The organism is Nitrobacter vulgaris, assembly GCF_002028545.1.
Lineage (GTDB): Bacteria > Pseudomonadota > Alphaproteobacteria > Rhizobiales > Xanthobacteraceae > Nitrobacter > Nitrobacter vulgaris.
Genome location: NZ_MWPQ01000040.1, coordinates 1 through 57,445, shown reverse-complemented (window position 1 = coordinate 57,445; position 57,445 = coordinate 1). Strand labels below are relative to the sequence as shown.

Sequence of the window (57,445 nt, the reverse complement as noted above, 5' to 3'; positions counted from 1 at the left end):
GCAGGCGCCGAGGGCGAATCGGTCAGACCGCCGCCGCTGTGCATGACTGCCGACCGCGGGTTCGGTTACAAGGAATTCGACGAGTTGTCCGCCCCACATTCAGTTCAAGTGGGCACCAGGAGCCGGATGACGCGTAACACGCCAAATCGGGGATTAGCCGAAGGGCCATCACAGGAACGTTCGTCCGGAAACGGCGCGCGGACCGATAAGGGCGAAAGCTCCCGACCAAGCGGGCACTGAGAGGCAATGGCTAAAAAGACGCCGATACGAAATCCGAAATTGCACGGCGATCATCAGGTCTCGCAAGGAGAGGGTGCCGGCTGGGACGAGGACGACGACGAACTCCAAAATCGTCGCATACGTCAATTGCTGTCGCGGTCGGATTCCAGATTCCACAGAGTCGGCGACCGATTCGTGAAATTCAGAAACTGGCTGGCGGGAGAACGCTGGGTCAGACGGCTCGCGATCACCGGCTTGGTCCTGACGATCATGTTCGCGGGCGGGTTCGGTGCGCTCTGGTGGCGTCTCGGCGCTGGTCCCGTCAATCTCGACATGATGACGCCTTGGCTTGTCGCTGCGATCGAGGAAAACATTGGTCACGACAACACGGTGGAAATTGGCGGCACGCAAATCGAGCGGGCCGGCAGAATTCGTATCGCGGTTCGTATTCGTGACGTCGTCGTCCGTGACCGCGATCATGTCATCATCGCGAGCGCACCCAAGGCCGAGGTTAGACTGTCTGGTATAGCGCTGTTGACCGGCCGGTTACGTGCCGAAAGTCTCAATCTGGTCGACGCCGAACTTGCGGTCAGAATTACGTCGGACGGCCAAGTCACTGTTTCGACAGGTGATAACGCTAAGCCGCTTGCCACGGGCGTCGCGCCAACGCGACGATCTGACTTGCCATCGACAGCCGTATCCTCCGAAACATCGTTGCCGACACAAGGAACGCAACAATTCCCCGACGCCCCGACCGCAGTACCGCCGATTTCAGAAGACGGCGGCAACGCGAGCACCTTGTTGGCGGGGTTGGAATGGCTCGACAGCCTCGGCGTAAGGGGGCTTGATGGCCAAAATCTCAACGAGATCGGTCTAAAGAACGGGAGACTGGTGGTTGACGACCAGCAGCGCGGCAACCGTTGGAGCTTTAGCAACATCAGCCTGAGTCTTCGCAGGCCGGGCACGGGCGGCGTCGCATTCACTGTCAGCGAAGGCGGCAGCAAGGGGTGGTCGCTTCACGTCACGGTCGGACCGCCCGCGAATGGTGTCCGTCCGATTGATCTCCAAGCCGCTGGCATTCCAGCAAAGAACATTTTGCTGGCTCTTCGCATCAAGGACCTCACTTACAGCGCCGACATGCCGCTCAGCGGCGAACTGAAGGGCGAGATTGGTCGCGACGGCTTGCCCACGTATCTGCGCGGCAGTCTTGTCGCCGGCAAAGGCACGATCATCGACTCTGACACGCCGGATTATCCCATGGCGATCGATGAGATCGAAATGAACATGGAATGGGATTCGGGACGGCGTGTCCTGGTGGCACCGTTCAAGATGGTGTCCGGCGAAAATAGAATTACGCTGCTTGCCCGCCTCCAGCCTCCGAATGGCAATATTCCGGACTGGCAGATGGGTTTGAGCGGCGGCACAATCGTGCTCGCCGGCTTCGATGGCGAAGCGCCTCTGATCCTCAATCGCATTGCGATCAACCTGCGTTTCGACACAGAACACAAGCAGGTCATTCTGACTCAAGCCGATATCAGCAACGGCGAAATCGGCGTTGCAGGCACCGGCAGCATCGACTATTCGGGCGCACCAAGCCTGAAGCTGGGCTTTGCCGGGACGCCGATGTCAGCCGCCGCCCTCAAGAGTATGTGGCCGGCTCTGATCGTGCCGGAGTTGCGCGAATGGGTTATTGGGCGAATTGATCGAGGCTCTCTCCAGCGCATTGAAATCGGCGTGAATTCGCCGCTTCACAACCTGTCGCGACGCGGGCCGCCGATGCCGGATGACGGGCTTTCGGTTGACATCGTTGCTCGCAATGTGACCCTGCATCCCGTTGATGAAATGCCCTCGGTCCATGACGCCGACTTAAAGGCGCGGGTGACAGGAAGAACCGCGACGGTAACGATCGGGCAGGCCGCCGCCGATACTCCGTCCGGCCGAAAGCTCAACATTTCCGACGTCGTTTTCGAGGTGCCGGATTTGGCACCCAAACCCGCTCTGGCAAGAGTGAAATTCAGAATCGATGCTCCGGTCCCCGCAGCCGCCGAAATTCTCGTCTCGGACCGCCTCCGCGAATTCACCGATAATTTAATCGATCCGAATTCCAGCAAGGGGACGGTTGCGGCACAGATCGCTTTGGGCCTGCCGCTCACGCGAAAGATCACCAAGGAGGACACCACCTATTCCATCACCGCGGATCTCACGGGTTTTGCCGCCGACAAGCTAGTCATGAATCAGAAGCTTGAAGCGAGCGCGTTAAAGGTAGCCGCCAACAACGAGGGGTACCAGGTCAAGGGCGACGTCAAGATCAACGGCCAGCCTGCTTCGCTGGACTACCGCAAGCCGGCCGCGGGCGATGCAGACATCAAATTGCAGACCACGCTGGATGACGCGAGCCGCGCAAAACTCGGAGTTGATCTCGGCGCAGGAGCGACCGGTTCGATTCCTATCAAGCTGGTCGGGAAGATTAGCCGCGACAGGGACAGCAAATTCGCCATCGATGCCGATCTCACATCCTTGAAACTCGACAACGTTCTGCCCGGCTGGGTCAAGCTACCGGGAAAGTCAGGGCACGCGACGTTTAATGTCGTGCATAAAGCGCAATCCACGCGTCTGGAGGACATCGTTATCGACGGCAGCGGCGTCATGATAAAGGGATCGTTGGAGGTCGATCAAAACGGCGATCTGTTGAATGTGAACTTCCCGGTTTATGCGCCGTCAGAAGGTGACAGGGCTACTCTGAAGGTGGAGCGAAACTCGGACGGCGTGATGAAGGTCGTCATGCGCGGCGACGTGTTCGACGGCCGCGGCTTTCTCAAATCGACGATCTCGGGAAAGCAGGCCGACGCCAAAAGCAAGTCCAAGAGCGTCGATTTCGACATCGACCTGAAGATCGGCGCCGTCGCCGGGTTTTACGGCGAAGCCGTTCGCAGCGCGGACGTGAAGATGGCCCGGCGTAATGGATCGGTCCGTAGCCTCACCATGAGCGGCAAGATCGGACGTAACACGTCCCTGTCGGGCGATCTGCGCGGGCGCCCGCAGGGCCGCGACGTCATTCTGATCGAGACCGACGACGCGGGCGCATTCTTCCGCTTTACCGATACCTACGGAAAAATGTTTGGCGGTCAGCTTGCGCTGGCCATGGATCCTCCCACCGCTGAGCCTCGGGCCAAGCAAGGCCTGATCAACGTTCGCGATTTCGCGATCAAGGGCGAAGCGGCTCTGGATCGCGCCGTGGCGGGTGGTCCTCGGACCGCTCAGAACGGTATTTCATTTTCGCGTCTGCGCGCGGAGTTCACCCGGCAGAACGGACAACTCACGGTCCGCGACGGCGTCGTCAAAGGGCCGACCATCGGCGCGACCATCGAAGGCCAGATCGACTATCCTGCCAACGAAGTTCGCATGAGCGGCACGTTCGTCCCGATGTACGGGCTCAACAACATTTTTGGGCAGCTTCCGGTCGTCGGGCTGATCCTTGGCGGCGGCAGCGACGAGGGGCTGATCGGCGTGACCTATGAGGTGGTAGGATCCCCGGGGCAACCGCAACTGCGCGTCAATCCGATCTCGGCCATGGCGCCCGGGCTGGTACGCAAGATTTTTGAATTCCAGACCGGAAAAACGGCTAACCAGATCGAGTTTCCGTCAACGAGCGGCAACTGAACGTTTGCCAAATCGGCTGCTTGAACGCAGCTACGACGAAAAACAATCCGTACCTCCAGGCACGCTATGCAGGCCGCAGCAGCACGTGGCGTTTCTTGCCCATTGAGAGCTTGACCACGCCTTCGGGTGTAAGATGGTCCGGTGTCAACATCATCTTTTCATCGGCGACGACGACATCGTTGATGCGAAGACCGCCACCCTTGATCTGGCGACGCGCTTCGCCGTTTGAGGCGACAAGACCCGCCTTTACGAACAGCGCGAGAACGCCTGTGCCGCTTGCAAGCTCGCTCTGCGAAATATCCAGCGTGGGAAGGCTCTCGGCGATCGCGCCTTGTTCGAAGGTCGTGCGCGCAGTGTCGGCAGCTTTCTCAGCCTCGGGGCGACCATGCAGAAGCGCGGTCGCCTCGGTCGCGAGCACTTTTTTGGCCTCGTTGATCTCGGCGTCCCGCAACGCAGCCAGTTTCGTGATCTCGCCCATCGGCAGGATCGTGAACAGTTTCAGAAATTTGACGACGTCGGCGTCCTCGACGTTGCGCCAGTATTGCCAGAAATCGTAAGGGCTGAAGGCGTCCGCATTGAGCCAGACGGCGCCTTGCGCGGTCTTTCCCATCTTTGCGCCCGATGCCGTCGTCAATAACGGCGTCGTCAGGGCGAACAACTGAGGCGTTCCCATACGGCGGCCGAGATCGACGCCATTGACGATATTGCCCCACTGATCCGAGCCGCCCATCTGCAACCGGCAGCCGGCCCGGCGCGACAGTTCGACGAAGTCATAAGCCTGGCAGATCATGTAGTTGAATTCGATGAAGCTCATCTCCTGTTCGCGCTCAAGGCGGAGGCGAACGGAGTCCATCGTCAGCATGCGATTGACCGAGAAATGCCGACCGATGTCACGCAACATCTCGATCCAGTTGAGCTTGGTCAGCCACTCGGCGTTGTCCAGCATCACCGCGTCGCTCGCGCCCGAACCGTAACGCAGCACCTTGGCGAATACGCCGCGAATGCTAGCCTTGTTGGACTCGATTTCCGCCACGCTGCGGATCGCGCGCGATTCATCCTTGCCGGAGGGATCGCCGACCATGGTGGTTCCGCCACCCATTAGCGTGATCGGTTTGTTGCCGCTCTGCTGGAGCCAGTAGAGCATCATCATGGTCAGGTAGTTGCCGATGTGCAGCGACGGCGCGGTGCAATCGTAGCCGACGTAAGCCGTTGCCTCGCCTTTTGCGGCCAACGTATCAAGACCCTCGAGGTCGGAGCACTGATGAATGAAGCCTCGTTCCTGAAGGATGTTGAGAAAATCGGACTTGAAGGCGGCCATGGCTATAGGACCCCGATCGTTCTTGTTAGGCTCTGTCGCAAACTCGATTCCGGTGGATCATGGCCGGACACCGCCGCCAGGCTTCGCTGTGTGCCATTATAAGAAGTGTGCGTTCGGCACAAGCCGGCCCGCAGAAGGCAACTGGAGACCGCAAGGCGATGATGACGGCAATCGGTCTGATGAGCGGTACCTCTCTGGACGGCATCGATGTCGCCTTGATCGAAACCGACGGTGAGCGAGTAACCGCGTTCGGGCCGACCGGTTATCGTCCCTACACGGATTTCGAGCGCGGTTTGTTGCGTGAGGCGCTCGCGGAGGCTGTCAGTTTGTCGCGGCGCGACGCGCGGCCGGGCGTAATCGGCGAAGCCGAGCGCGCCGTGACCTTGGCGCACGCCGAAGCCGTTGCGGCGTTCATCGCGCAAAACCGCATCGTATGGGAGGATATCGATATCGTCGGCTTCCACGGTCAGACCGTGCTGCATCGGCCCGCTCAGCGGCTGACCGTGCAGATCGGTGACGCGGCGGCCTTGGCGAAAGCGATCCGCGTTCCGGTAATGCACGATTTTCGCGCGGCCGACGTAGCCGCCGGCGGCCAGGGCGCGCCATTCGTCCCTGCCTATCATCGCGCGCTGGCGGAATCGCTCAGTTGCGAGGGACCGATCTGCGTGGTCAATATCGGTGGCGTTTCCAACATCACCTATATCGACGGCGCCGATACATTGATCGCCTGCGATACCGGACCGGGCAACGCGCTCCTCGATGATTTCATGCTCCGCGTGACAGGCCAGCCGTTCGACCGCGACGGCCGGCTGGCGGCAGAGGGCCATCCCGACGCGGACTGGATCGCGCGCGCCTTGAAGCACCCGTTCTTCACGCTGCCCCCGCCCAAATCTCTCGACCGCAACGATTTCGCTTCGCTCGTCCTGCACGACATGATGCCGGCCGATGGTGCCGCAACCCTGACGGCCTTCACCGCAGCGGCCATAGCGCGGATTATTCCGCTGCTGCCGAAGATGCCAGAAAAGTGGATCGTCGCTGGCGGCGGCGCCCGCAATCCAATCATGCTTGAGATGCTGCGGGAAAGAATTGCGCCTGCAACGGTCGAGCCCGCAGATGCCTTCGGTTGGTCGATCGATGCGATGGAGGCGCAAGCCTTCGGCTATCTCGCGGCGAGAGGCCTGAAAGGCTTGCCGTTGAGCTATCCGGCGACCACCGGGGTGCCGGTGCCGATGACCGGAGGCGTGATCGTGCGACCCTGAGCCGTCGCCTGCCGATGTGAGTCCGAGGCGGGGCCAACAAGCAACTGCTGCGCGGAACCGGGATCGTAACGAGGGTGGGCCTCGCAAGGGGGGCCGGCTTCGCCGTGATGAGCTATCGGATGTTGGCGAGTCTCATATCGAGGTAGCTGGTAACCGTCTCCATCAACGGCTCCATCCTGTCCTCGAAGAAATGGTTCGCACCTGGAATGGTTTGCTGATCGATCACGATGCCCTTCTGGGTCTTCAATTTCTCGACCAGCGTCGTGACATCCTTGGCTGGCGCGACAATATCCTTCTCGCCATGGACGATGAGGCCCGACGATGGGCAGGGCGCCAGAAACGAGAAATCGTAACGGTTAGGCTCAGGTGCGATCGAGATGAAGCCTTCCACCTCGGGCCGGCGCATCAGCAACTGCATTCCGATCCAGGCGCCAAAGGAAAACCCGGCCACCCAACAGGCCCGTGCCTCCGGGTTGATGGTCTGCGCCCAGTCGAGTGCCGCCGCGGCGTCCGACAATTCGCCGGTGCCGTGGTCGAACGAGCCCTGGCTGCGGCCGACGCCGCGAAAATTGAAACGCAGCACAGAAAAACCCCGCGCCACGAAAGCATAGTAAACCTGATAGACGATCGGATGGTTCATGCTGCCACGAAACTGGGGGTGCGGATGCAGGACCATCGCTATCGGGGCATTTTTCTGCTTCGCCGGATGATAGCGACCTTCGAGACGGCCGGCAGGACCGGTAAAAATGACTTCAGGCATCGGAATCCTTGGCAAGTCGGCCGCCCACGGGCTGGTTCTGTTCGTAGCCTGACGACGAGGCAACAGGCCCACCGCACGGCAGTGCAGAAAGTGGCCAGTGAACACCGCCGCGTTCTAGCATAGGGCGAGGGGCGAAAAGCAAGCATCTTGCGCGGCTATGTCCGCATCCGCCGAAAATGTCGTATGGTCGCAACCACATGCAAGAGCGAACTTATCTTGACTGGAACGCAACCGCGCCGCTTCGGCGCGAGGCACGCGCCGCAATGGCCGCGGCATGGGACCTCTTCGGCAATCCTTCATCCGTTCACGCGGAAGGCAGGCGAGCGCGGGGGCTAGTAGAAGATGCGCGGGTTAGCGTCGCGGATGCAGTAGGAGGCCGACCCCACAACGTTATCTTTACGTCAGGCGGGACAGAAGCCAACACCTTGGCGTTAACGCCCAGTAGCGGAAAACATAAACAAGATATTGATAATCTTATCGTTTCATCCATCGAACACGCCTCGGTCCTAGCAGGGGGCCGGTTTGCGCTGGATCGGGTTGCGCGCCTGCCGGTCCATCGCTCGGGATTGGTGGATCTCGACGGCTTGCGAACATTGCTCGCGCAGGGGCCTCCGGCGCTGGTCTCGATCATGCTGGCCAATAACGAAACCGGCGCCATTCAGCCAGTTGCCGAAGCCGCTCATCTGGTCCACGAAGCAGGTGGCCTGCTGCACGTTGACGCGGTTCAGGCTATCGGAAAAATTCATATTAGTATCAAAGAATTAAATATCGACCTTCTATCAATCTCTGCGCACAAAATTGGTGGTCCGAAAGGGATGGGCGCATTGGTTTTCGCGGAGAACCAGATCCGTCCGAGTGCGTTGATAAGGGGAGGCGGTCAGGAGCAGGGTGGTCGTGCCGGGACCGAGAATGTGCCCGGCATCGCGGGCTTCGGGGCCGCTGTGATGGCGGCAGAAACAGGCCGCACTACAAACATGGCCCGAGTTCAAACCCTGCGTAACCGGCTTGAGGACGGCTTGAGGCAAACTCCAGGCAGCGTGATCTTCTCGCAGGAGATTGCGCGCCTACCGAATACGACACTTTTCGGTGTGCCTACCTTGAAAGCGGAGACGGCCGTGATCAGATTTGACCTTGAGGGGGTGGCCGTCTCATCCGGTTCCGCGTGCTCGTCGGGCAAAGTGCAGCCATCGCATGTGCTGGAAGCAATGGGGTACGGCCCGGAAATGACCAGAAGCGCATTACGGTTCTCTCTGGGCTGGGAGACCACGGAGGCAGACGTCGATCGGGCTATTAAGACTTGGCGAAAGCTTTCAGGTGCACTACTAAGGAGAGACGAAACAGGGCTTGAACTATTCTAAGACGGTTTCTTCCTTAGAATTGCAGCAAGCCACCAAGAATTCAATCCACCGCGGTCCTTGAAACCGCGAGCGGAGGTAGGAATGGCAGCCGTACAAGAGACGGTCGATCGGGTTCGCCAGATCGACGTCGATCAATACCGGTATGGATTCGAGACGATCATCGAGTCCGAGAAGGCCCCTAAGGGACTGTCCGAAGACACTATCCGGTTTATTTCCGCAAAGAAAAACGAGCCCGCATGGATGCTGGAGTGGAGGCTTGAGGCCTACCGCCGCTGGCTCACCATGCAGGAGCCGACCTGGGCGCGGGTGGACTACCCGAAGATCGATTATCAGGATCTTTATTATTATTCCGCGCCGAAGCCGAAGAAAGAAATCGCCTCGCTCGACGAGATCGATCCGGAGATCCTGAAGACCTACGAGAAGCTTGGCATTCCCTTGCGCGAGGTCGAGGCGCTGGAAGGCGTTGTTCGCCCCGAGGGTGAGCGGAAAGTCGCGGTCGATGCCGTGTTCGACTCGGTCTCGGTGGCGACCACCTTCCAGGAGGAGCTGAAGAAAGCCGGCGTGATCTTCATGCCGATCTCGCATGCTATTCAGCAGCATCCGGAATTGGTGAAGCAGTATCTCGGCAGCGTGGTGCCGACCTCCGACAATTTCTTCGCGACACTGAATTCGGCGGTGTTCTCCGACGGCTCGTTCGTCTACATCCCGCCGGGCGTTCGTTGTCCGATGGAGCTGTCGACCTACTTCCGCATTAACGAGCGCAACACCGGCCAGTTCGAGCGTACGCTTATCATCGCCGACAAGGGGGCCTATGTCAGCTATCTCGAGGGCTGCACGGCGCCGCAGCGCGACGAGAACCAGTTGCATGCCGCGGTCGTCGAACTGGTGACGCTCGACGATGCCGAGATCAAGTATTCGACGGTGCAGAACTGGTATCCCGGCAATTCCGAGGGCAAGGGCGGCATCTTCAATTTCGTCACCAAGCGTGGCGACTGTCGCGGCGCGCGTTCGAAAATTTCGTGGACTCAGGTCGAGACTGGCTCCGCCATCACCTGGAAATATCCGAGCTGCATCCTGCGGGGCGACAATTCACGCGGCGAGTTCTACTCGATCGCTATCTCCAATGGCTACCAGCAGGTCGACAGCGGCACCAAGATGCTGCATCTCGGCAAGAACACCACGAGCAGGATCATCTCCAAGGGCATCGCGGCAGGAAAGTCGCAGAACACCTATCGAGGTCTCGTCACGGCGCACCGCAAGGCGACCAATGCGCGCAACTTCACCGCCTGCGACTCGCTTCTGATCGGCGACAAATGCGGCGCCCACACGGTGCCGTACATCGAGGCCAAGAACACCTCGGCGCTGTTCGAGCATGAGGCGACGACGTCGAAGATTTCGGAAGACGTGCTGTTCTATTGCGTCCAACGCGGACTGTCGCAGGAAGAGGCCGTCGGCCTCGTCGTCAATGGCTTCGTGAGAGACGTGCTGCAGCAGTTGCCGATGGAATTCGCGGTCGAGGCTCAGAAGTTGATCTCGATCTCGCTCGAAGGAAGTGTGGGTTAACCCACGTCACTGCGAGCTCGCTTCAAAGTCGGCTTTTGTGCCGGTTTTGCGCTGGACGAAGCGATCCACCGATGGAAACGCCGGATTGCTTCGCCGCACGAGCACGCTCCTCGCGATGACGTAACGATAGCGAAGGATGAATGATGCCATTGCTTGAAGTCAAAGACCTGCAGGTTCGTGTCGAGGAGCGTGAAATTCTTCACGGCCTGTCGCTGACTGTGAACAAGGGCGAAGTTCATGCGATCATGGGGCCGAACGGCTCCGGCAAATCGACGCTGAGCCATGTCATCGCGGGCAAGCCCGGCTACGAGGTTACCGGCGGTCAAATCCTGTTCAAGGGTGAGGACCTGCTGGAGATGGAGCCTGACGAGCGCGCGGCGAAAGGCGTCTTCCTGGCTTTTCAGTATCCCGTGGAAATCCCCGGTGTCGCCACCATGACCTTCCTGCGCACCGCGTTGAACGCGCAGCGCAAGGCTCGCGGCGAGAGCGAATATTCGACGCCAAACTTCCTGAAGAAGGTGCGTGACGTCGCGGCCTCCCTGAACATTCCGCAGGACATGCTGCGCCGAGGCATCAATGTCGGCTTTTCGGGCGGCGAGAAGAAGCGCAACGAAGTGCTGCAGATGGCGCTCTTCGAGCCTAGCCTATGCATCCTCGACGAAATGGATTCCGGACTGGACATCGACGCGCTTCGCGTTGCGGCCGACGGCGTCAATGCGTTGCGATCACCGGATCGCGCTATGGTCGTCATCACGCACTACCAGCGGCTACTCAATTACATTGTGCCCGACTTCGTGCACGTGATGTCGAAGGGCCGTGTCGTGAAGAGCGGAAACAAGGATTTGGCGCTGGAGCTCGAAGCGTCCGGATATGCACAATTCGAGGAAGCATAGTTCGGACGTGGCCTTCGGTTTCGGACGAGATCATGCGGAAAATACGATCTGAACGGATTTGATGATGGATGTTGCATTGGCAAAGCCGGCTACGGAACGCGCGACCACAGAACTGTTTGCCGCGGCGCGTGACCGTTTGCCGGGATCCGGTCCGGTGAGCGAAGCGCGACAGGTCGCATTCGACGATTTCGCTCGGCGAGGTCTGCCGTACCGGCGCATTGAAGAATGGAAATACACCGACTTGCGCACACTGTTGCGCGAGATTGCGCCGCTTGCTGCCGAGCCTGATCAGGCAGCATTGGCGCGCGCGGCCAAGGCTGTCATCGCGCGTGGCGCGAACGCTATGCACAAGCTGGTGCTGGTTGACGGAGTATTCGTGCCGCAGCTATCCGATCAGGCGCCCGAAACTGGCCTTGAGGTGCGGGCGCTACGTGACATTCTGGAGAGCAATGACGTTGCCGCTCGCGCCGATCTGCTGATCACCACCGCGGCATCCGATACGATGATTTCGCTCAACACCGCGATGGCCACCGATGGCGTTGTCATCGATGTGGCCGAAAATGCGAAGCTGACCAAGCCGCTGCATATCGTCCATATCACCACCCAATCCAACACCGCGGCATTCACGCGTTCGTTGCTGCGGCTGGCAAATGGCGCACGCGCCACGCTGGTTGAAAGTTTCGTCGCAGCCGAGGGTGCCGCTGCCTATCAGGCTCATGACTCGGTTGTGTTGTGGATTGGCGACGGCGCCGAACTGCAACATGTTCGCCTTGTCGAAGATGCCAATGATGCCGCTAACATCTCCACCGCGATCGTCACGATTGGCGCAAACGCGCGTTTCAACTCCCTCAATCTCACGAGCGGCGCGGCGGTGAGCCGATATCAAGGCTTCATCAAGTTCACCCGTGAGGGGTCTCACGCAGACGTGAACGGCGTCAATCTGCTCAATGGTCGCCAGCACGGCGATACGACGCTGGTATTGGATCATGCCGTACCACATTGCAGCAGCAACGAGGTGTTCCGCGCCGTTCTGGACGATCAGGCGCACTCGGTGTTTCAGGGCAAGATCATCGTGCGGCCCGATGCGCAAAAGACCGATGGCAAGATGATGACGCGGGCTTTGTTGCTATCCGATGGCGCCGAAGCCGACAACAAGCCCGAGCTTGAGATTTTCGCTGATGACGTCACCTGTGGTCATGGCGCGACAATCGGCGCACTCGACGAAAGCCTGCTGTTCTATCTGCGTGCACGCGGTCTTTCGGAAAAGGAAGCGCAGGCGCTTTTGATTCAAGCGTTTGTCGGCGAAGCGGTCGAAACCGTTGCCGATGATGGCTTGCGTGATGTTGTTATCGAGGCCGCCGAGCGGTGGCTCGCGGCAAGAGGGTGAATGGACAGGGTCTCGTATTGCTTTGCACCGCGAAAACCGGCGGACGCCAATTATCGCAAGCCGCAATGACGAGAGCGGTTCCTTTACACGGGAGCGGTTCAAGGCCCGACTCCGGAACGATGGATATGGACGTGGAGTGATATGACGCATCCGGCGGTTGCCAACGGTTCCTATGATGTCATGCGCGTGCGCGAGGATTTTCCGGCGCTGGCGATGAAAGTTTACGGCAAACCGCTGGTCTATCTCGACAACGCCGCCTCGGCGCAGAAGCCAAACGCCGTGCTCGACCGAATGACGGAGGCCTACAAGACTGAATATGCCAACGTCCATCGCGGGCTGCATTATCTCGCCAACGCCGCAACCGAAGCCTATGAAGGCGGCCGCGCGCGGGTCGCGCAGTTTTTGAACGCAAGACGGACCGAGGAAATCATCTTTACCCGTAATGCCAGCGAGGCGATCAACCTCGTGGCATCTTCATGGGGCGAGCCGAACATCAAGGCGGGCGACGAGATTGTGCTCTCTATCATGGAGCATCATTCCAACATCGTCCCATGGCATTTTCTGCGCGAGCGCCACGGCGCCGTCATCAAGTGGGCTCCCGTCGACGACGAAGGCAATTTCCTCATCGAGGAATTCGAAAAGCTTCTGTCGCCGAGGACGAAGCTCGTGGCGATCACGCAGATGTCGAACGCGCTCGGCACAGTCGTTCCGGTCAAGGACGTTGTGAAGCTGGCTCATGCGCGCGGCATCCCGGTTCTGGTGGACGGGAGCCAGGCTGCGGTGCATCTTGCCATCGACGTGCAGGACATTGATTGCGACTTCTATGTCTTCACCGGCCATAAGCTCTACGGTCCGACCGGTATCGGCGCGCTGTATGCAAAGCATGATCATCTCGTCTCCATGCGCCCGTACAATGGCGGCGGCGAGATGATCCGTGAGGTCGCGCAGGATTGGGTCACCTATGGCGATCCGCCGCACAAGTTCGAGGCAGGCACGCCCGCGATCGTCGAGTCGATCGGGCTTGGCGCCGCAATCGATTACGTCAATTCGATCGGGAAGGCGCGCATCGCGGCGCACGAACACGATCTTCTGACCTATGCCCAGGAGCGGCTGCGGGAGATCAACTCGCTGCGCATCATCGGCACTGCCCGCGACAAGGGGCCTGTGATCTCATTCGAGATGAAGGGTGCGCATCCCCACGATGTTGCGACCGTGATCGACCGCGCCGGTATCGCGGTTCGCGCCGGGACGCATTGCGTGATGCCGCTTTTAGAGCGGTTCAACGTTTCAGCGACCTGCCGCGCCTCATTCGGTATGTATAATACCCGCGAGGAAGTCGATCATCTGGCGCAAGCGCTGATCAAGGCACGGGAGTTGTTCTCATGAGCGACGTAGCCGAAATGGTTGTAAACAAGACCTGCCACATGCAGACCAGCTCAGCGCTGGCGCCGGATGAAACCGAGCGTATGGGCACGGGGATTGTGGCCGCGCTGAAAACCGTGTTCGACCCGGAAATTCCGGCCGATATTTATGAACTCGGCCTGATCTACAAAGTCGACATCAAGGACGATCGCGCTGTCGACGTCGAGATGACGCTGACGTCGCCGAGCTGTCCGTCGGCGGCTGAACTGCCGACCATGGTTGAAAACGCCGTCGCAAGCGTTCCCGGCGTTGGGGTGGTCAATGTCAGCATCGTCTGGGAACCTGTTTGGATGCCCGATCGGATGACCGACGAGGCTCGCCTCGTCCTGAATATGTGGTGACTATCTTACACCCGTCCCGATGCTATGATCGGGCTTGAATCGCCGTCAGGATTGACCAGATGACAGACATGACGCCAAGCACACCAGCAGCCAAGCCGAAACCCCGGCCTCGTCCACAGGTCATGCGGTTGACTGACGCCGCCGCGGATCGGGTCAAGGAACTTGCGGCGCGAGCCGATTCGGAAATCGTCGGCCTTCGGGTCGGTATCAAGAACGGTGGCTGCGCCGGTCAATCCTACACCGTGGAGTACGCCCACGATATCAAGCCGACGGACGAAGTGGTTGAAGACAAGGGCGTCAAGATTCTTGTCGATCCCAAGGCGGTGCTGTACCTGCTCGGCACCGAGATGGACTACAAGGCTGAAAAGATGCAAGCCCAGTTCGTCTTCAACAATCCGAACCAGGTTTCAGCCTGTGGGTGCGGTGAATCCGTGCAGCTCGCGCCCGCTAAAATCGACGGCTAGTCGCGATACTCAAGCCTATTACAACGGACAATCACGGTCGGCGTTTTTGGCGGGCGAAGAGGCGTCGGGCCATGCGATTTCGGCGTCAGCGAAATATTCTGGATCAGTCTCGCAAACGGCACGGTTGCGGCCGTTGCGCTTGGCAGCGTACAAACAGGCATCGGCGCGTTCAATCAGTAAATCCGGGGTGTCGCCGCGGCGAAGCATCGAGACACCGATAGAGACCGTGACGCGACCCAGGATCTCACCAGTCGATTTTTTCTTCAATTCCTTGGCCATCACGGCGCGGCGAATATGGTCCGCGACCGCCAACGCCTGTTTCAGCGCGGTGCTTGGCAGCACAACCGCAAATTCTTCACCGCCGTAACGCGCGGTGATGTCCTGGCCCTTGATGGTCTGCTTCAATGACATTGCGACCAACCGCAAGACCTGGTCACCGGTCAGGTGTCCATAGTTGTCGTTGAACAACTTGAAGTGGTCGATGTCGAGCATCAGGAGTGACAGCGGCTTGTCTTCACTAGTCGCCCGCGCCACGGCATCCGCCACGGCTCGATCGAAATACTTGCGGTTGCCGAGACCGGTAAGAGGATCTGTCATGCTCTCGGCTCTGATGGCCTCAAGACTATGCTGAAGGTTGCTGATCTCGACCTTCGAGAGATCCAGCCGATTCTCCAGCGCCTTGTTGGTTTCCTGCATCTCGCGGGTTGACTTCATCAGCGCCTGGATGACCGCCCTGACCTGCTCGCGGCTACCGGCAGCGCCGAGTTTCTCGGCGGCGCTCTTCAGGCTATCATCGAAACCGGCCGTCATGCCGAGCACGTCGGCGATGAGGGCCATCACGTCGTCGATCTCATTGATGACCCGCGCACCGAGCTTATCGATGCGTGCGGTAGTCCTCATCGGAGAAAGATAGGTTTCGTAGATCTGTTCGAGGTCGGCATCGCTCAGCGTGCCGTTGCGCGCCAGCGTCTCATTAATGATCCTGCTGAGGGAGCGATTATATCCGGCAGCGTAGACGTACCAGATTTCGTAGTTGCGTGGGACCGCGGTCTGCCGCAACGATCGGATCTGGCCGAGCGCCACCTCGGCGAACGCCATGGTGCGTTCATGTTCGTCTAGCTCAACCACTGATGCGGCCCCGCCGACGATTTGTGCAATCGTCGTCTCAAAACGACAAAAAATATAAACGTAGAATATTGGTTAAAGATAGCAGCAGGGGGTTTACGCGCGGTAAACGGTGTTTTCAACGAGCCGGCCAGTGAAGAACCGCGCCGGCCGAAAGGCTCAGCCGCGGGCGCGGATCGGGCGGAGCAAAAACGCCGGCAGGTGTGAGTGGTCTCCCGGCTCGGAGATCGCTTCCCGGCGTGGTGCGGGTGCGCGTCCGATTGAAGGCGGCGACGGCGCGGCTATGGATGCTGCGGCCGTCGCGGCAGGGGCCTCGTGCCTCTGGCGATCCCCACTGGAACGGCGCGGTTTGCGGGCTTCGCGCTTTCCGCCGCGTGCATGACTCTCGCCGCCCTTGTCGTGTGCCTGGCGGGATCGAGAAGGCTTTCCTGTAGCCGCTTCGCTGGCACCGGCTTCCGCGACTGCTTCGTTCGCGCCGGCATCATAGCCGGGAAGGTCTGCCTTGGGTATAGCCTGACCGGTCAGCTTCTCGATGGCTGCGAGTGATTTGAAATCCGCGGGACAGACGATCGTGATTGCGGTGCCGGCGCGACCAGCGCGGCCGGTGCGGCCGATACGATGGACGTAATCGTCGGGATGGTGGGGGACATCGAAGTTGAGGACGTGGCTGACTTCGGGAATGTCGAGACCGCGGGCAGCTACGTCAGAGGCGACAAGCAGCGGCAGTTCCCCCTTGCGGAATTGATCGAGCGAAGCGGTCCGCGCCGACTGATCCATATCGCCGTGAAGGGCGCCGACGCTGAAGCCATGTTTCTGCAGCGATTTATAAACAATGGCGACGTCGCGCTTGCGGTTGCAAAAGATGATTGCGTTCTTGAGCTCCTTGGCTTCGCGCAACAGGTGGCGCAGCAGCTCACGCTTCTCGTGCGGTTCGCGGCTGCAACTGACCTGCGATTGCGTCACGGTCGCCGCCGTGGTTGCGGGCCTGGAGACTTCGATCTTTTCGGGATTATGCAGAAAGGCATCCGTGACGCGACGGATCTCGTTCGGCATCGTCGCAGTGAAGAAGAGGGTCTGCCGCGTGAACGGCACCAGCTTGCAGATGCGTTCGATGTCGGGAATGAAACCCATATCCAGCATCCGGTCGGCTTCATCGATCACCAATAGTTCGACGCCCGTGAGCAGCAGGCCGCCGCGTTCGGTGTGATCGAGCAGGCGGCCCGGAGTTGCGATCAGCACATCGACGCCGCGAGTCAGCTTCAAATCCTGATCGCCGAAGGAAACGCCGCCGATCAGGAGCGCCACGTTGAGCTTCTGGCCGGCGCCATACTTGTCGAACTGCTCCTTCACCTGAGCGGCGAGTTCGCGTGTCGGCTCGAGGATCAGCGTGCGGGGCATTCGCGCCCGGGCACGACCCTTCTCCAGCAATGTAAGCATGGGCAGGACGAAGGCGGCGGTCTTGCCGGTGCCGGTCTGAGCGATGCCAAGGACATCGCGACGCGCCAGCACGTGGGGTATAGCCTGATCCTGAATGGGGGTAGGGGAGGTATAACCTGCGGCCGCAACAGCGGCGAGCACCTTGTCGGACAAACCGAGATGAGAAAAAGACATTGAGCCTCTAGTGCGGTGTTCAGAAGTTCTCTTCAGAAGTGCGGCAGATTCATCAAGAGAACCTCTGAACCAAACCGCACTAGCATACTTCGTATTCGAGCGTCCTCTCGAATACGAAGCTCGCTCGTCACCCGCGTCCATGCAGGGCGAACTTCGTATTCAGGACGCTCGCCGAAACCGCCGTTCGGAATCGAAGGTAAAAGGCTGTCGCGCTCAACCCCTTAACGGCGTGCTCTTAAAAGCGAAGGGGGCTCTGACTTACGCTGACGGGCGGCTCACCGGGAAATCGTGTTCGGATCCCGGGCCGCGTTGGCCGGAACATAGGGACGAACCAGCCAAAGTCAATGCGGAAATGGCGAAATGCCGAAAAACCCTAATGTTTTTGTCTGATTCGGACAGGGATTCTCAGCGGGCGGGGCTTCTCCGGTCGGCAAAGCAGCCGGCAGCCGGGATGAACCGCGGTCGATATTTGGCCGACTATGGCATAATCCAATTTGCGCGCGGTGATCGCTGAAACACAGGATATGGAAAAGTTGGAATGAGGGGCATTTCGGTCGAACGCGCGGCGCTGTTGGGCATTGCATCCGCGTTCCTGATGCTCGCAAGTCCTGCGCTGGCCGCAAAGCGTATCGCACTCGTGATCGGCAACAACGACTACAGGAACGTTTCGAAACTTCAGAAGGCCGTCAACGATGCCCGAACCATGGGTGACGCGTTGAGGCAACTCGGCTTCAGCGTGATGGTGGCGGAAAACCAGACCCGTCAGGCATTCAGCCAGACGCTGCTGGCGTTTGATCAGCAGATCGAGGCCGGCGACACCGCGTTCTTCTTCTACGCCGGTCACGGCTTCGAAATCGCCGGCCAGAATTATCTGTTACCGACCGATGTTCCGGCCGCCACCGAAGGGCAGGAGGAACTAGTCCGTGACGCTTCGATCCTCGCCGACCGCATCGTTGAGAGGTTGCAGAACAGGAAGGCCCGCACGTCGGTTTTGGTGTTCGATGCCTGCCGCAACAATCCGTTCGAGCGCAAGGGCACGCGCGCGGTTGCCGGCGGCGCAGGACTCGCACCGATGACCGAACTGCCGGAAGGCGTGTTCTCGGTGTTTTCGGCCGGCCCCCGCCAGACGGCGCTCGATCGCCTGTCGGACAGCGACAGCAATCCGAACTCGGTATTCACCCGCATCTTCGCGAAGGAATTGGTGCAGCCCGGAGAGACCATGGTGCAGGTGGCGCAGCGCACCCGCCGCACCGTCAGCGAAATGGCCGAGACGGTGCGGCACAAGCAAGTGCCGGTCTATTTCGATCAGATGGTCGACGATGTCTTTCTGAACGGTCCTGCCAAAGCAGAGCCGCCGACGGCGCACGCCGAACCTACCCAGAAGGTCGCGGCGCTACCCGTCGCACCGCTCAAGCCGCCGACCAACGAAGCGGTCAACGCACCGATTGCAAATTTCTCGCGCCACAACGGCGGGTGGACCGTCGTGTTCTCGATCGCCGATCCCGCGCTCGGGATTTCCTGGCGCATGGGTGACAGCGGCGAGTTCAAGGAAACCGGCTTTCTCGATACGCTCGATCCACGAACCCGAAAGCGCATGCCAAATCCCGCGATCGAGCTTGCCGCCGACGCGCCGGCCGCGACAATCCAGATGCGCTATGTCGATGCCAACGGCGAAGTGCAGGGCCCCTTTCCGATCCGGTTCGATCCGGATGCCGCACTGGTCCGCGATCAGCGGAAAATCCTCGACATGACTGCCACGAGCTGGTTGTCGTTTCGTCAGTTTAATGGGCTACTCGTCTATTATACCCACCTGATGTCATATCGCTGCGCGATCCGCGAGGTGAGGATCGGAATCGACTCGTCGGTGCCGGATCGCGCGCTCAAGATGCCGCCCTGCGATCCGCTTGATCCCGTCGCAATTCCGCATGACGCCACGCCATATTTGAAGCTGCCGCCTGCAACGAAAACCATATCGGTTGAATTGACCTATCGCGACGGTAGCGTATCGGAGATCAAAAGTTTCCGTCGCTGATTTCTCGACTCGAAGGACTCCGCCGACTGTCATAGCGGCGCTGCACATGGCTTTCGACCTCACAAGAGGATCGAACCTCGGTCTCCGGCCGTCAATTAACCCACGGATTATAAGTGCCAATGCTCCAGACTTGGCCCTCAGGATCGCGGCAGGTGAAGTCGCGCCCTCCATAGTCCTTGTCGGAAATCTCGAGAACGATGATGGCGCCGTTGGCCTTGGCCCTAGCATAAACGGAGTCGGCATCCGGCACCACGATGTAAGCACTCTGAGTCACCAGGTGATTGGTCGTGGCCGGCTTCTGAACCTTGGCGAAATCGTCGTCGCGCGCCGATCCCAGCATGATCATGCCGTCGCCTAGAGTGAGTTCGGCATGGGTGACACCGCCGTTGCCGTCGTCATGGACGGCTTTGCGAGTAAATCCGAAGGTATCGCACAGCCAATCAATCATTTTGTGCGGATCGCGATAACGCATCGCGGAAATCACGGTTGAACCCATTGCGTAGCCTCCATGCGGTTGAGGTGTCCGTGAATATGACCGCAACTTGCCGCTGGAATCTAGTCAACTACTTAGCGTACCCCGTGATAATGCTTAAACGTCCAGCATATCCTCGCTGGCGAATTCCGCCTTGTCGGAGATGAAGGCGAAGCGCGCCTCCGCCTTGGTGCCCATCAAACGCTCGACCGAATCCGCCGTATCCTCGCGATCGTCCGCCAGCAGCATCACGCGCAACATTGCGCGCTTTGCCGGGTCCATGGTGGTTTCCTTGAGCTGCGCCGGCATCATCTCGCCGAGCCCTTTGAAGCGGCCGACATCGACCTTGGCGTTGGCGTTGAACTCGCTCTTGAGCAGCGCATCCTTGTGGGCGTCGTCGCGGGCGTAGATCGTCTTGCTACCGTGAGTCAGGCGATAGAGTGGCGGCACCGCGAGGTAAAGGTGACCCTCGTCGATCAGATGCGGCATCTGCCTGTAGAAGAACGTGATCAGCAGCGAAGCGATGTGGGCTCCATCGACGTCGGCGTCCGTCATGATGATGACCCGCGAATAGCGCAAGTCCTCCTCGCGATAATTGGTCCCAGTGCCACAGCCCAGCGCCTGGATTAAGTCAGCCAATTGAGCGTTAGCGACGACCTTGTCTTTGGTCGCCGATGCCACGTTGAGGATTTTGCCGCGTAGAGGAAGCACGGCCTGCGTCTTGCGATCGCGCGCCTGCTTAGCGCTACCGCCGGCCGAGTCGCCTTCGACGATGAACAGTTCCGAACCTTCGGTCGCGGTGTTGGTGCAGTCGGCAAGCTTGCCGGGCAGGCGCAGCTTTTTCACTGCGCTCTTGCGCGAGGTTTCCTTCTCGGCACGACGGCGCAGCCGTTCGTCCGCGCGCTCGATCACAAAATCGAGCAGCTTGTTGGCCTGCACCGGATTGCCGGACAACCAATGATCGAACGGATCCTTGATCGCCTGCTCGACGATCCGCGAGGCTTCGGCGGTGGCAAGGCGGTCCTTGGTCTGGCCCTGAAACTCCGGTTCACGCACGAACACGCTCAGCATCACGGCCGCCCCGACCATCACATCTTCAGAGGTGATTGGCGCGGCGCGCTTGCCGAGGCCGACACGTTCGGCATGATCCCTCAGTCCACGCAGCAGCGCGCTGCGTAAACCGGACTCGTGGGTACCGCCGTCAGGTGTCGGCACCGTGTTGCAGTAGGAGGACAGGAAGCCGTCGGCGTCCGCGGTCCACGCCACCGCCCATTCGCAAGCGCCGTGTGCGCCGTTGCGGCCGGACTTGCCCGAGAAGATGTCGGGATGAACCAGGGTGTCCTTGTGGATCGCGGCGGCGAGATAGTCTTTCAGGCCGCCGGGGAAGTGAAAGGTCGCTTCCGCCGGGACGTCATCGAGGCCCTTGAGCAGCTCCGGCGCGCAACGCCAGCGGATTTCAACACCGCCGAACAGGTACGCCTTCGAGCGCGTCATTTTGAACAGGCGCTGCGGCTTGAACGCGGCCTTTGCACCAAAAATTTCGGTGTCCGGCTTGAAGCGGATGGTGGTGCCGCGGCGGTTGGCTATCCTGCCAAGGTCTTCGAGCTTGCCCCGAGGGTGACCGCGCTCGAAGGTCATCTTGTACAGATTTTGGCTGCGCGCCACTTCCACCTCAAGGAGCGAGGAGAGGGCGTTGACCACGGAGACGCCGACACCGTGCAGGCCGCCGGAGGTCTCGTAAACCTTGGAGTCGAACTTGCCGCCCGAATGCAGCGTGCACATGATGACTTCGAGTGCAGACTTCTTTGGGAACTTGGGGTGTGGGTCGATCGGGATGCCGCGCCCGTTGTCGGTGACGGTAAGGAATCCGTCGGCGGTCAGTTCGACGACGATAAAGGTCGCGTGGCCGGCCAACGCCTCATCCATGGCGTTGTCGATCACCTCCGCGAACAGGTGGTGCAGCGCCTTCTCGTCAGTCCCGCCGATGTACATTCCGGGACGGCGGCGGACCGGCTCAAGCCCCTCGAGCACCTCGATGTCAGCGGCGGTGTAGCCGGCCTCAGCTCCCGATACGGGTGTTGAAGCTCGGGCGGGGAAGCGGCCCTTGACGTCCGAAGCCGCGAAAAGATCGTCAGGCTTCTTCTTATTAACGTTCGATTTCAGTGATTTGGCCATAATTATTCAGATACTGCGTACGGCTACGTATGAAGGAATCGGCTACGCCGACTATGCCATGGTGGTTTCGTGCCGTCCGCGTCTTTGTGACTTGAAGTCGCCGGACGGGGGTGGCTTACCTGTGGCGGGTTTGGCGGGGAAGAGGTTTCCTGGCCGCATTGAGATTTGGCGAGAGGCGCTGTGGAATGGAAGACGTCGCACGTAGCCTGGTCGACTTCGTGCGCGATCATCAGGTTTGGGCTGCCGCTGTCGTTCTGGTGCTTGCTTTCGGCGAATCGCTCGCCTTCATCTCGCTGCTGGTCCCGGCGTGGGGCGTGTTGGTGGCCATCGGCGCGATGATGGGGCCTGGTCAGATCAATTTCTGGCCGGTGTGGGTAGCTGGGGCGGTCGGCGCGGCGCTCGGCGACTGGCTGTCCTATTGGATCGGCTTCACCTTCAAGGAACGGGTCGCTTCGATCTGGCCGCTGTCGCGGCATCCGGGCCTTCTGCCCCGAGGCGTGGCCTTGGTTGAGAAATGGGGTGTCCCATCGATTTATATCGGGCGGTTCTTTGGACCGCTGCGCGCCACCGTGCCACTCGCCGCAGGCATTTTCGAAATGCCGTCCTTGCGATTTCAGTTCGCTAACTGGACATCAGCGCTGATCTGGTCGGCGGTGCTGCTGCTGTTCGGCGACCTGATTTCACGGACCGTCGAATGGGTCTGGAGCGCGATCTGAGTCTCAGCAGCCTCCGCTCTGACGAACGGAGAACCGGCTGTCGCGCAACCACCACAACTGAGTTACAAGCCGCAGACGCGAGCGCGCTCGCGGATGCTAGGATAATGTCATGACCGGCGCAGACACCAGGATGAAAAGCACCGCTTCAAGCGGCGATAAGGCGAGCAGACCGACAGTGTTCGTCGATGGCGCCTCGGGAACGACTGGCCTCGAAATCCGTCAACGGCTTGATCGGCAAGGCGACGTCAATGCCAAAAGCCTCCCTGAGGACAAGCGGAAGGATCCGGCCGCCAAGCGCGCGCTCATGGCGGAAGTTGATCTGGTCATCCTCTGTTTGCCCGACGACGCGGCGAAGGAAACTGTCGCATTGATCGACGACATGGGTGCTGACGCGCCGAAAGTCCTGGACGCCTCGACCGCCTTCCGCGTCGCGCCGGACTGGACCTACGGCTTTCCGGAACTGACGCCGGATCAGGCGGACAGGATCAAGGCGGCGCGCAAGGTTGCGAACCCCGGCTGCTATCCGACCGGATCGATAGCGTTGCTACGGCCGCTGACTGATGCCGGCCTGATCCCGCAGGACTATCCCGTCACCATCAATGCGGTGAGCGGATATTCCGGCGGAGGCAAATCGATGATCGAGAGTTTCGAGAGGGGGACCGCGCCGGCATTCGAGCTTTACGGGCTCGGCTTCGAGCACAAGCACCTGCCGGAAACACAGAAATACGCGAACCTGACGCGACGGCCGATTTTCGCACCATCGGTCGGCGATTATCGGCAGGGTATGCTGGTGTCGATCCCGCTGCATCTCGATACGTTGCCGGGACAACCCGATGGCGCGACACTCCATGCGGCGCTGGCGAAGCGTTACGCAGGCAGCACCTATGTTTCGGTGATACCACTGGACAGCGCTGCTGCGAAAAGCGGGCGGATCGAGCCGGAGTCGCTGAACGGCAGCAACAGGCTCGAGCTTCATGTCTTCGCCAGCGACAAGCACCGGCAGGCCGTCCTGGTCGCGCGGCTCGACAATCTCGGCAAGGGCGCATCCGGCGCGGCGGTTCAAAACATGCGGCTGATGCTCGGGCTGAAGGATGCGGGGACGGATTAGAAGCGCCGTGAGGAGTGACGAACGCCAGATATTTCAGCCGCACTTTCCAGAGGGCTATTATGAGCCGCTGCGGGTTCCGCAGTATCGCTGATCACAAAGCCAGGAAATCTCAATGAACAAATTCGTCAAGTTCACCGACGCCGCCACCAGCCATGAAATCTTCGTCAACGTGACTCATATCATCGCGGTTACCCCGACTTCAGCAGACCGAACGCAAACGTGGATTCACACGGCAAATCCTCAAAATCCGACGTTCACGATCGACGAGAACGTCGACGCAGTGATGCAGAAGCTAGGCGGTTAGCGTTCCCCTTCGGCACCATGCAATCTCATGGCTACTCTTTCGATCTTTCGGAAGGCAGCAACCCGCGTTGGCTGACCCGACCCGGTCGCAAATGACGAGAAGCAGTCATTTGAGCGGTTCAGAAATGCTTCCAGCTGGCCCATCCGGCGTGCGTGCGAATGGTTTCGAATTCTGTGGTAAGTTACGTCCGGTCGGTTTGTTTGTGGGAGATTGCAAATGCCAGGATCATCAGACGCGGTGAGAGTGATCCAGCCCGGCAAGACCTATGTCGGCAAGCAGGGCTTTACCTACGGAGCCGGCGTATCGAAGGAGACGGCTGGAGCAAAGCAGGTCTGTTTGAATGTGCTGCCCATGCCTCCGGGTGCCAAGGCAAAGGTCCATTACCACAAGGGCATCGAAACGATTGCTTACCTTTTGGAAGGTGAATGCGCCGTCTACTATGGCGACACACTTGAGCATCGTCTCGTCGTCAAGGCTGAGGACCAGGTCTATATGCCTGAGGATGTTCCGCATGCTCCATCCAATGAGAGCGGAGCGCCGTGCAAGTGGCTTGTCGTGCATTCATCCGGTAGCGATCAGGACGGCATCGTCCTGCTACCAGACCTTGATGCAATATTGGCGCAGAAGTCGGGCGCGACAGCGTCGTAAGTCATAAATTCGTGCTTCTGCTGTTCGCCCTTTGGGACTGCTGTCCAACTCTGAAATCTCCGTTCCTCGGGGCAGACCGGAAGCGGCGAGCGGGCGATCAAAGCGGCGCTTTTGACCCGAACCGATCACGCATCAGTTAGACAACGATTGATCGGTTCCACGATACCAGATGCTGACTGCTTCCCGCCAATATGATATATTAGGTCAATGCATCCCAATCGGGGGAGCGTGACCGGCACTGCCACGCAAAATCAATGCGATAGGCGTTGAGCCGCACGATGGAGGAAGCTATGTCCATCGAAAGCATTCTGAGGCGGAAGGGCCCTGACGTCACAACAATAGGTCCGGAAGCTAATATCAAGAGCGCGGCGGGCTGGCTCCGCGCAAAAAATATAGGCGCGCTCGTGGTGACGAGTGGAAACGCAATTCTTGGCCTCATTTCCGAACGTGAAATCGTTGACGCATTTTTTCGCTACGGCGAGGCAGCCGGGTCGATGCGTGTGAAGGAAATCATGCAGCACGGTGTGACCACCGTGTCCCCGGACGAAAGCGTCACTCGCGTGATGAAACTGATGACGCACCAACGCGTGCGGCACTTGCCGGTAGTTCATGGCGGCAAGCTAGCCGGCATCGTCAGCATCGGCGATGTAATCAAGTATCGGCTGGAGGAGCTGGAGCTGGAGGCGAACGTCCTACGTGATGCCTACAGCATCTCGCGTTGACGGCTCAAGCATTGTCTCACAAGCGTGCCCGTGTTTGATCTTGTTCCAATTTGAACGAGGGCCCACTCGCTTGGGCTTGGCGTGCATGCTCGCGCGCGCCTTGGGATGCTATTGGTAGTCCATCGGGCGCAAGCGGGTCATCTCACGAGCGCACGCGGACGTAGCTGTCCGGCGCATCCTCGATCGGCGGCTGGCGCTGATCCCTCCTCAATTTGTGCTTTGATCCAAGTCAACATCGGCAAGTTGGGTGCATTCAGGCTTTCTTTTTTGAGCCGCGGAGGCATTCAATGAAACTCAGTAGTTTGCTTGCAGGCGCGAGTCTTTTCGTCCTGAGTTCTGTCTCGGCATTTGCTCAGCAGGTCACGGGTGTTCCAGGTTCACCCGGTGCCACGACCACCATCGACGGGAAGCAGATTCCACCGCCCCCGCCAGCATTCGGCGGGATGATCAAGGAGAAGGCCTCGGAGTCAACCGCCTGGTGGGCGCCCCGTGTCGTGCCGCCGAAGGGCGCTCCCAACGTGTTGCTCATCATGACGGACGACCAAGGTTTCGGGGCACCGAGCACCTTCGGCGGTGTTATTCCCACGCCCGCAATGGATCGCATCGCTGCACAGGGCCTGCGGTACACCAATTTCCATTCCACTTCGCTGTGCTCACCGACGCGAGCGGCCCTTATCACCGGCCGCAACCATCATTCGGTCGGCTTCGGAGTGGTCGGTGAAATATCGACGGGATTCCCGGGTTACGACTCGATCATTCCGATCGAGAAGGGCACCATCGGCACCATCCTGAAAGCGAACGGGTACGCGACCTCGTGGTTCGGCAAGGACCACAACACACCCTCGTTCCAGTCGAGTCAGGCAGGGCCTTTCAATCAATGGCCTAACGGCATGGGCTTCGAGTATTTCTATGGTTTTGTCGGCGGTGACGCCAGCCAGTGGCAGCCGAACCTGTTCCGCAACACCACGGCTATCTATCCTTTCCAGGGCAATCCCAGCTGGAATCTGGAAACCGCCATGGCCGACGAAGCCATCCAGCACATCAAGCAACTCAAGGAGATTGCGCCCGACAAGCCGTTCTTTGTCTATTACGTGCCAGGCGCAACCCACGCGCCACATCATCCGACACCGGAGTGGATCGAGAAGATCGGCGGTATGCACCTGTTCGATGAGGGCTGGAACAAAGTGCGCGAGAAAATCTTCGCCAACCAGAAACGCCTGGGCATTATGCCGGAAAATGCCAAGCTGACGCCGTGGCCGAAGGAATTGCCGCAATGGGACTCGCTCGGTTTGCTGGAGAAGAAACTCTTCATCAAGCAGGCCGATGTCTATGGGGCGTACCTCGCTTACGCAGACCATGAGATCGGCCGCGTCATCCAGGCCATCGAAGATCTCGGAGAGCTGAACAACACCTTGATCATCTATATCGGCGGTGACAACGGCGCGAGCGCCGAAGGCATGATCAACGGTACGCCCAACGAGTTCACGACCTTCAATGGTGTCACGGTGCCGGTAAAGGCTCAGTACCTCTGGTACCCATTCTGGGGCTCGGACAAGACTTTCCCGCATTTTGCTGCGCCGTGGGCCTGGGCGATGGACACTCCATTCAAGTGGGTCAAGCAAGTGTCGTCGCATTTTGGTGGGACCGCCCAAGGCGTCGTCATGTCCTGGCCTGGCCATATCAACGATGCCGGAGCTATCCGTCGCCAATTCCATCATGTCATCGACATCGCTCCAACCATCCTCGAAGCGACCGGCATTTCGCAACCTGAGACGATCGACGGTTTCAAACAGAGCCCTATGGAAGGGGTGAGTATGGCGTACACATGGGACAGCGCTAACGCCGACGCCAAGACGACGCACACGACTCAATATTTCGAGATGCTCGGTAATCGCGCCATCTATCACGATGGATGGGTTGCGGCCACGACACCGATGACGCTTCCATGGAAGCTAAGCAGCGCGCCTCCACCGGATGTGATCACGGGATACAAGTGGGAGCTTTATAACGTCCAGGAAGACCCTACCCAGTTTAATGATCTGGCCGCCGAGATGCCGGACAAAGTCAAGGAACTGCAAGCTATCTTCGATGTCGAGGCGAAGAAGTACAACGTGCTGCCGCTCGATAACACGACGCTCGCGCGTTGGAATACGCCGCGTCCAAGCCTGACCGCAGGGCAGACGGTATTCACCTATTCGGGCGGACTGACCGGTGTGCCGGCAAGCGCTGCGCCGAGCATCCTCAACAAGTCCTATACCATCACCGCCGAGATCGAGATTCCCGAGGGCGGCGCTGAAGGCATGATCGTCACCGAAGGCGGGCGCTTCGGCGGCTACGGGCTGTTTCTGAGCAAGGGTGTGGCGGGCTTTCGGCGGGGCAAGCCTGTGTTCCTCTATAACCTTCTCAACCTGAAGCGCACGATCTGGTCGGGACCGGAGTTGAGCGCGGGCAAGCACACCATCGTTTTCGACTTCAAGCCCGATGGGCCGGGATTGGGAACGGGCGGCACGGGCGTACTTTCAGTTGACGGCAAGGAAGTAGACCGAAAACCCATTGAACACGGCACGCCTGTCGGGTTCTCGGAGGACGAGACCTTCGACGTCGGCCAGGACACCCGCACCGGTGTCGCGATGCTCGAGTATCGCTACGATCCTCCGTTCAAGTTCACGGGCAAGATCAACAAGCTGACGTTCAAGCTCGGACCAGTGCTGAAGGATCCGGCGCAAGCCAAGGCAGAGCTCGGACCAATGCCGGCGCCGGAGCCGGATTCCATTGGCGAGGCGAAGCCTCAAAAACCATCCGCGAACGTTGGAAAGAAATGAAGGGCGCATCGGCGTTCACTGCCGTCAGCGAAGCTGCAACGGGATTGGCACTGCTGATCGCCCCGTCGCTGGTGGACCAGTTGTTGCTGGACGAGCAGCTTTCCGGTGTCGCTGCGCTGATTGCCTTGGGGATAGCCTGCTGGCCAAGGTGGCCGCCACGCGCGGGCATGTTGATCTACAGCGGAGCCGTCGCCCCTATATTTGGCTTACCTCGGTTTCGCAGGCGGATTGAACGGCGTCCTTCTGTGGCTGGCAGTCATCCTTCATCTCATATTGACCGCTCTCTTGATGCGTGGCCCGCAAAGCCGCGACTTATAGCGTTTTCGAGCGAAGTAAAATCCGGTTCGCGTGAAGAAAGCGCATCAAATCAACTGCGTATCTCACGAGCGCACGCGGACATAGCTGCCCGGTGCATCCTCGATCGGTGGTAGCGCGCCGGCCCCGACCTCGCGCGCCGCGATCTCCTTGCCGTCGATATTTCGCAGCCATGCGAGCCAGTCCGGCCACCACGAGCCCTTATGTTCCTCCGCACCCTTCAGCCACTGGGCGAGAGTCTTGTTGCGGAGCTTGTCGTTGGTCCAATACTGGTATTTGCCGCGCGCGGGTGGATTGATCACACCTGCGATGTGGCCCGATCCCGACAGCACGAAGCGTACCGGACCGCCAAAAAAGCGCGAGCCGTACAACACCGATTCCGCCGGCGCGATGTGATCGTCGCGGGTCGCGAGATTGTAGACGGGCACCTTGACCTTCGAAAGGTCGAGCAAGGTATTGTCGAGCACCATCGAGCCGGTGGAAAGGCGATTCTCAAGATAACAGTTTCGCAGATAAAAGGAGTGGTTGGCCGCCGGCATCCGCGTGGCATCTGAATTCCAGTGCAGAAGATCGAAGGCGGGTGGTGCCTTGCCCTTGAGATAGTTGCTGACGACGTAGGACCAGATCAGGTCGTTGGAGCGCAGCATGTTGAAGGTCATCGCCATCTTGCTGCCTTCCAGCACGCCGGACCGCTTCATGTCGCGTTCGAGCGCGGAGATCTGATCCTCGTCAGCGAATATCAGCAGATCGCCGGCATGGGTGAAGTCCACCTGAGCGGCGAAGAAGGTCACCGACCTCACGCGCGGCCGCCGCTTATTCGCAAGCCATGCCAGCGTAGCGGCAAGCAGAGTGCCGCCGACGCAGTAGCCGGCGGTATGCACCTTTGTCTCTCCGGTGGCCTTTTCGATGGCATCCATCGCGGCGAGCGGACCTTCCTTCATGTAGTCCTCGAAGGTCTTTTCCCCGAGCCGTCCGTCCGGATTAACCCAGGATATCACGAACACGGTGATGCCCTGGTCCACACACCACTTGATGTATGATTTCTCCGGCTTGAGATCGAGGATGTAGAACTTGTTGATCCATGGCGGCACGATCAGCAGCGGCGTCCGCAGCACGTTTTCGGTGCTCGGCGAATACTGGATCAGTTGCATCAGTTCGTTCTGATAGATCACTTTGCCCGGCGTCGTCGCCAGGTTGACGCCAACCGCGAGCCCGGCGGAATCTGATTGGCGGATGCGCAGCGCGCCTCTACCGGCCTCGATGTCTTCCGCCAGCATCTTCATGCCGCGCGCCAGATTGTCGGCGTTGGAGGCGAAGGTTTCGCGGAGCACCTCGGGGTTGGTCATCACGAAATTGGATGGCGCGACGGCGTTGGTGAACTGCGTGACGTAGAATTCCGCCTTCTTGCGGGTATGCGGATCGAGATCTTGGGCGTCGCGAACCAGTTCGTTCGTCCATTTCGTCGTCAACAGATACGCCTGCATCAGGAAATCGAAGATCAGGTTCGACCGCCATTCCGGATCAGCGAAGCGTTTGTCGCGCGGTTCCGGCTCGATGGCTGGCCTGACCTCTTCGCCGGCCAGGCGGCGCGCGGCATAACCCCAAAGCTCCATATAGGATGCGCCGAGCTTTGCCTGTAATTCGACGGCCCGGGTCTGGTCCGACAGCCAGTATTCACAGACCGTGCTGACGGTCTTGATCAACTCGGCGAACTCGGTCGGCGAGTTGTCGGGGGTCTGGTCGTGCTCACGAGCCTTAAGATAAGCGGCCAGCGCCCTGCCACCGTTTTGCATGGCATTCGCAAGATTCATCGCGAAGGTGTCGGAGTCGAACCCCGTCTTCGGCTTGGTATCGGTGGATACCTCGCTCATGGACGCGTCTGAGGGCTTGTTCATCATTCCGTCACGCAGGTTGCCAATGGCGGGCATTGGATCATGACATAGTCTTGGGGACTTGTTGCCTGATTCGATGTGGTGCCGTGCGACAACACTTCTTGATCCCGCCATACATGGGCCGTGATGACTCGATTGAAATGGCCGCACCTTCTTGGATTTCGAAGTTTTAATATTTTCGGAAGCATAATGGTCTCGCCTACGATTAGGTTTGATAAAACAAACATTTACCGGCGCAAGCTTGGGCGGGACGATGTGAGCAGCGTGACGGTAGCATCACAACGACGGACGAGCAGACGTGCGGGACCCGTGATCGCCTGCACCGCCGCATTGGCGTTGATGTCGCAGGCGCTCGGAGGCTGCACATCGATTGCCGATCTACCTTTCGAGGCTCCGTCGGGTGCGGCGGAACGGTCCCACGACGTATCATCCTATCCTGCGGTGCATGACCTTCCCGCCCCAAGAGATCATGCGGCGATGGATCGTGCCGAGCAGGCGCGGGTCGAAAAGGAACTGATCGACGCGCGCGACCACCAGGCTCACGCCTCACAGGACCACGGCTCGGAACCCAGATAACTTCGCTCGAAAACGCTATAAAACACGCGAAGTGATGGCAGAGCAGGGTGTCCGTGTTAAGAGAGATGATTCAAGCAGAAGGCTGCGCCTGAAACGTCAGACCTCGACGTCGGAGAGCTAACGCTTGAATATGCCAAGCTTTTGAATACACACGTTTTCTGCTGAAGCTTCGTCGACTTCATCGAGGCAATGGGCGATCGCCTCGTCAATCCGGCCTGGAGCCAGGACTTATGGAAGAGTTTTATCGCATCCGCCGTCTGCCGCCTTACGTGTTCGAACAGATCAATCGCGCCAAGGCGGCTGCACGGAACGCCGGAGCCGATATCATCGACCTCGGTATGGGCAACCCGGACTTGCCGACGCCGCGCCACGTCATCGAAAAACTCAAGGAAACCCTCGGCAAACCCAAGACCGACCGCTATTCAGCTTCGCGCGGCATCACCGGCCTGCGGAAGGCTCAGGCGGGTTACTATGCCCGCCGCTTCGGCGTGAAGCTCAATCCCGATACGCAGATCGTGGCGACGCTCGGCTCCAAGGAAGGTTTTGCGAACGTCGCTCAGGCAATCACCGCGCCGGGCGACGTGGTGCTCTGTCCAAACCCCAGCTACCCGATTCATGCATTCGGCTTTTTGATGGCTGGCGGCGTGATCCGCTCCGTGCCGTCGTCGCCGACGCCGGATTTTTTCGCCGCCTGCGAGCGCGCGATCATCCATTCCATTCCGAAACCGATCGGGCTGATCGTCTGCTACCCGTCGAACCCGACGGCACAGGTGGCGAGTCTCGATTTCTATAAGGATCTCGTCGCGTTCGCGAAGAAGCACGAGATCTTCATTCTGTCCGATCTCGCTTATTCCGAAGTCTATTTCGACGATAACCCGCCGCCTTCGGTGCTACAGGTGCCCGGCGCTTTCGACGTCACCGTGGAGTTCACCTCGATGTCGAAGACGTTTTCGATGGCCGGCTGGCGCATCGGTTTCGCGGTCGGCAACGAACGCATCATCGCGGCGCTGGCGCGTGTCAAATCCTACCTCGATTACGGGGCTTTCACGCCCGTGCAGGTGGCGGCCACGGCGGCGCTGAACGGCCCCGACACCTGCATCCGGGAGATGCGCGAGATCTATCGCAAGCGCCGTGATATACTGGTTGAATCGTTCGGCCGTGCCGGATGGGTGATTCCGCCACCTCAGGCCTCCATGTTCGCATGGGCGCCGCTGCCCGAACGTTTTCGTGATCTCGGGAGCATGCAGTTCTCGACCCTGATGGTTGAGAAATCGGGCGTCGTGGTTTCGCCCGGTGTCGGTTTCGGCGAGCACGGCGAAGGTTATGTCCGCATCGCCATGGTGGAAAACGAGCAGAGAATTCGCCAGGCCGCACGGGGCGTTCGCCACTTCCTTGAAAGCGGCATTGAAACGTTGCACAACGTGGTTCCTCTCGCCAACCGGCGGTAGGCGCCAGTCCGGAGAACGGCTTTCCGGTCTTTCGCTCGGATCGTGCCCTGCACGCCGGTTTTCCAGCAGGTTTGTTATGGTCGCACCACTGAAAGTGGGCATCGCGGGGCTCGGAACTGTCGGGTCCGCCGTCGTCCGACTGATAGAACAGCAAAGCCGCGCGCTGTCAGCACGCTGCGGACGCGGCGTTCGCGTCGTCGCTGTTGCAGCGCGCTCGAAAACCAAGAAACGCGACGTCGACCTGACCGACATAGCATGGGCTAAGGACGCCCTGGCGCTGGCGAACGATCCCGGCATCGACTGCTTCGTTGAGCTGATGGGCGGTTCAGGCGATCCGGCGCACTCGGCGATCGAGGCGGCCCTGAAATCCGGCAAGTCGGTGGTGACGGCCAACAAGGCGCTGATCGCCAAGCACGGTCTGCGGCTCGCCGCTCTCGCCGAACAACACCACGGCGCGTTGAACTACGAAGCCGCGGTCGGCGCCGCCATTCCCGTCATCAAGACGCTGCGCGAAGGGCTTGCGGGAACCACGATCAATCGCGTCTACGGCATTCTCAATGGCACCTGTAACTACATCCTGACGCGGATGGAGAAGGAAGGCCTGTCGTTCGCCGAATGCCTGAAGGACGCCCAGCGTCTCGGCTATGCCGAAGCCGATCCGTCGTTCGATGTGGACGGGCACGACACCGCGCAAAAGCTGTCGATCCTGGCGAGCCTGGCTTTCGGCACGCGTGTTGCGCAGAGCGCGGTCTATGTCGAAGGCATTTCCTCGATCGCGCCGGAGGATCTTCGCGCCGCTGAGGAACTTGGCTACCGGGTCAAGCTGCTGGGGGTCGCGGTGCGAACCTCAAAAGGCATCGAGCAGCGGGTGCATCCGACCATGGTGCCGAAGACGTCGTCTATCGCACAGGTCATGGGCGTCACCAACGCGGTGACCATCGATGGCGACGGCATCCCTCCGATCACGCTTGTCGGTCCGGGTGCCGGCGGAGCCGCGACTGCGTCCGCCGTGGTGGCAGATATCGCCGATGTCGCGTCCGGCATTCGGGCTTTGCCGTTCGGCCGTCCCACGGCGAAGCTGCGCGCGACCGAGAAGGCACCGATGGAGCGCCACGAGGGCGGTTATTACATCAGGCTGATGGCACGCGATTTCGCCGGCACCGCTGCGACCATCGCCACGCGGCTGGCCGAGCAGAAGATTTCAATCGAATCGATCGTCCAGCGTCATCCCAACGGCAAGCTGGATGACGAGGAATCCGACACGCCGACTTCGCCGGTTCCGGTGCTCCTGATCACCTATGCAACCCACGAGGATGCGGTGCATCGCGCGCTCCATGCGGTGCGGGCTGACAAGGTCATCACGGGCCGCCCGCAGGTCATACGAATCGAGAAGAATTGAACGAGGATTTTCGTGCCGACGCAGGGGCCTCCACGCTGCCCGAGGGAGTTGAGACGATGCCGACACAGAATTCCGTCCCGCCGGAGCAGGTGCGCGAGCGCCTCCTGACGCTCGAGATCGCGCGCGTGACGGAGCGGGCGGCGGTGTCGGCGGCGCGGCTGCGCGGGCGCGGCATGGAAAAGGCGTCCGATCAGGCTGCGGTCGATGCGATGCGACGCGAACTCAACAAATTGCCGATCAACGGCACGGTCGTGATCGGCGAGGGCGAGATCGACGAGGCGCCGATGCTGTTCATCGGTGAGAAAGTCGGCAACACACGCGGCCCCCAGGTCGATATCGCCGTCGATCCGCTCGAGGGGACTGTGCTGTGCGCCAAGAACATGCCGGGCGCAATCGCCACCATCGCGATGGCCGAAAGCGGCACGCTGCTTCACGCACCGGACTGCTACATGGACAAGATCGCGATCGGTCCCGGCTATCCGAAGGGCACGGTGGATCTCGACGCGCCGGTCGAAGAAAACATCATCAATCTGGCCAAGGCCAAGGGCGTCAAGCCGACTGACATCACTGCCATCCTGCTTGACCGGCCGCGCCATGCGGCGAAGATCGCCGCGCTTCGCAAACTCGGCGCCGCGGTGAGCCTTATCAGCGACGGGGACGTCACCGGCGTCATTCACACCGCGGAGCCGCGAACGGGAATCGACATTTATCTCGGTAGCGGCGGCGCGCCGGAAGGCGTGCTTTCGGCAGCGGCGCTCCGCTGCATCGGCGGCCAGATGCAGACCCGTCTCATTATCGACAGCGAGGTGCTCCGCGAGCGTACCCTGAAAATGGGGATCAAGGATCCGAGAAAGAAATACGAGATCGAGGATATGGTGAAAGGCGATTGCCTGTTTGCCGCTACAGGCGTGACGACGGGCTCGCTGCTGTCGGGTGTCCGGTTCGGCAAAGACGTGATCAAGACTGACACGGTGGTGATGCGCTCGGTGAGCGGAACGGTGCGCCGTATCAAGGCCGCACACCGGCAATTGGACAAGTTCGACCTGGACTGAGTCATGCTCATGGCGGGGAGAGGCTACGCTGTCGCCCCTGCTTTCTATATTCTCGCAAGGCACGGACGACATCATGACCTTGCCAGCCTCCGCGTTGCCGATCGAAGCGCCTGATGCCTTTCTCGGTGTGTCGCATTCGGCGACCGGCCGTCTGTGGCGTGATCGCCTCGATCCGCGCGGCACGGCGCGCGCGCTGGCGATCACTCAGCGCCATCGGCTACCGGAAATGCTGGCGCGGGTGATCGCCGGACGTGGCGTCGAAATCGATGCCGTTGAGGATTTTCTCGACCCCACCATCCGCCGGCTGATGCCCGATCCGTTCACCGTGACGCAAATGGAGGCGGCCGCCAAGCGGCTCGCAGATGCCGCGATGCGCGGCGAGAAGGTTGCTATCTTCGGCGATTACGACGTCGACGGCGCGACCTCTGCGGCGCTTCTCGCCTGGCATCTGCGACATTGCGGCCTCGATCCGCTAATCCATATCCCGGACCGCATTTTCGAAGGCTATGGTCCGAACGTCGATGCGATCGACGCGCTCGCGGGCAGGGGCGCGACGTTGCTGGTGACCGTGGACTGCGGCACCACGAGCATCGAGCCGCTGGCGGTCGCAAGACAGCGGGGCATGTCGGTCGTCGTAATCGACCATCACCAATGTGGCGACGACCTGCCCGAGGTCGAGGCGCTGGTGAATCCGAACCGGCCGGACGATCTTTCCGGGCTCGGACATCTCGCCGCCGTCGGTCTCGTATTGGTGACGCTGGTCGCGTTGAACCGCGAGCTGCGCCAGCGCGGCTTCTGGGGTGACGAGCGGCCGGAGCCGGATCTCCTGAACATGCTGCATCATGTCGCGCTCGGCACGGTCGCCGATGTCGCGCCGCTGACCGGCCTCAACCGCGCCTTCGTCGCGAAGGGGTTGATCGCGCTGCGCCGCCGCGATCATGTCGGCCATACCGCGCTGATGGACGTGGCGCGGCTGAACGGTCCGCCGGAAGCCTGGCATCTCGGTTTCATGCTGGGACCGCGCATCAATGCCGGCGGCCGCATCGGACGCGCCGATCTCGGCGTGCGGCTGCTGCTGGAAGGCGATGTCTCGGAAGCTGCGCGGATCGCCGCCGAACTCGATCGCCTCAATACCGAGCGCCGCGTGATCGAGCAGGCGGCCGAAGCGCAGGCCGAAGCCGAGGCGCTGGCCTCGCTCGGTCTCGAGGACAAAGGATCTGTCATCGTCACGGCGTCCGAGGGCTGGCATCCGGGCGTGGTCGGTCTCGTCGCGTCGCGGCTGAAGGACAAGTTTTCCCGACCGGCCTTCGTTGTCGCGATGGAGCCGGGCGGCATCGGAACCGGATCGGGCCGTTCCATCGGCGGCGTCGATCTCGGGAAGGCGGTGCGGGGGGCCGTGGCAGACGGCGTTCTGCTCAAGGGCGGCGGCCACGCCATGGCGGCCGGCGTCACGCTTCGGAAAGAACGGCTCGCGGAATTCCGCGCCTACATGGAAACAGCGCTCGCTGCCGATGTCGCGCGGTCGCGCCACGTCCGCGAGCTTTTCATTGATGGCGCGGTCAGCGCGAGGGCGGCGACGCCCGAGTTCGTGGCGACACTCAATCGCGCGGGACCGTTCGGCGCGGGCAACCCCGAGCCGGTGGTGGCGTTGCCGTCGCACCAGTTGATCCATGCCGACGAGGTCGGGCAGGCGCATCTTCGGTTGCGATTCAAATCCGGAGACGGGGCTATCGTAAACGGCATCGCGTTTCGCGCGGTCGGCCAGCCGCTCGGCAACACGCTAGCGCAAATGCGGGGACAACCGCTGCATGTGGCGGGATCGCTGGCAGTGGACCGCTGGCAGGGCGCGGAGCGTGTGCAGTTGCGCGTGGTGGATGTGGCGACGCCCGATCCCGGGCCAGCGGTTATTCGCTGATCGATTGTTGCGCTGACCGCAATCGTTGGAGGGCAAGGCGCCAGGTTATTGTGCGCGCAGTCGTCCAAGCACCTCGAGTCCGGCATAGCCGTCGGTCGGCAATCCGACGCGGGTCTGAAAATCCTTCACTGCCTTCATGGTGTCGTTGCCGACGCGGCCGTCGGTGCCGCCGGTATCGAATCCGGCTTTGGTCAGGCGCGTCTGCACTTCCTGCACTTCCGCGAGCGTGAGCGCACGTTCCGAACCGGGGAATGGATGAAGGAAAGGCGACGCCCCGAGAATGCGATCGCCGAGATGGCAGATTGCCAATGCATAGTTCATCGACGGATTATAGCTGCGAACCGCGTAGAAATTCGGCCCAAGCAGGAACACCGGGCCGCCCGGTTCCGGGACCCAGAGTTTGGCCGATGCATTCGGCTGCGGAAACGCCTTGCCGTCGGCGCGTTGCACGCCGGCCGCCGCCCACGCGGCATAACTGCGGCTGCCGCTCGCGCCGCCGGGTGCGCGCACCTCATAACCCCAATGTTCGCCGCGATGATATTTCCCACGGTTGACCAGATAGCGCGCGGTCGAGCCCAGCGCGTCGTCGGGTTTTCCAAATGGCGAGACCCGGCCGTCGTGATCGTAGTCCATGCCGACGTTGAGCCAGACCTCGGGCATCCATTGGGTGTGTCCCATCGCGCCGGCCCATGAGCCGCGCATCTCTTCGGGCGTGCTCCAACCCTTGTTCACGATGCGCAATGCATTGATCAGTTCGGTTTCCCAATAGCTGCGCCGTCGTGGTTCATTCCAGGCGAGCGCTGCCAGTGAAGGAAACACCGGGCGCATGTGGTTCTTCTGAACCAGCGGATCGCCAAACGCGGATTCAACCCCCCACAGTGCCAGCAGTGTGCCGCGCTCGACGCCGAAATCGTGTTCGATCCGCGCGAACAGTGCCTCGTTCTTCCGAAGCGCCTCCTTGCCTGCGGTGATCCGCCAGTCCGAGACGCGACGGTTGATGTATTGCCAGGTCTTTTCGTGGAACTCCGGCTGGTTGCGCATCTGCTTGAACACGCTCATGTCCGGCTCGATCCGGCCCATGCAGCGGCTCCAAGTCGCGTCTGAGATGCCCTTTGCCAGCGCGCGGGCGCGAAAGCCGTCGCGCCATGGCTCGAAGCCCTGAGGCGGGGCGGCAAGAGCGGGGAAGGGCGCAAGCGCTGCCAACGCTCCAAGGCATTGCAGCGCGCTGCGCCGGCTGAGCCGGATGTGAGAATCGAGGATTGTCATGCAACGAGCATAACGGAGGGAAGCACCCCGCAGCAAAGCCTCATTGCGTTGCGGGAACCTCGACTCCTCGGACAGCCTTCGGGATCAGTGCTTGTTAGGTTGTCAGTCCTTGGCGCGCTCGACGTAAGAGCCGTCCTCGGTCATGACCACGATCCGCGTGCCGACGCCGACATGGGGCGGCACGCCGGTGCGGACGCCGTTCGACAGCACCGCGGGCTTGTAGGATGAGGAGGCGGTCTGCCCCTTGGTGACCGGCTCGGTGTCGACCACTTCGAGCGTCACCCGCTGCGGTAGCGTGATCGCCACCGGCACCATGTCGTGCAGGGACAGTTTCACCACCATGTTTTCCTGCAGGTAGGGCGCGGCGTTGCCCACGACCTCCTTAGGCACCTGAACCTGATCGTAGGTCTCCGCATTCATGAAGTGGAAGCCGTCGGCGTCTTCATAGAGGAACGTGAAGTTGTGATCCTCGATGGTGGCGCGTTCGACCTGGTCTGTGGTCTTGTAGCGCTCGGAAATTTTCACGCCGTCGCTGATCCGCCGCATCTCGATTTGGCTGACCGGGGTTCCCTTGCCGGGGTGGATGTTCTCCGCGGTGAGGACCACGTAGAGCTTGCCGTCTTGCTCGATGACGTTGCCCTTGCGAATAGAACTGGCGATGACTCTCACGGCTGGATTTCCTAAGGTTTGGCTCGAGACCGGTCCGGACGGGGGCGTCCTGCGGCCGTTGAGGCGGCTTCGGGCCGCAACATACTGATTTGGTTCGCTCGCGCCAGTGGGTTGCGGCTAATTCCGGTCGATTGCTGAGGATGGATGAATCGGATTTCACCCTGGTGGGACCGGGCAAGGCACGCGGACCGGAGGCCGTTTCTGGAAGCGCGCAGGACCGTGACGAAGGCGCTGCGGGCCTGGTTCGACACGCGGGGGTTCGTAGAGGTCGAAACCGGCGTTTTGCAGGTGTCGCCGGGCAACGAAACCCACCTTCACGCGCTCAACACCACGCTGACGATGCCGGGCGGCGACCGAGTCACGCGCCACTTGCGCACTTCCCCGGAATTCGCCTGCAAGAAGCTGCTGGTGGCCGGTGAACAGAAGATCGTGGAGTTCGCGCGGGCGTTTCGGGATCGCGAGCATGGCGTGCTGCATCTGCCCGAATTCACCATGCTGGAGTGGTATCGCGCTGGCAGTTCCTATGACGTCGTCATAGCCGACTGTATCGCCGTGATCGCCATTGCGGCGCAAGCGACCGGGATTCCGAGATTTTCATTTCGCGGCCGGCAGGCCGATCCGTTCGTCGAGCCGGAGCGGTTGACGGTCGCCGCCGCTTTCGACCGCTTCGCGGGGATCGACCTCCTGAGTACCGTCATCGGCCGCGAGGGTGACCGCCCGGCCCTGGCTGCGGCGGCGCAGGGGAAGGTGCGGATCACGGACGACGATAATTGGTCGGATATCTTCAGCAAGGTGCTGGTCGAGCATGTCGAGCCCCATCTCGGGCAGGGCCGGTTGACGGTGCTATTCGAATATCCCGCGCCGGAAGCCGCGCTCGCGCGCGTCAGTCCGTCCGACAACCGTGTCGCCGAGCGTTTCGAGATCTATGCCTGCGGCGTTGAGCTTGCGAACGGCTTTGGCGAATTGACCGACGCCGCAGAACAGCGCATCCGTTTCGTGCAAGCGATGAACGACAAGCAAAGCCGCTACGGCGAGCGCTATCCGCTGGATGAAGATTTTCTTGCGGCCGTGGCCCAAATGCCGGAAGCGGGCGGAGTGGCGCTGGGCTTGGATCGGCTGGTGATGCTGGCAAGCGGAGCGTCGAGAATCGATCAGGTAGTATGGGCGCCGCCCGCGGAGGATGCATGAGCGTCAAGACCGACAGGAGCGTCGTTTCGACATTACGGCGGCCGGAAGACCTGATCGCCCATGGCCTCGCGCCCGCATCAGGGCTGGCCGATCTCGAGAAGGTTGCCGCGCGCTATGCGATCGCGATCACGCCGCACGTCGCCGCCCTGATCAATCCGACCGATCCCGATGATCCGATCGCGCGGCAATATCTCCCAAGCGCCAATGAATTGGCTGCACAACCGGGCGAACGCGCCGACCCGATCGGCGATCACGCCCATTCCCCGGTGGACGGCATCGTTCATCGTTATCCCGACCGGGTGCTGCTCAAGCTCGTTCACGTCTGCGCTGTCTACTGCCGGTTCTGCTTCCGTCGCGAGATGGTGGGACCTGCCAAGGAAACTGCGCTATCGAAATCCGCAACCGCGGGCGCGCTCGATTACATCCGGTCGCATCCGGCAGTCTGGGAAGTGATCCTGACCGGCGGCGATCCGCTGATGCTGTCGCCGCGGCGGCTGGCCGAAATCATGGGCGAACTTGCCGCAATCGATCACGTCAGGGTCGTCCGCGTCCATACGCGCGTGCCGGTGGCCGATCCCGCTCGGGTCACTGACGAGATGGCGGCGGCCCTGCGGACGGACGGCGCCACGACATGGCTGGCGCTGCACGCCAATCACCCGCGCGAACTGACCGCGGCGGCGCGGTCGGCCTGCGCGCGGATTGTCGACGCTGGCATTCCCATGGTCAGCCAGTCGGTGCTGCTGCGCGGCGTCAACGATGACGCAGCAACGCTGGAGACGCTGATGCGCGCCTTCGTCGAATGCCGCATCAAGCCATACTATCTGCATCACGGGGATCTCGCGCCGGGCACCGCACATCTGCGAACCACCCTGGAAAAAGGCCAGGTTTTAATGCGTGCGCTACGTGGTCGCGTGTCCGGCTTGTGTCAGCCGGATTATGTTCTCGATATTCCCGGCGGGCACGGAAAGGTGCCTGTGGGACCGGATTATCTATCGCGCTCAGATTTAATATCCGGGGAAGGTGAACATGGTCCAAAATTGCGTTATCGTATTACCGACTATTGTGGCGGCGTTCACCTTTATCCGCCGGTATTGTAGAGGTTCGTCTGTTCGGCTGGCTTGTCACGGATCAATCACGGAACGTTTGCGCGTTCTCAACCGTTCTTGACAGGCCGATCTCGGACGTTGGAGGCAGCGAAATGAACAAGATCATCGCGTTGGCGGCTTTTGGGGTCTTGGTCGGTGCGCCCGCGGCGCTTGGGCAGTATCAAGCGAGGGACGGGTCGTCACCAGGTTCAAGCGTTGACAAGTCCTCGCGTTACGACGCGCCGATCGGTCATCGCCAGCCGCGCCCGAGCGACTTGCCGCCGGAGAGGGCGGACACGGAGAACCCGACACCGGTCGATCCGGCGGATGCTGCCCTCAAACGCAAGATTAAAAGCATCTGCCGCGGCTGCTGATGCAGCTGGGTCGAATTTCGTAACGTAATCAGGTTTGCGGATTGGCGCCTTCATCTGACGTCTGTCAGAAGGCAAAACGCTCTAACGCGCATTCCGCATGGCGAGCGCCATTCCAATCAACGTGGTACCGCCAAATATCATATTGAGGCCGACCAGCAACCCGATGGCCCAGGCCGCCGATCCCGGGAGGCCGACGATGATAATGCCAGCTATGATGATGTCCATCACTCCCGCGGTCAGCAGCCAGCCCCACCGCAGCGAGAGTTCGCGGCGATGTTCAAGAGCGTACATGATCGTGACGGCACCCTCGGCGAGGAAGTAGGCGCCGAGCAAGATTGTCAGCGTCAACATACCCTGTACGGGCTGCACCACCAGCAGGATGCCGACGAGAATCGACAGCGCAGCCGAGAGCAACGACCACCAAAAGCCCGGCATCCCTCGTGCCCAGAAGGTAGCGACAAGTCCGACGACGCCGCCAACGAGAAACAGCCAACCGAGGAAGATCGTGATGGCGAGGCTCGCCATGGGTGGCACGACGATGACAGCCAACCCCAGAAGCACGAGCAGGATGCCTTCGAAAAGGAAGGCCTTCCAATGCTCGCGGACTTCCGTGCTCACTTTCAACTGAAGGCGTTCGAAATCTTGGGAAGGGGTCGTCATTGGCTGGGCTCCATGAAACGGAAACGCGCATCCCTCGGGGCACCAGCTTAACGCGCGACGGCTCCAAAAGCAGCAAAAAATGCCGACTGCTGCGCGGTTCAAAAGTTCGCGTCATCTCACGACGCGTTGATCAATGCGACCTTCGGAAAGGCTCCAGGAAGCAATGGTCGGACTTGCCGGAGATCGCGGCTCGTCCCCGCCACTAGAAAAGGATACCCGAGAACGCAGATGCCAACTTCATCACCAGCAGCCGGAATCCCGACCGGCACGGTGCCATGGTCAAACCAGCCTGCTTTACGGGGCAGGCAATCCGTACCAAGACGTCGCCGTTCAGACCTGCACACCCTCTCCGTTACAGGGCGCACTGTTCCAATTGCTCCACTGAACGTTGGCAAGACTGCGAAAATCTGTCGTCAGCGGACGCCGTGTAAGTTTCTCGTAAGCGCCGATGACCTTCTCTGAGACGGTGAGCTTGCGCCGTAGGTTAGCCGCTATCCGCAGCGTCTCGACGCGCACTCGCGGATCCGCGGTTTCACCAAAGCGGAAACGGCGAACCTCAATGTCACGCAGAGCTTCGCGATGCTTTTTCAATTGAGCGCGGTGCCATGCGATGGTGCTATCGCTATCAGCCATCAAAAAATCCTCACTCTGCGCGGCTGCATTTAGCCGCAATAAAGAACGAGAGCCGAACCCATCATCCGCTGATTTCGATTCGTCAGCGGAGGAAGGAATTGAGACTGAGAAAGCGTCGACGGATTCTGGTTAATCAAAGGTTAATGAGCATTCACGGCGCTGGGTGAGGCACAGCAACACGCGGGTGATCCTCGATTCCAACGTTCGCAAGAAGGCTTACTGAAGGGGAAAAGGAATGTTTAGAAGCGACCCGCCAACCGTGATTGTTTTATTGACCGGCAGCGGATTGCACGTAATAGCAGGGCCGTGGAAATTGTAGCTTTGCGTTCGTTCTGATCACCGTTTCAATTGATGCGATGAATTATTGACTATGACAATTACGGGTCTCGATAGAGAAGTTCTGCTCACGCTCAACGCATTCGGTGGAGGAAGCAACAACCTCTGGGACCTCGCGAACAATTCGCTTTTCAGGGGATTTCCGGTGTTCTTTTCTCTTGTCGCCCTGTGGTTTTCCGGTGATCAGCCGGAGCGTCGCGGTCGTATGCTAGCCGGGCTGCTGGCGGTCTGTTTGGCGACAATGCTTTCTGTTTGGTCACAGTTTCACACCGCAGTTCACATACGTCCAATTCTGGACTTGGCAATTCCTCTGGATACTGTCATTCCGCGAACACCATGGGACCGAACGAATTCGTTTCCGAGCGACACAGCGACCTTGTTTTTTAGTCTCGCTGCTGTGGTTTTTGTAGAAAAGCGGTGGGTCGGGCTGTTCTGCTTTGTTTGGGTCGCGGCGATAGTCGCGATTCCCCGGATCATTGTCGGGCTCCACTATCCAAGCGACATTCTTGGGGCGTTTATTCTTGGACCGGCGACCGTTTTCCTTTTTGCCACGCTTCCATACCCAAAGGGCCTGTTTGAACGCGCGCTCACGTGGTTCGAAGGCCGTCTGTATATTGTTCACGCACTCTTATTCATTTTTTTGGCCGAAGCGTTCGACCTGTTCCCGAGCTTGCAAGCCCTCGGAAAGGTGTTTGCGCGAATGCTTCACTCCTAGAGCCCTTCCGCTTCCGGCGGCATCAGAAGCGGAACTCCATTTTTTTGACGCGTTTTCTTCACGCGAACCGGTATCCACTTCGCTCGAAAACGCTATAGAGTTTTGCTTGGGCAAAACGATAGGCCGGCTCCAGCCGCGCAGGAGCCGTCAGTTCACGACATCATGGCTGCGCTTGGTGACACTGGCCTAAGCGAGCCGCTACACACGGGAGGCCAACGGAACAACACAGCGACAGGTACGCCGTTGCCCTGATTTCCCGTATGTCACAGCCCGGCGCCAAACTCCGCCCCGTCTGTTTTATTTCGAGTGCGACTTCCGCGAACTGTGTTTCGTCTCCGGAGCAGACGCAGAAGCAGCGTGCTCCGAAAGTTGATCGAGACGTGTGTTCAGCTTTCCTACGTCCGCTTGAAGAGCGTCTACGGTCGTCTTGATGGACTCAGGATTTTCCGTCTCGGCAACCTTCCTCTTGAGAGTATCGAAATCCGACGCAGAGAAAGCGCCCAACTTAGTTTGTACGGCCGCGATCTGAGACTCCAGGCCCTTGATCCTAGCATCGAGCTGAGCATCAGATGTTGGCGGAGCCTTCATCTTGGCTTCGAGGAGGAGCAAGCGTTGTTCAAGTCCGGCGGTTGCATCGGCGTGCGGCGCAGCCTGGTGTGCAGGGGCGGGTGCCGCCTTCGCTTCGCTCGTAAGCCGGCCGGTACTGCTCCATACCAAGGCCATGCTGCCGAAAAACATCACGCAGATAACGGCTATGCCCCCGATCAACTGATTGGAGCGGTCGTGTTCATTCATCACGTTGCCTCCTTGCGTTGCTAACGTTGCATTGCTTACGTTGCGTTGTCTCCCTTCGAGCCAGTTACCAAGTATGACTGAGCTGCGACATTTTGTACAGGGGCGCACGCATCCATTGGCGGCGTCTGCGGAGGTCTGTCTGCTCATCGCAGCATTTTCGAAAAGACCAGAAAGAGCGACGGTGTTCCATCCAGGAACTTCGCCCTCGGACGCAGTGCAAGCTACCGTCGTCATTCCGCCAAAGCGAAACTGAAAAGAACGGCATCTTACGACGCCAGTCTCAACAAGAAGCACAACATCATCGAGCGCTTCTTAAGCTAGCTGAAGCAGTTCAGGCGCGTCGCAACCCGCTACGAACTATTTGCGACACGTCGGTTAAACAACCAAAGCGCGAGGGCGCTTGCCAGCATCACCAGCCCGCCCAGCAGCACCGACAACGGCGTAGCCCCGAGTCGCTCAAACCATTGAGTATAGAAATGAATACCGCTGAAGACGGCGACGAGGTTGACCAACCAGCGTCGATTTGCCCGAACGGCCCAGAATCCAGCACCGAGCAATGCCACCGCCCACATCACGCTGAATGCCATGGCCGGAATGACGGGTTTGGTCATGAGCGTCGAGGATACGTCCTTGGCAGCGAGCGAACGTATCAGCATCAGTGGATCGCCCCATAGTGAGCCGATCCAGAAGCCGAAATTGATCAACAGCAGCGAGGTTCGCGCGGCTGTGACCGCGAGCCGCGCATATTCGGCTGGCAGACGTCGCGAGGCTCGATACGCGATCAGGGCCACCATAGAAAACACGACCACGGTGAGCGTCGGTTCGAAAATGGCTAGCGAATAACTGGCGTGGCTATAACCCGTGCGTGCTCCCAGGCAAGCCGAAGCGGCCAGCACCGCCAGCGCCATCAAGAGGCTGGAGCGAGCGATGATAGCTGCGAGGCAGAAAACACCCGTGACAATCAGCATGGTGGCAAGGAGGTCGGCACGATAGGCGATAGCGCCGCCGCCTAACATCAGTGCGCCGATGACAAGGCAAATCTGCCCGAAAATCATCCAATGCTGCACGCGATTAAGCGCAATTACGCAACCTGCGACAAAAAGTGTGAGCCCGAAGCTAATCGCCGTCAACGGCGCAGGCGCCAGCGCGACCGCACCCGCCGCAATAGCGACGACAGCGAACCCGACGAGGATGTTGATGCCGAGAGAGATTGTATCATGTGCAGCGAGCTTCGTGAGCTTTTCGGCTTCCTCGCTCGTTAGCTTGCCTTCCTCAACAAGCTTGGAAATGTCCAGCGTGATTTTCATCGTCCCTCGTCCAGCGGAGCCGATCCCTATCCCATATAGAAACTGTCAACCTATCAGAAATCAACATCCACGCCTCACTGTATGATTGTCGGGGGAAGACTACGCGCGCATATGAAATGCAGTTATGCTGTGCATACTATAGTGCGAAATCGGGGAGGCGGGTTACGGCTACGCGCGCGTCAATCATCGGTGGCGCAATTGGGGCCCGCAACAGCTAGCGAAACTGATGACGCTACAGTTTATTGACTTAGATCAACGAAAAGGTCCGCTATCGCACTCCGATGATCGGCAAAGGTCACGTCGGGTGCTGGATAGCCAACTGACCAGTAGATCGGAGAGTTGCATGAGAACCATCAACCCGTTGGTGCTGTTAGCGCTGTTAGTATTGCTCGTTGCGCAATCGGCTTCGACAGAGGCTGCGGATTTGAACGGAGCTTGGGCGATTGATTCCTCGACCTGCGGTGACATATTTACCAAAAAGAATAACAAGCTTGCTTTCAAGCAAGATGCTGATCTCCACGCGGGCGGTATAATCGTTCATGGAAAGCAAATAACCGGCACATTTCAAAAATGCACCATCAAATCATTGCACGATGACGGGCGGGATGTGCGAGTGATTGCAGCGTGCTCGGACGGCATCGCGGTATCGGACATGGAGTTCGACGTGAAAATCTCCGGAGAAAACAAGATCACACTTAGCTCAAAGGAGCCGGTACCGGTGGAAACGCCATATTTTCGCTGCCCGATGTGACTGTCCGGACGGCAACATGGTGGCGAACGATGGTGGTTGGTCATGTCTATGACAGTAGCGTTGCGTGCGGACCTCAAGGCATCTCAGCTGGCGTCACCAAATGAATCGGCGAGACTTAAGGGCCGCAGTCCCTAGCGGACCAGGAGATTAAGCGGTTTCAGGATGTTCGCCTGAAATGAGACCCGAAAGCATTCGGGGTGCCAGTACAGCATCCTGGTTTAGCTTCAGAGATAGGCGACCAACCCTACAGACGACGCAGCAAGCGATATCAGCGCGGCTCCAAGCATCATCCATAGCGTATCGAGTTTCGTCGCCAGCAAAAGAACGAAGCAGACAGCCGCAATGGCGATGGTAATGGGACCTGTCAAGCCGTCATGCCCCAGCGGAATCGCCGCAGCTAACAGTAGCCCAGCACTCGCGATCACAACCGTTTGCAAGATCGATTTGACGCGTGAGTGTTCCATTCTGCAGCCCACGAAGTGAACCAGCGGAATGATGAGGAGCGCAGGCGTAATCATAGCAAGCCATCCAGCGACGGCCCCCGGAATCCCTGCCGCAAAATATCCGACGCTCACGATATAGAGTCCGACAGGTCCCGGCGAACTGCGGGTAATGACGACGGCTTCGTTGAGCTGCTCATTGGTAAGGACATGATAGTGATTCACCAGTGCCTCTTGGATGACCGGCAACGACGCGAGTCCTGCAAAGGAGGTCACCGTGCCCTTCAAGAGCACAAGATAAAGCACCAGTATATTCATGGCAGGAAGCATCCCACGACGGCGGCGATGACCAGCACGTAAATGGGCGAGATGCCGACGACAACATTCAAAAGGAACGCGCTCGCACCAATCAGGATCACGCGCAGTCGTTTACCCGTCTTGAAGTACGGATGCGCGATGGTCCAAACCGTCTTCACCGTAACCGCGACGGCCGCTGCAACCGCGCCCTTGATCGCCGCCTGAGCGAATGCGTTTTCTTGCCATTGGGAAAATAGAATGGTGATGATCACCACGAACGAAGTGCAGGGGATGGAGGATGCCAGCAACGTCACTACCGCACCGGACCATCGTCGCAACATCCAGCCGACACCGACACAGAAGGCAAGAACATTGGTGCCGGGCGTTAGCCGACCAAGGGCGAATGACAGCGCGAATTGCTCTTCGCTAATCCATCGCCGTTTTGCAACGACCTCACTGTGTATGACGGCCGTTGTCGCGCTTCCTCCGCCGAGCGTGAAGTTGGCATAGCGCGCGAAAACACCAGCGAGTTGCTTGAGTGTTGGTTGATTCATCGACATGCACGACACGACCGCTTGGGCGCCTAGTACGCCAGATTAAGACAAGCCCGTTTCCGTCGTGCCGGAGAGTTTCACACCTGCTTACGGCAGGCCGTGAGGCATGCACAAACTAATCAGAACTCCCGGTGGGTTTCAAGCTACGGCTATTCAGCGGTCACAAACGCGAGGGGTAGGGCGCTAAGGAAAACAAAGGGCAAGTTAGCCGTTGGCGCTCCCTGGAGCTGCCGGTCGTCGAGATCGAGTTCACGATGAAGCGGCTGCGCGGCGCGGATTAGTTTTCGGTGCGCAAAACCCGCCGGTGCGGGGGCTCCGGCGGGTTTTGAATGGGGCGAAGGGATTAGAGGAGGAAAATCGCCAACAACACAACGACGGTGATCACAACCGCGGCACCGATCGTCCCCAATTTGATGAAGGACTTATACGTTTCCTCGTGCGCCGGATAATCCATTCCTTCCGCAGTCGAGTACGTCAATTCGCCATGATCAGACATGTCAAGCTTCCCAGTTACGGTTGATCTTGCGTCTCTCACGACGGTGACCGGTGAGACCGATATACCTGCCCGCGGTCACCGCCAATTCATGCAGTTCTGCGAGCTTACGCTGGCGGGTGTTCGCGCCGGCGGCTCTCGGTCTGACGCTCGCCATAAGCTAAAGCTAGCGAGAATATGGCTATGACGCCGGCAACGAATGCGGTCACAATGATTGTGTCGGTTGGCATGTCGATCTCCCGTTTTGCTTTCGACAAGCCAAGAATACATTCAATCACGCGCATGTTTTTCATCTAGCGCAAAGACGCCGTTATTCTCTCACACAGATGCTCCGGGCGGTCAGACCCAGGAATGGATATCTCTTCGCACTATGCGCTGCGGCGTTGCTGATGCTGGGGTTCGGCTTGGCGCTGGAGTGGGCGCAGCGCCTTATTGATCTAGAACAAACTATAAAAATAGCAGGCATGTTAAACGAGTGAATTGCCGGTAGAGACCCCGGCGATATCCAGGCCCGCCCTGGGCCCGTTCCTTCTCTGACTCGGCCCGACGCTTCACGGCGCTGGGCCTTTCTTTTTCGGCTGCGGCTCGCTTACCTTGAACCGTGTCGACCGCCGCTCACCGATCGGCGGCGGCGCAGCGTCATGAACGGCTCGATAGAAGCTGATGCGGGCGATAACCGGCCGCCGTTTCGACCCATGCTCCTTCACGAGACCAAGGCGGGTTATGGCGCCATATAAGGCTCCCGCGCGAGGACCGTTCCGTTTAACCGACACATTGGCGAAGCGCTTCGAGATCCAGAATGTCGATGTGGCGGTGCGAGGAAATTTGAATCACTCCAGCTCGCCGCAGCCGCGTGAGCTCGCGCGAAACCGTTCCAATCGTCAAGCCGAGAAAGTCGCCAATTTCGGCGCGCGAAAGCGGAAGATCGAAAGCCGTGACGCCGTCGCCTCCTGCAAACGGATCGATCTGCCGAACCATCATCATAAGAAAGCTGGCTACCTTTTCGCGTGCCGTCTTGCGTCCAAGCGCCAGCATCCACTCGCGACCCTGATCGACCTCGCGAAGGGCTTGGTGCAGCAGTTTTGCTTCGAGGGCCGGATTTTCTTCGAGCATCTTCCGCAGCGCGCTCCTGGTTATGCTGCAGATCTCAACATCCGAACAGGCTTCGACCCGAACAAAACTCTCCTCTTGATGAAGTCGTCCGACGAAATCGGGCGCGAATTGAAGTCCGACGATTTGTTGGCGACCATCGGCCAGAGTCTTGGTCAGCTTGAGCACGCCGCGCATGACATTGGCATAGGATCTGATCGGTCCTTGCTCCTGTAAGAGAACCTCGCCGGCGGATACCTTTACGACACGCGTGAATTTGGCGAAATTCACCAATTCGTCGGCATTGAGCGCGCCGCACATACCCTTGTGCCGTACATCACAGCTCCGACAGAGCTTCGGCACATTAGAGTTATGGATGTCCTTCCGGGGCGGGTTCATACTGCTCTAGCTTGAGGATAATCGTCTGCAGCGCCGAGACACCGTCTCTTTTCAGCTGTCGGTTCTCCGGACGGATCCTGCATCCCATAAATCTTTCTGTCTTTGCGATCGCGCAAAGGCGAACCTGAATTGTTGCGCTACCGCAATCTGAATAGTTTGAGCGACGAGCGGTGATTGCACGCGAGCGATTTCTGAGCTGACGACCAGTAAACGGCAACGCCCATTGCATATCGCTAGCTCGACAATGGCCAGTGCCGTGAGAAGTGTACACAGCGGTTTATTGGCCATCCATTGGAGACGAAACGGGCTTGTCGAGCTAGCCTATTGAAATCATTGGCGGCTCCCTAGCGGACCAAGACGACTGAGCCGTTCAAGGCGTTGGCCTGAGGTGAGACCCGGAGGCGTTCCACGGGATTCTTGTGCTTTCCAATACGCGTGGCTGACCGGGTGCAAGTGCAGCGCCCCGTTTAGCCATCAGGGAACCAACCCTATCGAAACTTCCCGTCGAAAAACTCGCAGGCGACCTTACCCCTGCGACAGGCCGACCAAATAGGGAACGAACGGTCAGTCGGCGGATTAGTCTACTCAGCACATGCTTGTGCAAAGGAGCATGTCCATGAGTAACGATCACGAAACTGGCCATCTGACCGCCAGCGATAAAGAGTCGGGGAAAGCTGTCTACGGCGCTGAGAACAAGAAGATTGGTAAAATCGAAAGTGTCATGATCGACAAGACCAGCGGGGAAATCGCTTACGCTGTCCTCAGTTTCGGTGGATTTCTCGGTATCGGCAAAGACCATTTCCCGGTCCCCTGGAAGCTGCTGCGATTTGATTCCGAGCTTGGCGGTTACCGTTCCGACATCAGCGAGAACCGGCTGCACGGCGCTCCGAAACACGGTACCGAGACCATCTTCGATTGGAACGCCAGGTACGCAGAACTGGACGACTACTACAACGAGGAAGTCCTTTCTGCTGACAAGCACTGGTTTGGTAAGGTTGGTGAGGCTGCGGGCTCTATTTTTAAGGGTAGCAAACGCGAATGGTAGGGCGTGACGGCTGCGAGAGCAGTTTTCTCCGTACCCCGTCCGCAAAGCCACCGCCTTGAGTGGGACCGGTAAGGTCCGCGAGGGAAATGATTAGACACCGGCGCTAGGAGCTGAGGCGAGAAATGGCCTTTGGCGCTCCCTAGCGGAGCTAGACGACTGAGCCGTTTCAAGATGTTGGCCTGAGGTGAGACCCGGAGGCGTTCCACGGGATTCTTATGCTTTCCAATACGGGTGGCTCACTTTTTGGTCAGAACGTATCGGAGAAGCAATATTCCTTCTCCGAAAAATGTCGACGCCCAGCAAAACATTATCGCGCTTAGGCAGATGTAAACTCGTGGATACGCGAGCATCAAGGCTCGCATCAGATTAGCGTGATACGCCGAGCTAGCGTTCAACGCGCCTATCATTCCCACGAGGCCCATGACCACGTTGGACGCTACCAATACTCTAAATGAACGATGGGACTTTCGAAGTCCCTCGACTATGCTGCCAAAGCTCTTGATTAGCTGCGGTGACAACAGTCCAGCCACAATCCGCCCGCAGCAAACCGCAAGCGCAAGCCAGGCAAATATTTCGAGAAGCCAGAAATCCAACTCCGTGCCGTAACCGTTCAAGTGGTTCTCGATATAAAATAGATAGCTACCCTTCGTGAGGAGGAGGCTTGCACCGCTAAGATTTAAGTCAAACGCCGATAGCAATAGCTGAAGCGGGTGCGTCAATAAGAATGCGAATATTATTGCGATAGTGAAAGCGATGGTCGTTTAAAGTATGCTTGGCTGTACATCCTGATGACCATCCCGCGCCGACAATTGAAACTTCGTATGATTTAGATTTGCCCTTCAAGCAATCGAAAGGTGACAAACGCGAATGGTAGCGCGTGATGGCTGCGAGAGCAGTTTCCCCGTGGCCCGTCCGCGAAGCCACCGCCCTGAGTGGGACCGGTAAGGTCCGCGAGGGAAATGATTAGACACCGGCGCTAGGAGCTGGGGGAGAAATGGCCTTTGGCGCTCCCTAGCGGAATCGAACCGCTCTCTCCACCGTGAAAGGGTGGCGTCCTAACCGATAGACGAAGGGAGCTGAACTTTTCGGCGGCAAATCGCACGTCGTTTCAGTCTCAATCCGCTGCGATCCTACCGTCAAATCAATATCCTATATTGATCTGATCAGACGGAGTTTCCGGCCGACATGAACCGACCGGCTGCAGTCGCGAAACGTATAGTGGCGTTTTCCCGGAGGAGCAAGCATCTCCACCGTGGGGACCGGGTTGCGCCGGGTCCCACTTCGACTGAAAGGCGAGCCCCACACGAACCTACCCGTCCAACACGAGCTACCCGTCCAATGGAGCATCCAAAATAATGGGCAGGGGTGTCGGTCATTGGCTTTTCCACGTGGGCGCAGGGGCGCGGTTCGCTCATCACCAACGGAGATAGCCGATCAAGAAGTCGAGACCATCCGCGCGCGAAAAGCGTGCCGAGGATACGCACAGGGGTTATCTGGATCTGAGGGATCGTCAAGTTGCGCATATGTCAGCGGCAGCAGGATTGGCATCCATATGGTGCTGGTGCTGCGTCGAACGGATGCGCCGTTGCGAAGCGCATTCGTAGTCGCAACGTCCCGGCGTACGGTAAAAAAAGCCTCGCTAAAGCGAGGCCTTCAACGAAGGTCTGGCGTGCGCGTTCAGCTACCGAAGAATAGCCACAGCAGAAGTATCACCGGTATCGGTACGCCAATCAGCCAGAGCAAAAGTCCCTTTCCCATCCGCCGTCTCCTTGAATGTCATATACGTTAAGGAGAACGTGAACTGCGCACGATCGTTCCCGCCTGCTACAGGGCCGAACAGTAAGGGCTGTACGAGGTCGCGCGGTGATGTTTCGTTGCAATCGCGCGAAAGCACGATCAGGCACAGTAGCGCCGCTCTGAACTTCTCACCAATGACCGGTGTTTGGCATCGAGCTCCACGGTTCGGCCGACGGGCGAGCATCACCCTTTTGCAACAGCTCGATCGAGTGCAGATCTGGGGAGCGGACGAACGCCATCTGGCCATCGCGGGGCGGGCGATTGATGGTGATCCCGAGCTTCATCAATCGTTCACAGGTGGCATAGATGTCGTCGACCTCATAGGCGAGGTGACCGAAAAAGCGGTCCTCGCCGTACGTCTCCTCGGCCCAGTTGTAGGTCAATTCGACCAGCGGTGCGCCGCGGCCTCTGCACTGTTTCACCAGATCCTCGTCGTCGGGGGCGCACAGGAAAACCAACGTGAATCTGCCTTTGTCGTTATCGACGCGACGGACTTCTTTCAGTCCCAACGCTTCGACATAGAACTTCAGCGCGACCTCGAGATTGCGCACGCGCAGCATGGTGTGAAGGTAGCGCATGTGTGACTGTCTCCTGAAGACGCATGAGATGAGCGGTGGGTCCAGACAGCAGGCGGGTGCCTGCTTGTTGATACATCGTAGCAAAACCAGATCGGGGCGGTCGCTTTTTGCGCGCAATTTCCGATGAGCGGAGCGCCAATTAAGCGCCCTTTTTCCACGTTAGTGGAACTCTTTCAGCGGCTTGCTCGTTAGCTAACGCAAAAACGGCATAAACCATAATTCCTGAGAATTAGGATGTGTCCAAGTCCAACGTCATTGCAACCAAGTTAAATAGAACCAAGTCAAATAGACGCGCGTTATTGCGTCGATTTTTGGTGAGAGGATAGCGACATGAAGAAGAAGTTGATCATGATTGCGACCGTGGCAACGCTCGGCAGCGCCGTTATATCGCTGCCAGCTCAGGCTCAGCGATTTGGACCGGGCCTCGGAGTCGGTCTTGCCGTCGGCGCTCTGGCAGCGGGCGCAATGGCGAATTCGTATTACGGACCGTACGGTTACTACGGCGGCGGTCCATACTATGGCTATGGACCGGGCATTTACGGCGCCGGCTATGGCGGTGGTTGGGGCTGGGGCGGTCCGGCCTATTATGGCGGGTGGGGACCCGGTTATTATGGCGGTGGTTGGGGCTATCGCCGTGGTTGGGGCTATCGCGGTGGTTGGGGCGGAGGCCGCGCGTACTATGGAGGTCGCGGTTGGGGTGGTGGAGGCCGTGGGTATTATGGGGGTGGTCATCGACGCTGGTGATCTGAGTTGACCCCCGGAGAGATCGAGATGGAATCTCTCCGGGACAACGGATGCACCGCAGGATTTCGTCGCCTTGACGGTTAATCGGTGCGCAGCGAAGCGGTCTATTCGCGGCCTCTTCGCGAATAGAATGACGCTGGACCTGCTGCGATGCTTCATTTTAGAGCCAATAATTTTTTGTTTTTTTTCGTGCGTGTGGATTTAGGTCGTTGTCGTTGGGCGTCCCTTGAATTTGGAGAATTTCCAAAAAAAGATTCAAAACAATCACGGACACGGGGCCAGCTTGTGGCTATTTGGAAACGTCTTGGCGCAGGGAACTATTCGCGCGTGCACCGGTCCAGTGAATTATCCTGCGATGTTTCTGCAAAACGTCTGGCTTCTTATTAGATGAAAACTGCCCACAACGGATTGGATGCTCGTTAGGGCCGAACCTGATCGGCAATCAGATGAGGATCAAAAACCCGTGAGTAACTGATTCGTGCGTGTGCAAGTCTGTTTATAGGTGTCGTCAATTTATCTTTTGTCTTGCGACGCCAACGAGAGTGTTATCTTTTGATTCCTAAGATTCGCTTGGATATATACAGTTGTGTATAACGTCGTCGAACAGACGACAACCGTAGTAAAATGTGTGGGGGCCTGCGTCATGGGGTCGGACGGTTTTGAATCCAGGAAATTTGCGGGACCGACGGTGAGCGATCACTTAGGGTCAAAGGACTTTTCCGGAACAACAGATCGAGAGTCGGGTGCCGGGCCTTTCGCCGGGCTTGGGGAATCTCCCGCCAACATCGTCGAGATCAGCGGCGTCATCAAATGGTTTGACGCTTCAAAAGGCTACGGATTTATCGTCCCTGATAATGGCTGGCCGGACGTGCTCTTGCATGTCACCGTGCTTCGTCGAGACGGCTATCAGACGGCTTATGAGGGGGCCCGTCTGGTCTGTGACTGCGTGCAGCGGGCGAGGGGCTATCAAGCGTTCCGAATCACCTCGATGGACGAGTCCACCGCGATTCACCCGGCGCAGATGCTGCCGCCGCGGACCCACGTCAGCATAACGCCTACCAGCGGCTTAGAGAGGGCGCAGGTAAAGTGGTTCAATCGGCTGCGCGGTTTCGGGTTCTTGACGCGCGGCGAGGGAACGCCGGATATTTTCGTCCACATGGAAACGCTACGGCGCTTCGGCATAACAGAGCTTCGGCCGGGACAGTTCGTTCTGGTTCGGTTTGGGCCGGGTAGCAAGGGTATGATGGCGGCGGAAGTTCAGCCGGAAACCGGTGCTCCCAGCGTGTCCTCGCACTGATCCGGCGGAGCTACCGCCAAAGCTGCGTTGCGCGGGGATGGCTTGAGATCTGACTTTCCGGAAATCGTGTTTTGCACCCACAACAAGCCTGCTGTTCCAGGTGGCGGCGGTTTGCGGCGAGACGCATTGTGATCATAGTTCTGACAGGTTGTCTGATGCTACAACTGCGGAATATCGGTCTAGGGTGGCTCCGCTCCGGTCTATGGATCGCCCTGTTCTCTTGGATTGTCATGGTCGCGCCGGACGACTCCTACGTCCACGCAGCCGAACTCCAGCCGCTGGAAATTGCAACCCAAGCCGGCGTAAGGACGTTCTTGGTTGAGATGGCGACAACCCCCGAGGAGAAGGCCACCGGATTGATGTATCGAAAGCATCTGCCGGACGGGCAGGGTATGCTGTTCGATTTTTCTCCGGTGCAGCAGGTGACGATGTGGATGAAGAACACCTACATCCCGCTCGACATGATCTTTATCGGCCCGAGTGGTCGCATCCTGCGGATCGCAGAGAACACCGAGCCGCTATCGACCCGAATTATCTCTTCACGCGGCCCGGCCAAAGCTGTGCTCGAGGTGATCGGAGGGACTGCGAAAAAGTACGGCATCGCGCGCGGTAACCGGGTCTCGCATCCGCTCTTTAATGGCCATTGATTCCGCCAATAGCGGAAAGGCTCTGACAATAGCGGAAAGGCTCTGAGCGACTTGCTGGGCCGGCCGGAAGCATGTAACGACATCGTTTCCCAGCAGATCGGGGTATAGCGCAGCCTGGTAGCGCGGCAGTTTTGGGTACTGCAGGTCGTTGGTTCGAATCCAGCTGCCCCGACCATTTTGTTTGATATTTATCAAAATAAATCAATAATTTACGACGACTTTCGAATAGCAAAAAGTTACAATCCATAACAGTTCTCCGGGGCAGTTTCCGTAACTTTGACCCGGTTCGGGTTTGAAGCTCCCGACGTTTCAAGGCAACGATGGGCAGAGCCGTCGAATTGAAGCAAAGGCTGAACGCTGCTCAGAAGGAAGAGGGCGGGGAAGCAGCTTTGAATCAATCCAAAGCCAATGAACCGTGCCCATTCGTCGGGTGCGTGACCAAAGACGGGATCAAGCTGGCCTTGGGCGAAAACTGGACATCATCTGGCCTAAAAGCATTCGGGAAATAGCAGAGGAAGAATGGCCAAATGAGCAGTTGGACACTTGTAGCCAAGAGGCCATCCGAAGGGGATGTGGCGGTTGATCTTACGGTCGACGGCGGTGATCCGCTCACACTGGGCTTAGTCGAAGCTGAGGGATTAGAAGCCGCATTGGGCAATGCGCTTACAAGCGTCAATGACGCGTCCGGCCGAATTTCATGCGTGAACGTAGGCGTGCAAATCGTCATCGCGGTCGATAAGACAGCGATAGCTACTCTTACGCATGACAAGGCAGAACAGATGCGCAGCCAGTTGAAAGAGCTTCTGGCGGGCAACGGCACTGAATTTAGCGATTCAGGTGCCGTCGAATAGACATGTGCTGAGGCTTGAGCAGATCATCCCGCGCCGCGCCTTGATCCGGATTGATCCGAGCGGGTTGCGGCCCGTTACTTTGGCCGCTGCAACTCCGGTGAATTGACCCACTTTATAGCGTTATCGGTCTGCCAGATTACCTTTAGCTTTGGATGTCGTTCCAATTCCTGCGAAAGCCGACAAATCTTTTTGAGAGCACAAGCGACGGTTGTCGGAGTGATAGACTTGGAAGCATTGTCGGACATTTGTGATGCTCCACACGTTATTTCCATATAAATATAGCGTAGGCAACCTAAAGATGTCTAGGCGTAAAGCGTCGTGAAATAAGGATGCAATATTTCGTGATCGTCCGCCGTCAGTTGCGGATTCCGATGAAGTCGCCCGGGCATTCCGAGATGATGCCGCCCATAGATTCCGACATGATGTCGCCCAGGGCGCGTGCCTCGCTGGCTGCTAAAG

The 57,445-nt window shown here is 59.3% G+C and carries 49 protein-coding genes, 2 tRNA genes and 1 pseudogene; 32 read left to right on the top strand and 20 right to left on the bottom strand.

Annotated elements, in window-relative coordinates:
* Positions 1 to 246 precede the first annotated feature (246 nt).
* Entirely contained in the window at positions 247 to 3,879 is a 3,633-nt protein-coding gene (locus B2M20_RS09530) for a YhdP family protein (RefSeq protein WP_079446809.1), read from the top strand.
* A 64-nt stretch (positions 3,880 to 3,943) separates the two neighbouring features.
* On the opposite strand, the gene tyrS is transcribed toward B2M20_RS09530, so the two are convergent.
* Entirely contained in the window at positions 3,944 to 5,197 is a 1,254-nt protein-coding gene (gene tyrS, locus B2M20_RS09525) for a tyrosine--tRNA ligase (protein WP_079446808.1), read from the bottom strand.
* 158 nt (positions 5,198 to 5,355) lie between these two features.
* On the opposite strand from tyrS, the gene B2M20_RS09520 reads away from it, so the two are divergent.
* A complete protein-coding gene (locus B2M20_RS09520) occupies positions 5,356 to 6,456 on the top strand; it encodes an anhydro-N-acetylmuramic acid kinase (protein WP_079447021.1) in 1,101 nt (366 codons plus the stop codon).
* Between the two features lie 112 nt (positions 6,457 to 6,568).
* Here the strand turns inward: B2M20_RS09520 and B2M20_RS09515 are convergent, their stop codons facing one another.
* Positions 6,569 to 7,216 carry an alpha/beta hydrolase gene (locus tag B2M20_RS09515; RefSeq protein ID WP_079446807.1) on the bottom strand — a complete coding sequence of 216 codons (648 nt, stop codon included), beginning with the start codon at positions 7,214 to 7,216 and terminating at the stop codon, positions 6,569 to 6,571.
* A gap of 197 nt (positions 7,217 to 7,413) precedes the next feature.
* On the opposite strand from B2M20_RS09515, the gene B2M20_RS09510 reads away from it, so the two are divergent.
* The 7 genes from B2M20_RS09510 (at position 7,414) to B2M20_RS09480 (ending at position 14,644) form a co-directional block, all read left to right on the top strand.
* Complete coding sequence (locus B2M20_RS09510; RefSeq protein WP_173815980.1) at positions 7,414 to 8,574, top strand: cysteine desulfurase family protein; 1,161 nt, start codon at positions 7,414 to 7,416, stop codon at positions 8,572 to 8,574.
* An 81-nt stretch (positions 8,575 to 8,655) separates the two neighbouring features.
* Positions 8,656 to 10,137 (top strand): Fe-S cluster assembly protein SufB, encoded by a 1,482-nt coding sequence (gene sufB, locus B2M20_RS09505; protein ID WP_079446805.1) that lies wholly within the window; start codon positions 8,656 to 8,658, stop codon positions 10,135 to 10,137.
* 143 nt (positions 10,138 to 10,280) lie between these two features.
* Complete coding sequence (sufC, locus tag B2M20_RS09500; protein WP_079447019.1) at positions 10,281 to 11,030, top strand: Fe-S cluster assembly ATPase SufC; 750 nt, start codon at positions 10,281 to 10,283, stop codon at positions 11,028 to 11,030.
* Positions 11,031 to 11,094: 64 nt separating this feature from the next.
* Positions 11,095 to 12,417 carry a Fe-S cluster assembly protein SufD gene (sufD, locus tag B2M20_RS09495; RefSeq protein WP_079447020.1) on the top strand — a complete coding sequence of 441 codons (1,323 nt, stop codon included), beginning with the start codon at positions 11,095 to 11,097 and terminating at the stop codon, positions 12,415 to 12,417.
* 141 nt (positions 12,418 to 12,558) lie between these two features.
* Positions 12,559 to 13,803, top strand: a complete 1,245-nt coding sequence (locus tag B2M20_RS09490; RefSeq protein ID WP_079446804.1) for a cysteine desulfurase — start codon at positions 12,559 to 12,561, stop codon at positions 13,801 to 13,803.
* Positions 13,800 to 14,180: a DUF59 domain-containing protein gene (locus tag B2M20_RS09485; RefSeq protein ID WP_079446803.1), complete on the top strand. Its 381-nt coding sequence runs from the start codon at positions 13,800 to 13,802 to the stop codon at positions 14,178 to 14,180. The genes B2M20_RS09490 and B2M20_RS09485 overlap by 4 nt, the downstream gene beginning before the upstream one ends.
* Before the next feature lie 59 nt (positions 14,181 to 14,239).
* Positions 14,240 to 14,644, top strand: coding sequence for a HesB/IscA family protein (locus B2M20_RS09480; protein ID WP_079446802.1), 405 nt, complete (start codon positions 14,240 to 14,242; stop codon positions 14,642 to 14,644).
* Positions 14,645 to 14,662: 18 nt separating this feature from the next.
* On the opposite strand, the gene B2M20_RS09475 is transcribed toward B2M20_RS09480, so the two are convergent.
* Entirely contained in the window at positions 14,663 to 15,742 is a 1,080-nt protein-coding gene (locus B2M20_RS09475) for a GGDEF domain-containing protein (protein ID WP_079447018.1), read from the bottom strand.
* A 186-nt stretch (positions 15,743 to 15,928) separates the two neighbouring features.
* Positions 15,929 to 17,380 carry a DEAD/DEAH box helicase gene (locus B2M20_RS09470; protein ID WP_079446801.1) on the bottom strand — a complete coding sequence of 484 codons (1,452 nt, stop codon included), beginning with the start codon at positions 17,378 to 17,380 and terminating at the stop codon, positions 15,929 to 15,931.
* A gap of 538 nt (positions 17,381 to 17,918) precedes the next feature.
* Between B2M20_RS09470 and B2M20_RS09465 the strand changes: the two genes are divergently transcribed.
* Positions 17,919 to 19,412: a caspase family protein gene (locus tag B2M20_RS09465; protein WP_079446800.1), complete on the top strand. Its 1,494-nt coding sequence runs from the start codon at positions 17,919 to 17,921 to the stop codon at positions 19,410 to 19,412.
* A gap of 91 nt (positions 19,413 to 19,503) precedes the next feature.
* On the opposite strand, the gene B2M20_RS09460 is transcribed toward B2M20_RS09465, so the two are convergent.
* Entirely contained in the window at positions 19,504 to 19,908 is a 405-nt protein-coding gene (locus tag B2M20_RS09460) for a VOC family protein (RefSeq protein ID WP_079446799.1), read from the bottom strand.
* A gap of 93 nt (positions 19,909 to 20,001) precedes the next feature.
* Positions 20,002 to 22,059, bottom strand: a complete 2,058-nt coding sequence (gene parE, locus B2M20_RS09455; protein WP_079446798.1) for a DNA topoisomerase IV subunit B — start codon at positions 22,057 to 22,059, stop codon at positions 20,002 to 20,004.
* A gap of 185 nt (positions 22,060 to 22,244) precedes the next feature.
* Between parE and B2M20_RS09450 the strand changes: the two genes are divergently transcribed.
* The 6 genes from B2M20_RS09450 to B2M20_RS09425 all read left to right on the top strand — a co-directional run bounded on the left by B2M20_RS09450 (position 22,245) and on the right by B2M20_RS09425 (position 28,379).
* Positions 22,245 to 22,775 (top strand): DedA family protein, encoded by a 531-nt coding sequence (locus B2M20_RS09450; protein ID WP_079446797.1) that lies wholly within the window; start codon positions 22,245 to 22,247, stop codon positions 22,773 to 22,775.
* Positions 22,776 to 22,884: 109 nt separating this feature from the next.
* The gene (gene argC / locus B2M20_RS09445; protein WP_079446796.1) at positions 22,885 to 23,883 is read left to right on the top strand and encodes an N-acetyl-gamma-glutamyl-phosphate reductase; all 999 of its coding nucleotides are present in this window, start codon (positions 22,885 to 22,887) and stop codon (positions 23,881 to 23,883) included.
* Between the two features lie 112 nt (positions 23,884 to 23,995).
* On the top strand, positions 23,996 to 24,187 hold the full coding sequence (locus tag B2M20_RS09440) for a hypothetical protein (protein WP_079446795.1): 192 nt from the start codon (positions 23,996 to 23,998) through the stop codon (positions 24,185 to 24,187).
* A gap of 216 nt (positions 24,188 to 24,403) precedes the next feature.
* A complete protein-coding gene (locus B2M20_RS09435) occupies positions 24,404 to 24,835 on the top strand; it encodes a cupin domain-containing protein (RefSeq protein WP_079446794.1) in 432 nt (143 codons plus the stop codon).
* A 290-nt stretch (positions 24,836 to 25,125) separates the two neighbouring features.
* Positions 25,126 to 25,557: a CBS domain-containing protein gene (locus tag B2M20_RS09430; RefSeq protein ID WP_201789015.1), complete on the top strand. Its 432-nt coding sequence runs from the start codon at positions 25,126 to 25,128 to the stop codon at positions 25,555 to 25,557.
* A gap of 287 nt (positions 25,558 to 25,844) precedes the next feature.
* Entirely contained in the window at positions 25,845 to 28,379 is a 2,535-nt protein-coding gene (locus B2M20_RS09425; RefSeq protein WP_079446792.1) for an arylsulfatase, read from the top strand.
* Positions 28,380 to 28,759: 380 nt separating this feature from the next.
* Here the strand turns inward: B2M20_RS09425 and phaC are convergent, their stop codons facing one another.
* Positions 28,760 to 30,565 carry a class I poly(R)-hydroxyalkanoic acid synthase gene (phaC, locus tag B2M20_RS09415; RefSeq protein ID WP_079447017.1) on the bottom strand — a complete coding sequence of 602 codons (1,806 nt, stop codon included), beginning with the start codon at positions 30,563 to 30,565 and terminating at the stop codon, positions 28,760 to 28,762.
* 330 nt (positions 30,566 to 30,895) lie between these two features.
* Between phaC and B2M20_RS09410 the strand changes: the two genes are divergently transcribed.
* From B2M20_RS09410 to recJ, 5 genes are all read left to right on the top strand, one after another.
* Complete coding sequence (locus B2M20_RS09410; protein ID WP_244553479.1) at positions 30,896 to 31,162, top strand: hypothetical protein; 267 nt, start codon at positions 30,896 to 30,898, stop codon at positions 31,160 to 31,162.
* A 230-nt stretch (positions 31,163 to 31,392) separates the two neighbouring features.
* Positions 31,393 to 32,610 (top strand): LL-diaminopimelate aminotransferase, encoded by a 1,218-nt coding sequence (locus B2M20_RS09405; protein WP_079446791.1) that lies wholly within the window; start codon positions 31,393 to 31,395, stop codon positions 32,608 to 32,610.
* A gap of 76 nt (positions 32,611 to 32,686) precedes the next feature.
* A complete protein-coding gene (locus B2M20_RS09400; protein ID WP_079446790.1) occupies positions 32,687 to 34,009 on the top strand; it encodes a homoserine dehydrogenase in 1,323 nt (440 codons plus the stop codon).
* 56 nt (positions 34,010 to 34,065) lie between these two features.
* Positions 34,066 to 35,061 carry a class II fructose-bisphosphatase gene (glpX, locus tag B2M20_RS09395; protein WP_079447015.1) on the top strand — a complete coding sequence of 332 codons (996 nt, stop codon included), beginning with the start codon at positions 34,066 to 34,068 and terminating at the stop codon, positions 35,059 to 35,061.
* 73 nt (positions 35,062 to 35,134) lie between these two features.
* Entirely contained in the window at positions 35,135 to 36,976 is a 1,842-nt protein-coding gene (recJ, locus tag B2M20_RS09390) for a single-stranded-DNA-specific exonuclease RecJ (protein ID WP_079446789.1), read from the top strand.
* A gap of 45 nt (positions 36,977 to 37,021) precedes the next feature.
* On the opposite strand, the gene B2M20_RS09385 is transcribed toward recJ, so the two are convergent.
* Positions 37,022 to 38,242 carry a lytic murein transglycosylase gene (locus tag B2M20_RS09385; RefSeq protein WP_079446788.1) on the bottom strand — a complete coding sequence of 407 codons (1,221 nt, stop codon included), beginning with the start codon at positions 38,240 to 38,242 and terminating at the stop codon, positions 37,022 to 37,024.
* Positions 38,243 to 38,344: 102 nt separating this feature from the next.
* The gene (gene efp / locus B2M20_RS09380) at positions 38,345 to 38,911 is read right to left on the bottom strand and encodes an elongation factor P (RefSeq protein WP_079446787.1); all 567 of its coding nucleotides are present in this window, start codon (positions 38,909 to 38,911) and stop codon (positions 38,345 to 38,347) included.
* A 144-nt stretch (positions 38,912 to 39,055) separates the two neighbouring features.
* Here efp and epmA point away from each other — a divergent pair, with 144 nt between their 5' ends.
* The 3 genes from epmA to B2M20_RS09365 all read left to right on the top strand — a co-directional run bounded on the left by epmA (position 39,056) and on the right by B2M20_RS09365 (position 41,558).
* Complete coding sequence (gene epmA / locus B2M20_RS09375; protein WP_079446786.1) at positions 39,056 to 40,099, top strand: EF-P lysine aminoacylase EpmA; 1,044 nt, start codon at positions 39,056 to 39,058, stop codon at positions 40,097 to 40,099.
* Positions 40,096 to 41,196, top strand: coding sequence for a lysine-2,3-aminomutase-like protein (locus B2M20_RS09370; RefSeq protein ID WP_079447014.1), 1,101 nt, complete (start codon positions 40,096 to 40,098; stop codon positions 41,194 to 41,196). The genes epmA and B2M20_RS09370 overlap by 4 nt, the downstream gene beginning before the upstream one ends.
* Positions 41,197 to 41,297: 101 nt before the next feature.
* On the top strand, positions 41,298 to 41,558 hold the full coding sequence (locus tag B2M20_RS09365) for a hypothetical protein (RefSeq protein ID WP_079446785.1): 261 nt from the start codon (positions 41,298 to 41,300) through the stop codon (positions 41,556 to 41,558).
* 81 nt (positions 41,559 to 41,639) lie between these two features.
* Here B2M20_RS09365 and B2M20_RS09360 read toward each other — a convergent pair whose 3' ends face one another.
* Together B2M20_RS09360 and B2M20_RS09355 are read right to left on the bottom strand one after the other, a co-directional pair.
* Positions 41,640 to 42,218 (bottom strand): HdeD family acid-resistance protein, encoded by a 579-nt coding sequence (locus tag B2M20_RS09360; RefSeq protein WP_079446784.1) that lies wholly within the window; start codon positions 42,216 to 42,218, stop codon positions 41,640 to 41,642.
* A gap of 330 nt (positions 42,219 to 42,548) precedes the next feature.
* A complete protein-coding gene (locus B2M20_RS09355; protein ID WP_173815970.1) occupies positions 42,549 to 42,851 on the bottom strand; it encodes a hypothetical protein in 303 nt (100 codons plus the stop codon).
* A gap of 370 nt (positions 42,852 to 43,221) precedes the next feature.
* On the opposite strand from B2M20_RS09355, the gene B2M20_RS09350 reads away from it, so the two are divergent.
* Positions 43,222 to 43,902, top strand: coding sequence for a phosphatase PAP2 family protein (locus B2M20_RS09350; RefSeq protein ID WP_079446782.1), 681 nt, complete (start codon positions 43,222 to 43,224; stop codon positions 43,900 to 43,902).
* A 297-nt stretch (positions 43,903 to 44,199) separates the two neighbouring features.
* Here the strand turns inward: B2M20_RS09350 and B2M20_RS09345 are convergent, their stop codons facing one another.
* Together B2M20_RS09345 and B2M20_RS09340 are read right to left on the bottom strand one after the other, a co-directional pair.
* Positions 44,200 to 44,931, bottom strand: coding sequence for a hypothetical protein (locus B2M20_RS09345; RefSeq protein ID WP_244553478.1), 732 nt, complete (start codon positions 44,929 to 44,931; stop codon positions 44,200 to 44,202).
* Positions 44,932 to 45,047: 116 nt separating this feature from the next.
* Positions 45,048 to 46,004, bottom strand: coding sequence for a hypothetical protein (locus tag B2M20_RS09340; RefSeq protein ID WP_079446780.1), 957 nt, complete (start codon positions 46,002 to 46,004; stop codon positions 45,048 to 45,050).
* Positions 46,005 to 46,347: 343 nt separating this feature from the next.
* Between B2M20_RS09340 and B2M20_RS09335 the strand changes: the two genes are divergently transcribed.
* Complete coding sequence (locus B2M20_RS09335; RefSeq protein ID WP_079446779.1) at positions 46,348 to 46,755, top strand: hypothetical protein; 408 nt, start codon at positions 46,348 to 46,350, stop codon at positions 46,753 to 46,755.
* Between the two features lie 224 nt (positions 46,756 to 46,979).
* Here the strand turns inward: B2M20_RS09335 and B2M20_RS09330 are convergent, their stop codons facing one another.
* From B2M20_RS09330 to B2M20_RS09310, 5 genes are all read right to left on the bottom strand, one after another.
* Positions 46,980 to 47,513, bottom strand: a complete 534-nt coding sequence (locus B2M20_RS09330; RefSeq protein ID WP_079447013.1) for a chromate transporter — start codon at positions 47,511 to 47,513, stop codon at positions 46,980 to 46,982.
* Entirely contained in the window at positions 47,510 to 48,046 is a 537-nt protein-coding gene (locus B2M20_RS09325; RefSeq protein WP_244553477.1) for a chromate transporter, read from the bottom strand. Before B2M20_RS09325 ends, B2M20_RS09330 begins: the two co-directional genes overlap by 4 nt.
* A gap of 343 nt (positions 48,047 to 48,389) precedes the next feature.
* On the bottom strand, positions 48,390 to 48,542 hold the full coding sequence (locus tag B2M20_RS09320; RefSeq protein ID WP_079446777.1) for an aa3-type cytochrome c oxidase subunit IV: 153 nt from the start codon (positions 48,540 to 48,542) through the stop codon (positions 48,390 to 48,392).
* A gap of 104 nt (positions 48,543 to 48,646) precedes the next feature.
* Entirely contained in the window at positions 48,647 to 48,769 is a 123-nt protein-coding gene (locus B2M20_RS20575) for a hypothetical protein (RefSeq protein ID WP_274533960.1), read from the bottom strand.
* A gap of 532 nt (positions 48,770 to 49,301) precedes the next feature.
* Positions 49,302 to 50,027 (bottom strand): Crp/Fnr family transcriptional regulator, encoded by a 726-nt coding sequence (locus tag B2M20_RS09310; RefSeq protein WP_079446775.1) that lies wholly within the window; start codon positions 50,025 to 50,027, stop codon positions 49,302 to 49,304.
* Positions 50,028 to 50,643: 616 nt separating this feature from the next.
* Here B2M20_RS09310 and B2M20_RS09305 point away from each other — a divergent pair.
* A pseudogene (locus B2M20_RS09305) lies at positions 50,644 to 50,994 on the top strand (PRC-barrel domain-containing protein); the annotation flags it as partial.
* 1,080 nt (positions 50,995 to 52,074) lie between these two features.
* On the opposite strand, the gene B2M20_RS09295 reads toward B2M20_RS09305, so the two are convergent.
* Positions 52,075 to 52,149 (bottom strand) — tRNA-Glu (locus B2M20_RS09295).
* Between the two features lie 848 nt (positions 52,150 to 52,997).
* Positions 52,998 to 53,447, bottom strand: a complete 450-nt coding sequence (locus B2M20_RS09290; RefSeq protein WP_079446772.1) for a VOC family protein — start codon at positions 53,445 to 53,447, stop codon at positions 52,998 to 53,000.
* Positions 53,448 to 53,777: 330 nt separating this feature from the next.
* Between B2M20_RS09290 and B2M20_RS09285 the strand changes: the two genes are divergently transcribed.
* From B2M20_RS09285 to B2M20_RS09260, 5 genes are all read left to right on the top strand, one after another.
* A complete protein-coding gene (locus B2M20_RS09285; protein ID WP_079446771.1) occupies positions 53,778 to 54,191 on the top strand; it encodes a hypothetical protein in 414 nt (137 codons plus the stop codon).
* 643 nt (positions 54,192 to 54,834) lie between these two features.
* The gene (locus tag B2M20_RS09280; RefSeq protein ID WP_079447012.1) at positions 54,835 to 55,488 is read left to right on the top strand and encodes a cold-shock protein; all 654 of its coding nucleotides are present in this window, start codon (positions 54,835 to 54,837) and stop codon (positions 55,486 to 55,488) included.
* A gap of 230 nt (positions 55,489 to 55,718) precedes the next feature.
* Positions 55,719 to 56,135, top strand: coding sequence for a DUF192 domain-containing protein (locus B2M20_RS09275; RefSeq protein WP_374708836.1), 417 nt, complete (start codon positions 55,719 to 55,721; stop codon positions 56,133 to 56,135).
* A gap of 98 nt (positions 56,136 to 56,233) precedes the next feature.
* Positions 56,234 to 56,310: transfer RNA gene (locus B2M20_RS09270), tRNA-Pro, on the top strand.
* A gap of 352 nt (positions 56,311 to 56,662) precedes the next feature.
* Complete coding sequence (locus B2M20_RS09260) at positions 56,663 to 56,986, top strand: hypothetical protein (protein ID WP_079446768.1); 324 nt, start codon at positions 56,663 to 56,665, stop codon at positions 56,984 to 56,986.
* Positions 56,987 to 57,445: the final 459 nt, after the last annotated feature.

Bases quoted from the DNA above. Each gene is read 5' to 3' on its own strand.
- B2M20_RS09430 (WP_201789015.1), top strand. From the start codon at position 25,126: ATGTCCATCGAAAGCATTCTGAGGCGGAAGGGCCCTGACGTCACAACA.
- B2M20_RS09475 (WP_079447018.1), bottom strand. From the start codon at position 15,742: ATGGCGTTCGCCGAGGTGGCGCTCGGCCAGATCCGATCGTTGCGGCAG.
- B2M20_RS09335 (WP_079446779.1), top strand. From the start codon at position 46,348: ATGAGAACCATCAACCCGTTGGTGCTGTTAGCGCTGTTAGTATTGCTC.
- B2M20_RS20575 (WP_274533960.1), bottom strand. From the start codon at position 48,769: ATGCCAACCGACACAATCATTGTGACCGCATTCGTTGCCGGCGTCATA.
- B2M20_RS09435 (WP_079446794.1), top strand. From the start codon at position 24,404: ATGCCAGGATCATCAGACGCGGTGAGAGTGATCCAGCCCGGCAAGACC.
- B2M20_RS09425 (WP_079446792.1), top strand. From the start codon at position 25,845: ATGAAACTCAGTAGTTTGCTTGCAGGCGCGAGTCTTTTCGTCCTGAGT.
- B2M20_RS09360 (WP_079446784.1), bottom strand. From the start codon at position 42,218: ATGACGACCCCTTCCCAAGATTTCGAACGCCTTCAGTTGAAAGTGAGC.
- B2M20_RS09365 (WP_079446785.1), top strand. From the start codon at position 41,298: ATGAACAAGATCATCGCGTTGGCGGCTTTTGGGGTCTTGGTCGGTGCG.
- B2M20_RS09320 (WP_079446777.1), bottom strand. From the start codon at position 48,542: ATGTCTGATCATGGCGAATTGACGTACTCGACTGCGGAAGGAATGGAT.
- B2M20_RS09340 (WP_079446780.1), bottom strand. From the start codon at position 46,004: ATGAAAATCACGCTGGACATTTCCAAGCTTGTTGAGGAAGGCAAGCTA.
- B2M20_RS09350 (WP_079446782.1), top strand. From the start codon at position 43,222: ATGACAATTACGGGTCTCGATAGAGAAGTTCTGCTCACGCTCAACGCA.
- B2M20_RS09460 (WP_079446799.1), bottom strand. From the start codon at position 19,908: ATGGGTTCAACCGTGATTTCCGCGATGCGTTATCGCGATCCGCACAAA.
- B2M20_RS09280 (WP_079447012.1), top strand. From the start codon at position 54,835: ATGGGGTCGGACGGTTTTGAATCCAGGAAATTTGCGGGACCGACGGTG.
- B2M20_RS09260 (WP_079446768.1), top strand. From the start codon at position 56,663: ATGAGCAGTTGGACACTTGTAGCCAAGAGGCCATCCGAAGGGGATGTG.
- B2M20_RS09450 (WP_079446797.1), top strand. From the start codon at position 22,245: ATGGAAGACGTCGCACGTAGCCTGGTCGACTTCGTGCGCGATCATCAG.
- tyrS (WP_079446808.1), bottom strand. From the start codon at position 5,197: ATGGCCGCCTTCAAGTCCGATTTTCTCAACATCCTTCAGGAACGAGGC.
- B2M20_RS09520 (WP_079447021.1), top strand. From the start codon at position 5,356: ATGATGACGGCAATCGGTCTGATGAGCGGTACCTCTCTGGACGGCATC.
- B2M20_RS09330 (WP_079447013.1), bottom strand. From the start codon at position 47,513: ATGAATATACTGGTGCTTTATCTTGTGCTCTTGAAGGGCACGGTGACC.
- recJ (WP_079446789.1), top strand. From the start codon at position 35,135: ATGACCTTGCCAGCCTCCGCGTTGCCGATCGAAGCGCCTGATGCCTTT.
- sufD (WP_079447020.1), top strand. From the start codon at position 11,095: ATGGATGTTGCATTGGCAAAGCCGGCTACGGAACGCGCGACCACAGAA.
- sufB (WP_079446805.1), top strand. From the start codon at position 8,656: ATGGCAGCCGTACAAGAGACGGTCGATCGGGTTCGCCAGATCGACGTC.
- B2M20_RS09530 (WP_079446809.1), top strand. From the start codon at position 247: ATGGCTAAAAAGACGCCGATACGAAATCCGAAATTGCACGGCGATCAT.
- B2M20_RS09490 (WP_079446804.1), top strand. From the start codon at position 12,559: ATGACGCATCCGGCGGTTGCCAACGGTTCCTATGATGTCATGCGCGTG.
- B2M20_RS09345 (WP_244553478.1), bottom strand. From the start codon at position 44,931: ATGACGACGGTAGCTTGCACTGCGTCCGAGGGCGAAGTTCCTGGATGG.
- B2M20_RS09470 (WP_079446801.1), bottom strand. From the start codon at position 17,380: ATGTCTTTTTCTCATCTCGGTTTGTCCGACAAGGTGCTCGCCGCTGTT.
- B2M20_RS09510 (WP_173815980.1), top strand. From the start codon at position 7,414: ATGCAAGAGCGAACTTATCTTGACTGGAACGCAACCGCGCCGCTTCGG.
- B2M20_RS09400 (WP_079446790.1), top strand. From the start codon at position 32,687: ATGGTCGCACCACTGAAAGTGGGCATCGCGGGGCTCGGAACTGTCGGG.
- B2M20_RS09325 (WP_244553477.1), bottom strand. From the start codon at position 48,046: ATGAATCAACCAACACTCAAGCAACTCGCTGGTGTTTTCGCGCGCTAT.
- phaC (WP_079447017.1), bottom strand. From the start codon at position 30,565: ATGAGCGAGGTATCCACCGATACCAAGCCGAAGACGGGGTTCGACTCC.
- B2M20_RS09385 (WP_079446788.1), bottom strand. From the start codon at position 38,242: ATGACAATCCTCGATTCTCACATCCGGCTCAGCCGGCGCAGCGCGCTG.
- B2M20_RS09480 (WP_079446802.1), top strand. From the start codon at position 14,240: ATGACAGACATGACGCCAAGCACACCAGCAGCCAAGCCGAAACCCCGG.
- glpX (WP_079447015.1), top strand. From the start codon at position 34,066: ATGCCGACACAGAATTCCGTCCCGCCGGAGCAGGTGCGCGAGCGCCTC.
- B2M20_RS09440 (WP_079446795.1), top strand. From the start codon at position 23,996: ATGAACAAATTCGTCAAGTTCACCGACGCCGCCACCAGCCATGAAATC.
- B2M20_RS09275 (WP_374708836.1), top strand. From the start codon at position 55,719: ATGGTCGCGCCGGACGACTCCTACGTCCACGCAGCCGAACTCCAGCCG.
- parE (WP_079446798.1), bottom strand. From the start codon at position 22,059: ATGGCCAAATCACTGAAATCGAACGTTAATAAGAAGAAGCCTGACGAT.
- B2M20_RS09310 (WP_079446775.1), bottom strand. From the start codon at position 50,027: ATGAACCCGCCCCGGAAGGACATCCATAACTCTAATGTGCCGAAGCTC.
- argC (WP_079446796.1), top strand. From the start codon at position 22,885: ATGACCGGCGCAGACACCAGGATGAAAAGCACCGCTTCAAGCGGCGAT.
- B2M20_RS09285 (WP_079446771.1), top strand. From the start codon at position 53,778: ATGAAGAAGAAGTTGATCATGATTGCGACCGTGGCAACGCTCGGCAGC.
- epmA (WP_079446786.1), top strand. From the start codon at position 39,056: ATGAATCGGATTTCACCCTGGTGGGACCGGGCAAGGCACGCGGACCGG.
- sufC (WP_079447019.1), top strand. From the start codon at position 10,281: ATGCCATTGCTTGAAGTCAAAGACCTGCAGGTTCGTGTCGAGGAGCGT.
- B2M20_RS09355 (WP_173815970.1), bottom strand. From the start codon at position 42,851: ATGGCTGATAGCGATAGCACCATCGCATGGCACCGCGCTCAATTGAAA.
- B2M20_RS09515 (WP_079446807.1), bottom strand. From the start codon at position 7,216: ATGCCTGAAGTCATTTTTACCGGTCCTGCCGGCCGTCTCGAAGGTCGC.
- B2M20_RS09405 (WP_079446791.1), top strand. From the start codon at position 31,393: ATGGAAGAGTTTTATCGCATCCGCCGTCTGCCGCCTTACGTGTTCGAA.
- B2M20_RS09290 (WP_079446772.1), bottom strand. From the start codon at position 53,447: ATGCGCTACCTTCACACCATGCTGCGCGTGCGCAATCTCGAGGTCGCG.
- B2M20_RS09370 (WP_079447014.1), top strand. From the start codon at position 40,096: ATGAGCGTCAAGACCGACAGGAGCGTCGTTTCGACATTACGGCGGCCG.
- B2M20_RS09465 (WP_079446800.1), top strand. From the start codon at position 17,919: ATGAGGGGCATTTCGGTCGAACGCGCGGCGCTGTTGGGCATTGCATCC.
- B2M20_RS09485 (WP_079446803.1), top strand. From the start codon at position 13,800: ATGAGCGACGTAGCCGAAATGGTTGTAAACAAGACCTGCCACATGCAG.